Below are 57671 nucleotides of genomic sequence, written 5' to 3' on the forward strand. Positions count from 1 at the left end.
CTACCAACTGAGCTATAGCCCCATGTGTTCTTCCCGCTCGGCGGGCGAACAAGAAGAACTTTAGCCTGCGACCTGCCGGAAAGTGAAATCCGGGGTCGGGGCCCTGGAGGGCCGCTCAGTCGTCGTCGCCGAGCACCGGTTCCGGGAGCGTGCCGGCGTTGTGTTCCAGCAGGCGCCAGCCGCGGGCGCCCTCGCCGAGCACGGACCAGCAGCAGTTGGAGAGGCCGCCGAGACTCTCCCAGTGCGGGGACTCCAGACCGAGGAGCCGTCCGATGGTGGTGCGGATCGTGCCGCCGTGGCTGACCACCACGAGGGTGCCGTCCTCGGGCAGCTTCTCGGCGTGCCGCAGCACGACGGGTGCGGCCCGGTCGGCGACCTCGGTCTCCAGTTCGCCGCCGCCGCGGCGCACCGGCTCCCCGCGCTTCCACGCGGCGTACTCCTCGCCGTGGCGGGCGATGATCTCCTCGTGCGTCAGCCCCTGCCAGACGCCCGCGTACGTCTCCCGCAGGCCCTCGTCGTGGGTGACGTCGAGGTCGGTGAGGGCGGCCAGCTCGGCGGCCGTGTTCGCCGCCCGCTTCAGGTCGGAGGCGACGATCGCGTCGGGCTTGAGGGAGGCCAGCAGCCGGGCGGCCCGGCGGGCCTGGCCGATGCCGGTCTCGGTGAGCTCGACGTCCGTGGTGCCCTGGAAGCGGCGCTCCACGTTCCAGGCGGTCTGGCCGTGCCGCCACAGGATGACGCGGCGGCCCCGGCCCGCCTTGCGGCCGTCCGCGCCGGCGCTCACCGCACCTCCCCGAACTCGGAGGCGTCCTCCTCGGCCTGCAGCTTCGCGTGCTCGGCGGCCTTGCCGCGGGTCTGCTTGGCGTCGGCGGGAAGATCCAGCTCGGGGCAGTCCTTCCACAGCCGCTCCAGGGCGTAGAAGACGCGCTCCTCGCTGTGCTGGACGTGGACGACGATGTCGACGTAGTCGAGCAGGATCCAGCGGGCGTCGCGGTCGCCCTCGCGGCGCACCGGCTTGGCGCCGAGTTCCTTGCTGAGCCGCTCCTCGATCTCGTCGACGATCGACTTGACCTGACGGTCGTTGGGAGCGGAGGCCAGCAGGAAGGCGTCCGTGATCGACAGCACGTCGCTGACGTCGTAGGCGATGATGTCGTGCGCGAGCTTGTCGGCGGCCGCCTGTGCGGCGGCGGAGATGAGCTCGATGGAGCGGTCAGTGGCGGTCACTACGCGGCTTTCGGTCGGCGGTCAACAGACCTCAAGGGTCTCACGGACCGCGGACGGCACCCCACGTGAATAACGGATCACGCCCCGGACGTCGGCCCGGACACCGGCTCCGGCCTCCGGGGCGTGCTCTCCGTCACAGCCACTGCGCCTTACCGCCACCGCGCCCTCGTCATGAGGACGACGACGGCTTGTAGTCCTCTCCGAGTACGACCGAGACGTCCGCGTTCGCGGCGACCGTGCCCTTGGTCACGGTGCTGGTGGGCAGGCCCAGGGTCTTGGCGACCTCGGTGGCGTTCTCCTTGTCGGCCGCGTCGGAGTACGTGATCTTGGACTTGGCCGAGGCCGCGGACGCCGTGCCGGCCTCCAGGAAGGTGAAGCCGCCGTTGAGGAGGACGACGCGGGCCTTCTCGGTGTCGTCCTTGACCCCGGTGGCGTTCTGGACCGCGACCCGGACCGCCGAACCCTCGTCGGGGCTCTTCGCAGTGCCGCCCAGGACGTCCTTGACGACACTGGCGGAGGCCTGTGCGGTCAGCGTGCCGTCGTTCTGGACGGGCAGCAGGGCCGTCTTGTAGGCGCCGCTCTTGGCGAGGTCGGCGAGCTTGGCGAGGAAGGTGCCGAGGTCCTTGTCGGTGAGGGGCGGGTCGAGGATCTGGGCCAGGGTCTGCACGGTGGTGGTCGCCGCCGTCGGGTCCGAGGTCAGCTGGCGCAGCACGCCCTGCATGACCTGCCCGAACCGCTCCAGCTGGGAGTTCTGGGACTCGCCGGAGGCACGGTAGGTGGCGTAGGCGACGGCCATCTTGCCGCTGAGGGTCTGGTCCTTGCCCTTGTGGACGAGGGGCTCGGCGCCCTTCTTCGTCGCGGCCGGGTCGGGGACGTCGGCGTTGGTGTCGATGTCGATGTTGCCGACGAGGTCGACGAGGTTCTGCAGGTAGGGGGTGTCGAGGCGCCAGGTGCCCTCGATGTCGGTGCCGAGGACCGTGTTGAGCTGGTCGACGGTCCCGGAGGTGCCGTCGTCGTCGACCGACTTGGCCAGCGTCGTCGTGTTGCCGTCGTCGTCCGTGAGGGCGAGCGAGTTGGGCAGCAGCACGGTGGTGCCCTGCTTGAGGGTGGTGTTGTCGACGAGCAGCACCGAGGAGGTGCCGCCCTTCGCGGTGTTGTGCAGGTGGACCACGATCACGTCGCGGTTCTGGGCGCCCGCGGCCGTCGTGGTGCCGGACTTCGAGGCGGGCGAGGAGACTCCGGGGAGCTTCCCGGCGTACCAGAGATAGCCGACACCACCGGACACGACCAGGGCCAGGGCGACGACGAGGGCGACCATGCGGCCGCGGGCGCGGCGCTTGGCCTCCTCGCGGCGCTCGGTGCGGTTCTCGGTGAAGTTCAGCCAGTCGATGACGTCCTCGGAGTCGTCGGTCGGCTCCTCCACGAAGGCGAACTGCTCGGTGCGGTAGTCCCGTTCACCCGTCTCCGGGGTTTTCGGGGCTTTCGTGTCCTCGGCCGGGCCGCCCTGCTGCGGGATGTAGGCGGTCTGCTCGGCGACCCGGGGCTGCGGTCCGGCGGCCGCGGTCTGCCCGTAGGGGTCGTAGGCCGTCGTGGTCCCGGTGGCGTACGGGTCGTAGCCGGACTGGGGCGCCTGCCGGCTGTCGTAGGCCTGCTGGGTGCCGGTGTCGTAGGACTGCGGGGTCTGCGGTTGGGCGCCCGTGTCGTAGTCGGGCGTCTGCTGCTGGGTGCCCGTCGCGTACGGGTCGTAGGCGTAGCCCTGCTGTTGCTGCTGCCCGTACGGGTCGTACGGCTGCTGCTGCGGGGGCTGTTGGGTCTGCTGGGTCTGGATCTGGCGGTAGACAGGCTGGTTGTACTCGTCGTAGCCGACGAGCTCGTACTGGTCGCCGCCGTACCCGGCGTCGTATCGGTCGTTCACCGGTGCCCCTCTCGGCTCACTCGCCGCGGTACAGCTCGCGCTTGTCGATATAGCGCACGACTCCGTCGGGCACCAGGTACCAGACCGGATCACCCTTGGCGACTCTCGCACGGCAGTCCGTGGAGGAGATGGCCAGCGCGGGAACCTCGACCAGCGAGACACCGCCCTCCGGGAGGCCCGGGTCGGTCAGTGTGTGGCCGGGCCGGGTGACCCCGATGAAGTGCGCGAGGGAGAACAGCTCCTCCGCGTCCCGCCAGGTCAGGATCGCGCCGAGGGCGTCGGCCCCGGTGATGAAGAAGAGGTCCGCGTCGGGGTTGAGGGCGCGCAGGTCGCGGAGGGTGTCCGTGGTGTAGGTGGGGCCGCCGCGGTCGATGTCGATACGGCTCACCGAGAACTGGGGGTTCTCGGCGGTCGCGATGACCGTCATCAGGTAGCGGTCCTCGGCCAGGGCGACCTTGCGGTCGGTCTTCTGCCACGGCTGACCGGTCGGGACGAAGATCACCTCGTCCAGGTGGAACTGCGCGGCGACCTCACTGGCCGCCACGAGGTGTCCGTGGTGGATCGGGTCGAACGTTCCGCCCATGACGCCGAGACGGCGCTTGCCGGGGTTCGACGGGCCGTTGTTGCGCGGGCCGTTCACCATTCGGTTCTCCGTGCCGCGCGTCGTGTCGTTCGCCGGACCGGTAGGCATGTCCTGCTCTCCCATGCGTGCAGACCCTACCGGCCCGGTGTGAAGGCCCCGGGACCCGTCCGGTGGACAGAAGGGACAGACCCTAGCGGTCGCGGTTGAAGCGGGTGGTGATCCACAGCAGGAGCAGCAGGATGATGAAAGCGCTGCCACCGGTGACGATCGGCTGGAGGCTCTCGTGGTTGCCCCCGCCCTCACCCTCGGCGGCAAGAGTGACCAACTGGGCAGCAGTGCCGTGGAAGCTCATCTTCAGCAGAACCTATCCGGTGTGGGCGGGATAAAGATGTCGGCCCATGGTAAGCGGGCGCCCGGGCGGCGATCACGCCGACTCCGCCATTGGGAACCGGACATGGGCGCCGGCAGGGAACTCGTCGGGCGTCTCAGTCGTCCTTCTGTTTGTATCCGCGCAGCAGGAACCACGCGGTCAGGATGCAGCCGAGGAACATCACGACCAGTACGACCCTGAGCAGATCCCCCGATCCGTGCTGGGGGGCGGCGTTCGCGGCCTCTGCGAGCCAGGCGGCTGCGGAATGGGGCTCCATGCGTTGACTCCTTCGCTGTACTGCCCGTCCACGGTATCTCCGCCTAGGCTGGGCTCTGCTTCGGGGGCACTCAGCGCACACAGACGCACATGGGGGACCACATGTCCGAAGACGGCCACGAGCAGAACGCGCACGAGAACGTGCCGAGCAGGCAGCGCAGGCGCTTCCCGGGGATCTCCTCGCGCGCGTACGAGCACCCGGCGGACCGCTCCGCCCTGGTGGCGCTGCGCAAACTGACCGGGTTCGACACGGTGTTCAAGGCGCTCAGCGGGCTGCTGCCCGAGCGCAGTCTGCGCCTGCTGTTCCTGTCCGACTCGGTGCGGGTGTCGGACCAGCAGTTCTCACACCTCAACGACATGCTGCGGGACGCCTGTTACATCCTGGACCTGGAGAAGGTCCCGCCGATGTACGTCACCCAGGACCCGCAGCCCAACGCGATGTGCATCGGCCTGGACGAGCCGATCATCGTCGTCACCACCGGCCTGGTCGAGCTGCTCGACGAGGAGGAGATGCGGGCGGTCGTCGGCCACGAGGTGGGCCACGCGCTGTCCGGCCACTCCGTGTACCGCACGATCCTGCTGTTCCTGACCAGCCTGGCCCTGAAGGTCGCCTGGATCCCGCTGGGCAACCTCGCGATCCTGGCGATCGTGACGGCGCTGCGCGAGTGGTTCCGCAAGTCGGAGCTGTCCGCCGACCGCGCGGGCCTGCTGGTCGGCCAGGACCTGCGGGCCTCGATGCGCGGCCTGATGAAGATCGCGGGCGGCAACCACCTGCACGAGATGAACGTGGACGCGTTCCTCAAGCAGGCCGAGGAGTTCGAGTCGGGCGGCGACCTGCGCGACTCGGTCCTGAAGATCCTGAACGTGCTGCCCCGCTCCCACCCGTTCACCACGGTGCGGGCGGCCGAGCTGAAGAAGTGGTCCGAGTCCCGCGACTACCAGCGGATCATGGACGGGCACTACCCGCGGCGCAGCGAGGACAAGGACACCTCGGTCACGGACTCGTTCCGCGAGTCTGCGGCGAGCTATGCCAGCAACGTCAAGAGCTCCAAGGACCCGCTGATGAAGCTGGTCAGCGACATCGCCGGCGGCGCGGGCGACCTGGGCGGCCGGGTGCGGCGCGGCTTCGGCGGCTTCGCGAGCACGACCCCGCAGGACGGACCGCCCACCGAATCGGCCAACGGCACCGAGCAGCCGCCCACGGACACCCCGCCGCGCGACGAGGACTGACCGGGCGGACACACACCGCACCGACCTCATACCTGCGACGACCGGGCGCGGCGCCGGTTCACACCCGGGGTGACCAGGCGCGACCCCGGCTCGCACGCAGGGCGGCCTCGCACGGCCGTGGATGGAGGGTTCTCACACCTTCGGCTGTGCGCCGGCCGCCAGTGAGCCGCACAGGGCCGTGGCGCTGCCCGTGGCGAACGGGTCGGTGCCGGCCGGGCCGCCCGCCTTGGCGGTCTGGCCGGCGAGCAGGGGGCGCAGATAGGTGACGGAGTCCTCGGCGCAGGACAGCGGGCCTGCCTGGACGTAGGAGGTGACGATCTGGGCCTGATCCATGCGCAGGTCGTCGCGGTCGAAGCGGAACTGGAGCTCGCGGCGGACGGTGAACAGGGACGCCTGGGCCTTGTCGCCGGAGCCGGTCGGCCGGAGCGCGTAGACGAAGGTTCCGTCGGCGGTGACCTCAAGGGTGGACGAGTCGATCTCGGTGGCCTGGAGGGTGCCCTGGACGCGGATCTTGCGGTCGGCCAGCTCGGCGCGTGCCGGGTCGAAGCGAACCAGCCATCCGGTGGGCTCGTGCCGGCCGTCGGCGGCCGGGTGCTCGAAGCTCTGGTCGAACTGGTCGAGCTGGTCGGGGTCGACTAGGACACGCGCGGGGCGGATCTGTCCGCCGGTGAGCACGGCCGGGTAGAGCGAGGACTCCACGATGTAGTCCTTGGCTGTGCTCAGGGCGGCCACGACCTGGCTGTCCGAGAAGTGCGCGGTGCGCCGCGCGGCCGGCAGCGGTATGCCGTCGCCGCCCACGTCGAACTGCGCGGCGGGGCTGCGCGCGAAGAGGTACTCGGCGTCGGCCGCCCCCGGCACCTTGCCCTGCGGGGACAGCGGGATGACGGTCATCCGCAGCGGCTCGGCGGGCTGCTGGGCCGTGGGGGTCGTGTAGGGGTGCCGTACGCCCATGTAGATCGCGGTGCCGAACGCGATGGCGATCAGCATGACCAGGATCAGGGCCTGGCGGGAGAGACCGCGGCGCAGCGCCGGGCGGCGGCGGACGGCGGGGGCGTGGTCCGCCATGCGCTCCCGCGCGGAGAACTCCTGGAGACGGGCAGCACGGACGAACGACTCGTCGAACACGACGGATCGGTACTCGTCCTCACCACCCCCGGGAGCGCCCTCGGGCGTCCCCTCGGGTGGGTCTCCTGGACCGCCCATACTTTCAGAGTAGGTCTCCGGAGCCTCAGGTAAACGCCCTGGTACACGACAAGTTCTGACAGGTTCTCAACGAGCCGGTCACAGCGGCCACAAGTCGGTCAGGGCGTGCGCGGTACGGCCGACAGTGGTGGCTGGGAGTTGTCCGCGGAGACGGAGGGTGCCGCCGCCGTGCCCTGTTCCACGCCGGTGGAGGCCGGGGGCGGGACGCGGTCCCTGCTGCCCGAGGACGCGCCGCGGTAGACCGCGGAGAAGGCCAGGGCGACCATGCCGATGCCCATCACCAGGGCAAGCAGCCAGGCTACGGGGCGGTGCCAGCGGACCTGTTTGCCGTACGTTCCCGGGGCTCCGTAGCGGCCCTCGACGAGGTCGGTGTCGTCCAGGTCGTCGAGTTCCGGATCATGGCCGAAATCGCGTCCGTAGGTGTCCTCGAAGAGGTCGTCGTCGCCTCGTGGGCCTCTGCCGCGCTGGGCGCGGCGGGCTTCGGCCTCGGAGGCTTCGGCTCTCGCCTGCGCGGCGGCAAGGAGACGCTCGACGGCGGTTGGCTCGTGTACTACGGCCGCCCGTACGAAGGCCTCGTCGAAGACCACGGAGTCGAATTCTTCGTCCGACATTCCGCGGTCGTGGTCGTCGTCGGGCTCCCAGCCGTCAGGGAACGGCGTGCCCCCCACGTCCTCCGGCACCTCTCCAGAGTAGACCTGGGGGGTCAATTTGGGCAGGCGGTAGGGAAATTCATCCGCAGGGTGAGATACCTCTCCACCCACGAGGACCTATGCCCCCGACATATGCCAAACGCCTCCGGCTCAGCGGCGGATGTGCCCGTCGCCGGTGACGATGTACTTGGTGCTCGTCAGTTCCGGCAGGCCCATCGGGCCCCGTGCGTGCAGCTTCTGGGTGGAGATGCCGATCTCCGCACCGAAGCCGAACTGTCCGCCGTCCGTGAAGCGCGTGGAGGCGTTCACGGCGACGGTGGTGGAGTCGACCAGCTGGGTGAAGCGGCGGGCGGCCTGCTGGGAGGAGGTGACGATCGCCTCGGTGTGGCCGGAGCTCCACAGCCGGATGTGCTGGACGGCCTTGTCGAGCGAGTCGACGACGGCGGCGGCGATGTCGTAGGAGAGGTACTCGGTGTCCCAGTCCTCGGGGGTGGCCTCGACCACGGTGGCCGCGGACTCCTTGGCGTAGGCGAGCACACGCTCGTCGGCGTGCACGGTGACGCCGGCCTCGGCGAGGGCGTCCAGGGCGCGGGGCAGGAACTCGGGGGCGATGTCCTGGTGGACGAGGAGGGTCTCGGCGGCGTTGCAGACGCTGGGCCGCTGGGCCTTGGAGTTGATCAGGATGTCGATGGCCATGTCGAGGTCGGCGTGCGCGTCGACGTAGACGTGGCAGTTGCCGACGCCGGTCTCGATCACGGGGACGGTCGACTCGGTGACGACGGTCTGGATCAGGGAGGCGCCGCCGCGCGGGATGAGGACGTCGACGAGGCCCCGCGCGCGCATCAGCTCGCGGACGCTCTCGCGGTTCTCGCCGGGCACCAACTGCACGGCGTCGGCGGGCAGTCCGGCGCCGCCGACGGCGTCGCGGATGACGCGCACGAGGGCGGTGTTCGACTCGTAGGCGGAGGCGGAGCCGCGCAGCAGGACCGCGTTGCCGGACTTGAGGCAGAGGGCGGCGGCGTCGACCGTCACGTTCGGTCGGGCCTCGTAGATGATGCCGACGACGCCGAGGGGGACGCGGACCTGGCGCAGGTCGACGCCGTTCGGGAGGGTCGAGCCGCGGACGACCTCGCCGACCGGGTCGGGCAGCGCGACGACGTCCCGGACGTCGGAGGCGATGGCCCGGACGCGCTCGGGGGTGAGGGTCAGCCGGTCGATGACCGTCTCGCTGGTGCCGGCCGCGCGGGCCTTGGCGATGTCCTTGGCGTTGGCCTCGACGATTTCGCTCGTGCGGACTTCCAGCGCGTCCGCGATGGCGAGCAGCGCGTCGTCCTTCTCCGCCCGGGGCAGCGGCGCGAGGTCGGCGGCGGCGGACTTGGCGCGGTAGGCGGCCCGGGTGACCGGGGACATGGAGTCGTACGGCGAGAGCGTGGTCATGAGGGAAGGGTAGTGCGCCGGGCCGAGGCGTCCACCGGCTATCCCAAACCGCGAGACAGGCGCGGAAGGGCCCGAAGACGGCTCAAAACGGATCCCGGAGGGTCGGGGGTCCGAGGCCGGCGGGTCTCAGAACGGATGGACGCCGACGGGGGTCGCGGGCAGCGGGCCGTAACCCTCGGAAATGCGCTGGTGATAGGTCTCGCGGTCGATGACCTCCAGGCCGACGATCTCCCACGGCGGCAGCTTGGCGGTCTGGCGGTGCTCGCCCCACAGGCGCAGCGCGACGGCGGCGGCGTCGTGCAGGTCGCGGGCCTCCTCCCAGTAGCGGATCTCCGCGTGGTCGTTGGCGTAGCGGCTGGTCAGCAGAAAGGGGTGGTCGTGGGCGAGCTGTTCCAGACCGCGCCGCACCTCCTTCAGCGGGGCCTCGCCACCGGAGACGCTGAGGGTGACATGCCACAGCCGGGGAAGGTCCTTGGGTTCCTCGCCCTCGTACCGGGCGCCGGCCGCGACGCTGGTCAGCGTGCGCTCCTCGCCGGGCGCGCGGGAGGTGGCACCACCGCGGGACGCCGCCGCCCCAGGGCGCACTCGTCTCACGACGGCCTCCTTACGCAATGGTCGAGCTGCTGTGCTCGCGCGGATGGGTCCCTGAGCAAAGTTGAGCAGGCGCGGGGCGTCCGTGTGGCACTTTTGCGGAACGTCCACCGAGGGAGGCGGACGTTTCGGTTGTTTTACGGGTGGAGGATCACCAGGTCGTCCCTGTGTACGACTTCCCTCTCGTACGACGGTCCCAGCTCCCGCGCCAGTTCCCTGGTGGAGCGGCCGATCAGCTGGGGGATCTCCTTGGCGTCGAAGTTGACGAGGCCCCGTGCGACCGCGTGCCCGGCGCCGTCCCGGAGTTCGACGGGGTCACCCGCGCTGAACTCGCCCTCCACGGCGGCGATTCCGGCCGGCAGCAGCGACATCCGGCGCTGCACGACCGCGCGCACCGCGCCGTCGTCGAGCGTCAGCGAGCCCTGGGGCGTGGACGCGTGCTGCAGCCAGAGCAGCCGGTCCGCGGACCGTTTTCCGGTGGCGTGAAAGTACGTCCCGGTGTCACCCCCGCTCAGGGCGTCGGTCGCGTGGACCGCGCTCGTCAGCACGACGGGGATGCCCGCGGCGGCGGCGATACGGGCCGCCTCGACCTTGGTGACCATGCCGCCGGTGCCGACTCCGGCCTTGCCCGCGCTGCCGATCTCGACGTGGGCGAGGTCCTGCGGGCCGTGCACTTCCGCTATCCGCGAGGTGCCGGGCTTGCTGGGGTCGCCGTCGTAGACGCCGTCGATGTCGGAGAGCAGGACCAGCAGGTCGGCGTGGACGAGGTGGGCGACGAGGGCGGCGAGACGGTCGTTGTCGCCGAAGCGGATCTCGTCCGTGGCGACGGTGTCGTTCTCGTTGACGACCGGCAGGGCACCCATGGCGAGGAGCTTGTCGAGGGTGCGGGAGGCGTTGCGGTGGTGGGAGCGGCGGCTCATGTCGTCGGAGGTGAGCAGCACCTGTCCGACGCGGATGCCGTAGCGGGCGAAGGAGGCGGTGTAGCGGGCCACGAGGAGGCCCTGGCCGACGCTGGCGGCGGCCTGCTGGCGGGCCAGGTCCTTGGGGCGGCGGCGCAGTCCGAGCGGGGCGAGTCCTGCGGCGATGGCACCGGAGGAAACGAGGACGACCTCTCTCTCGCCTCCGCTGCGGCTCTTGGCGAGGACGTCGACGAGTGCGTCGACGCGGTCGGCGTCCAGGCCGCCGGCCGCGGTGGTCAGTGAGGAGGAACCCACCTTGACGACGATCCTGCGGGCCTCGGTCACGGCCTGCCTTGCGGCTGCCACGGGCGGAATCCCCTCAGGTAGTTCGGGTGACCCGCGGCAATTTACGCGAACCGGGTGGGGGTGTGCACGTTGGTCCAGGTCGCGGACAGAGGGGTTGAGTTCCGGGTGCGCGCCGGAGGGGCTGGTCGCGCCCACGCGGCGGAGCCGCAAATGGACACAGCCCCGCGCCCCCAAAAAACGCCGGGCTCGCCCTGTTCTTTCAGGGGCGCGGGGAACTGCGCGGCCCGCCCCCACCGGCCCGCAGCCGACGTACTTTCCGCACCACCCGGCGCAAGAACACACCCGCTCCCCCCTCCCGATATCCCTCCACCGCACGCGCCTCGCGAGGTTCCGCCAGGTACAGGGAGTCAGGCAGTCCCGCCTCACCCGACCGGAAGTGCGGATACGCCAGGTACACCCGACGCCCCCGCTTCTCCACCACCGCCTCAGGGCGCTTCTTCGACTTGAGGAACTGGACGACCTCCAGCAGGAGTTCGGGGCGTTCCTGCGCGACCAGATGCAGTCGCAGCCGTTCGTCGACCTTGAGGCGGACGGCGACCTCGTCCGTCCAGTGCGCGGCCATCAGCGGCTTGGCCAGCTCGAACTTGTGGCGCCGTACCTGCTCGCTGTCCCCCGCGTACTTGGGGCCGAACTGCGGCAACATGGTCACCAGGAACGGGCGGACCATCAACTTGTCCCGCTCCACCCCCGGCGGGACCATCTCCGCGATGAGGTTCATCAACGCGCGCGCGGAGTCGAAGCGCAGGGTGTAACTCCCGCTCTTCGTCACGTGTTTGCCGTCGTCGCGGCCCACCAGGTAGTAGCAGGTGTGGTCGGCGATCACGGAGACGCCGTCGGCCCGCAGATAGGCCTCCATCGTGAACAGCGCGTCCTCGCCGGTGAACAGCGACTCGTCGAACCGCATGCTGTGCCGTTCCAGGAGCGCCCGGCGGAACAGCTTCTGGGCACTGAGCGTGAACTTGATGTTGGAGTGGAAGACGTCGGTGCGCTCCAGCGTCTCTACCCACGCGGCCTTGGGCGGGACGCGGTTGATGCCCTCGACCTTGCCGAGCACCACGTCGGTGCCGTTGCGGTCGGCCATCGCGACCATGCGCTCCAGGGCCTCGGGGGCGAGCCGGTCGTCGGCGTCGAGGAAGAAGACGTAGCGCCCGGTCGCCTTGCCGAGGCCGACGTTGCGCGGGGAGCTGGGGCCGCCGGAGTTCTCCTGGCGGATCACCGTGACGTGGGTCGCGGCGCGGGCCGCGAACTCCTCCAGGTACTCCCCCGTGCCGTCCGTCGAGCCGTCGTCCACGGCGACGACCTCGATCCGGGCCGGGTCCAGGGTCTGTGCCTCGACCGAGCGCAGGCACTCGACGAGGTACGGCATCGCCTCGTACGCCCCGATGACCACGGTCACATCAGGCTGGGTCACGGTCACGCGCTCCCCTTCGTCCATGGAGTGTTTCCCCCGTATCGGCCGGATCGCCATCTACAAGACGGCCGACGCAGTGGATCGGTTGTCTTCCGTCAGCAGGGGATACGCAAAAGAGCCCGGTTTTCGAGGATCACTCCCCAAAAACCGGGCTCTTCTTGACCAATTTCTGACTCGCGCAGGTCAGCCGACCGTTGGGTCGGCCGACAGATGGGCCTCCGACGGACTCGCCGGGTCACCGGTGGCCGCCGACCGCTCCTGGCCGACGTTGCGGGCCTCGGACTTGAGCGCCAGGTCCCGTACCGCGGTGTTGAACTGCTCGATGGACGTGGGCTCGTCCGGGCCGAGCAGGTACTCCTTGAGTTCCTTGCGGTCCTCGGCCAGCGGGTCGGCGTCCGGGGCGCGGACCGCCGCCAGCAGCTCGCCCAGTTCGGTGGCCTTGTTGGAGAGGATCACGGCGGCGCGCACCGCCGTGTTCTGCCGCTTGAACTCCTCGACGCCGAGCTGCGCGGAGTCCGTGACCGCGTACGGCTTGCCGCTCGCGATGAAGTCGGAGACCACGCTGGAGATGTCGGAGACCATCGCGTCGGACACGTTGAAGCAGTCGTACAGGCGCGGTTCGGCGCCGGCGATGACCCGGTGCTCGAAGGTGCCGAAGGACTTCCAGTACGCGTTGTTCCACTCGGCGCGCAGCCGGGCGATCTCCTCGTACTTGGCCAGGTCGACGACGCCGTCGCGGGTGAGCTCGGCCTCGTCGCCCTTGTCGGCGGGGCCGCCGGACAGTTCGGTGATCCGGGCCTCGATGCGGGCCATGTCGGCCTTGGCCTTGGCCTGGGCAGCTGCGTCGGCCTGGAAGCGCGGGTCGGTCGCGCGCTGGGCGGCGGCCTTCTCCACCAGGGCGGTCACCTTGCGGTGCGCGGAGCCGGCCGCGGAGCTGACGGTGCCGGTGAAGGGGTGCGGCTTGTACAGGACCCGGACCGGAGGGTCGGCCTTGAGCAGCTTCTTCACGATGTTCTCGCCGGCCAGCAGCAGGGAGGTGTTGCCGGGGTCGTTGTCCCAGCCCTCCCAGGTCGGCGCGTACAGGACGGTGGGGATACGGCCCTCGGGGACGCCCTGCCAGCCCTGGATGGGGGCGAGCTGCGGGCGGCCGACCTCGACGATGTCGTCGTCGCGGACACCGACGTCGGCGATGGCGTAGCGGTCGCGGCCCGCGCGGCCGGCGGTCCACACCTCGTCGTAGACCTTGCTGAACGGGTTGACGCTGGCCAGCTTGTCGCTGTCGCCGTGGCCGATGAAGACGTGCTTCATGGTGGGGACGCGCAGCAGGTGGATGTTCTTGCCGACGTTGGCCGCGTAGAGCGCGACGCGCACGCTGGAGAGGTCCATGTTCATCAGGTGCACGCCGCCGGGGACGCAGATGACGGGGACCTTGGTGGGGGCGAGGTTCTGCAGTATGACGCGCTCGCGGAGCAGGACCAGGGGCCGGGACTCCAGCTGCTCCATGGTCTCCAGCCACATGTTGACCTGGTAGGCCGAGTCCTTGGAGCCGGAGAAGCAGAGCACGGTCTGCGGCTGGTACTCGTGCAGCCAGTCGTCGACGGCTTCGAGGATGACCTCGGCGGTCGGCGGGATCTTCGTACCCCGTATGTACGGGACGAGCGCGAGGACGTAGAGGGTGCCGAGGAACAGGGTGACGCCGATGCCGATGAAGGCGGCGACGGCCGAGTCCAGCTGGGCGGAGATCAGCAGGCCGACGACGGCGAACAGGTCGAGGTGGAGCATCTTCTCGGCGGAGCGTTCCAGCAGGCCGAACGGCGGGGCGTCCGGGATGTTGATGCGCGAGCCGAGGTCGACGTTGCGGGTGGCGACCGGCATCCGGCGGCGGTTGCGGATCAGCGTGACGACCGCGCCGTGCGGGGCCTGGAGGCCGTAGAACGCGATGAAGCAGGCGATGGCGCCGTAGAAGATCAGGTGGTCCGAGAGGTCCATGCGGGCCAGCAGCAGGATCAGCAGGAGCTGGCGGATCAGGAAGCGGATGGACAGGCCCGCCCTGACCTTGCTGAGGCGGTTGACCAGATAGCTGCCCTGGCGGTGCAGATAGTGGTCGGCGACGTACGTCACGACGGCCGCCGCGGCGAAGGCGGGGACGCTCGGGACGAGCGCGGCCAGCATGAGGGCGGGGAAGCCCAGCATCATGAGGACGGCCGCGGCGAGCTCGGCCGCGCTGCCCACACGGGCAACGCGGATGGCGGTGGAAATCACTGATAAACCTGCTCTTGGGGGTTTTGAGTAATTTACCGGGATCTCAGAGTCAGGCTTAATTAAACGCCGTCCTGGACGTCCAGCACCGAGGCGAGGGCGGCCTCGAAGCCGGAGGCCTTGGCCGCCCCGGCCGTCGGGTCCTGCTGGCGGACGTCGATGACGTGACCGGTCAGCTCGGAGAGCAGCACGTCGAGCGAGGTGCGGGCGACGGCCTCGGAGGAGAGCAGGGTGCCCGAGGGCTCCTGGCCGAAGGCCTTGGTGCGCATCGGGGTGGCGGTGCGCTCCGGGTTGATGCAGTTGACGCGGATGCCGTCGCCGGCCCATTCGTCGGACAGGGCCTGCGTGAGGTTGACCATCGCGGCCTTGGTCGAGGAGTACAGGCTGTACTCGGCGCGGCCCCGGGTGTAGCTGCTGGAGGTGTAGAGCAGCAGCTGGCCCTTGGTCTCGGCGAGGTACTTGTACGCGGAACGGGCGATCTGCACCGGCGCCAGGTAGTTGACCTTCAGCGCTTCCTCGATGGTCGCGTTGTCCGTCTCGGCCAGCTTGCCGATGCGCAGCACGCCCGCGGTGTTGATGACGTGGTCGATGCGCCCGGTCTCGGCGTAGGCCTTGGACAGCGCGTCGTCGACCTCCTCGGGGTTCTCGACGTGCGTGCCGGTGGTGGAGCGGCCCAGCGCGTAGACCTTGGCGCCGTAGCCCTCGGCGAGCTCGGCGATGTCCTTGCCGATGCCGTACGAGCCGCCGAAGACGACCAGGGTCTTGCCGGTGAGCAGCTCGCGGTAGGCGGCCTCGTCGACCTGCTCGGGGGCGGCCGTGGAGGCGAGCTGGAAGAGCTTGTCGGCGATGAAGACGTCGACGGGCTGGGTGACCTTCATGTTGTACTCGTCGCCCGCGACGACGTGGATCGGCACGTCCGGCAGGTACTTGAGTACGACGGAGCAGTCGTCGGTGGCCTGGAAGTTCGGGTCCCCGGCGGCGACCTCGTAGGCGCGGCGGATCGTGGACAGCTTGAACGCCTGGGGCGTCTGGCCGCGGCGCAGCCGGGAGCGGTCCGGGATCTCGGTGATGAACTCGCCGTCGTCGCCGTGCGTGCGGGTCACGATGATGGTGTCCGCGGAGGGGATGGCCACGTCGACGGCCTGGAAGCGCTCCAGGGCGATCACACAGTCGTCGATCACGCGCTGCGAAAGCAAGGGGCGCACGGCGTCGTGGAAGAGGACGTTGGCGTCCTCACCCTCGGCCAGGCCCTCGCCGAGGGCGGCGATGGCGCGCTCGGTGGTCTCGTTCCGCGTGGCGCCGCCCTCGATGATCCGGGTGACCTTCGTGAAACCGGCCTTGGCGACGATCTTCTCGACGTCGGGAACATAGCCCGGCGCCATCAGAACGATGATGTCGTCGATCGACTCGGCGTTCTCGAAGGTGGTCAGGGTGTGCTCGATGACTGCCTTGCCGGCGATCTTCAGCAGCTGCTTGGGGATCGAGAGACCCACGCGCTGGCCGGTACCGCCGGCCAGGATCACTGCGGTGGTGCGGGGCTTGGCTATGTGCGACACAGGCGACCTTGACCTACCTCGGGACAACGGGGGAACTGGCAAATGGTCCCACTCACGGTAACCGCAGTGCAAGGCGAGTGACCTCCACCGCATAGGCGAGCGACACCTGTCATTCATCTTGCACTGCTGGTGACCGCGCGACGACACCTCTCAGCGGCTCTCAGCGGCGCCGCAGCTTCTTCAGGCAACGGTGACCGAGAACTCGTACGAGTTCCTTCGACGACGTCTGGTGAACGGTCCGCGCCTTCGCCGGAGCGGTGTGCCGCACCGGCGCGGCGGCCACCGCCGCGAGCGCCCCGTAGAGCGCCTGCGCGGCCACCTCGGGCGCGATCCGCGGCGCCGCGGGCACCTGCTCCGAAGCCTTCGGTACGGCCGACAGGAGCGCGGTGTCGCCGACGATCCGTACGCCCGTGGCGGCGATGGTGCCGGCCATCTCGGCGCCGATCGCGCCCGCCGCCTCGACGGCCCACCGCGGTGTCGTGATCTTCACGTCCTGCGGGGTCGGGCTGCACGAATTCTTCATATGCATGACGGCGCCGTTGCGCACGAGCTTGGAATAGAGCTCGTCGGGGAGTCCATTGCCGCGGAATTCCACATTGAGTTTTCGCAGCATTTCGGTCTCGGCGAGGGTGAGAGAGCGGTTGGCAGCGTCCGGAACCGGCCGCAACAGATTCGCGGGCAGCCCGAGCAGCGCCTCGAAGGTGCGCAGCAGCCCGTCCCGGTCGCCGTCGTCGACCACGACGACCGTGACCCGCTCGGGGCCCACGGCCCGGGTCCAGCGCTCCACCAGCCGGTCGTGCCGGTGCCGGCGCCAGAAGCTGGGGTTGGGCTGCTCGTAGGGCGCCTTGCGGAGCATGTGCTCCAGCCAGTTGTCGTAGCCCATGCGCAGGCCGTTCTGCACGTACTGCTGCCACTGCGAGGGCATGATCCTCGCCAGCGGGCGCAGGGTGATCAGGATGTGCACGCGCTCGCCGCCGAGCTGCTCCACGATCCGGGCGATCGTCTCGTCGTCCTCGGCGTCGGCGAAGAACTCGCTGCTGATCACCGAGGTGCGCTCGCCGGTGGCGCGCACGGCGTCGAGGAGACGCGTCCAGTGCTTGTCGGTGGGCACGGTGTCGCCCATCATCGCGGGCCGGGCGCAGGCCGCGAGGGCCGCTTCCATCGGGTGCCTGCTGTGCGCGGGGAAGTCGACGCCGTGCTCGGGCATCGTGTCCTTCGCGGCGAACAGCGCGCCCTGGATGGCGGTGGTCCCGGTCTTGTGCGGGCCGATGTGCAGCAGCCGGGTCCCGGAGGGCAGCGCTTCCTTAATACAGTCCGTCTCCATGGTTAATGGAAGGTAAGAGTTGTTCCTGAGTTTGACCTGAGAGGAGCCTGGGACACAGATGAGTCCCAGGCTCCGGTCACACGGGGTTCACGAACCTCAGACCACCTGGACCCCGGGATCGCCCGCCTCGACGCGCAGCGAGGCATAGGTGCTCGGCGTGGCCGTCGGCTTCAGCACGGTGTCCACGACCCGCACCTTCGCGTCGATGCCGTCCCGCCGGATGTCGAACAGGTGGTAGCCGCGGTGGGCGTCGATCACCTTCCAGTGCGGGTTGTCCGCCATCAGCGGGTCCCACTGGGCGTGGAAGGCGGCCTGGTCCTGGTCGCCGTTGCTGGAGATGGACGTACCGACGAACTCGGCGCCGACGACCTCGGAGTCCGGGTCGGCGAAGTCCTCCTTCAGGTCACTGATCATCGTGAGGTGCCGGTCGCCGCTGAGCACCACGGGGTTGCGGACGCTCTTGAAGTCCTGCAGCAGGGAGTTGCGTTCGACCTGGTAGCCGTCCCAGGCGTCGTAGAACCACTGCTTGCCCGCGCCGAGCAGGATGTCCGTCTCGGCCATCATGATCTGCGAGGCGATCACGTTCCAGCGGGCGGGCGAGTGGCGCAGCCCCTTCAGCAGCCACGCCTTCTGCTCGGCGCCCATCATCGTCATCGCCGGGTCCTCGGCACCGGCCTGCGTGGTCGCCTGGTCGCTGCGGAACTGCCGGGTGTCCAGGACGTTGAGGCGCATCAGGCGGCCGAATTCGAGGCGCCGGTACATCTGGATGTGCGGCCCGTCGGGCACGGCGCTCGCGCGCACCGGCATGTGCTCGTAGTACGCCTGGAAGGCCGCCGTCAGCCGCGCCACGAACGCGTCGTGCGACTGCTTGTCGGGGTCCTGCGGGACCTCCCCCGCCCAGTCGTTGTCCACCTCGTGGTCGTCGAAGGTCACCACCCAGGGGGTGTTGGCGTGCATCGCCAGCAGGTCGGGGTCGCTGCGGTACTGCGCGTACCGGTTGCGGTACTGCACCAGGCTGTACGGCTCCCCGGTCCCCTCGTGCCGGCGCGGCCCCGCGTTCGAGGGCGCCGACTCGTAGATGTAGTCGCCGACGAAGAGCACGAAGTCGGGGTCCTGGGCCAGCATGTCGGCGTACGGCGTGAAGTAGCCGTTCTGCCAGTTCTGGCAGGAGGCGAGCGCGACCCGCAGCCGGCCGTGGGAGCTGTCCGGGTGCGGGGCGGTGCGGGTGCGGCCGGTGGCGGAGAGCTGGCCGCCGGTGCGGAAGCGGTACCAGTAGTCGCGGCCCGGGCGCAGTCCCCGTACATCCACGTGAACGCTGTGCCCGTACTCGGGCCGCGCGGGCGCGACTCCGCGGCGCACGCTCTTTCTGAAACGGGCGTCCTCCGCGATCTCCCACTCCACGGGGACCACTTGGTCGGGCATACCGCCGCCGTTCAGCGGGTCCGGGGCGAGGCGCGTCCACAGCACGATGCCGTCGGGCAGCGGGTCGCCGGAGGAGATGCCGAGGCTGAACACACCGTCGGGCAGCCGGGGTTCGGCCGCCCGGGCGGAGGTCGGCAGCCACAACTGGGCGGAGGCGGCGGCCCCGAGCACCGCCGCGCCGGCCGCGAGAAAACGTCGTCGATCGGGTGATACGGCTCCGGTCATCGTGAACTCCCTTGCGACGTTGGCCTCTTGGGTCACTTGGAAGCTCACAGTGCGCGGAGTCCCGCCTGTTGAACAGTAAGTATCGCGTCCATGACAAATAAGCACACAGCAAGAGACCCGTTGCTCCTAGAGCAACGGGTCTCAGCCAGGTTCGGTTACGCCGGGCAAACGATCTTCACCCCGAAGGGACGATCAGCGCGCCCGTCCACCTCAGAAGGGCTTGAACTCCTCGAACTCCTGCGCCGCCTCGTCCCGCTCGGCCTGCTTGTCGCGACGTCGCTGCGTCGCGGGCCGCGGCTCGTCGAGCCGGTGGTCCTCGCCACGCCGGCCCAGCATCTCGGCGCCGGCCATGACGGTCGGCTCCCAGTCGAAGACGACCGCGTTGTCCTCGGGGCCGATCGCGACGCCGTCACCGGAGCGGGCGCCCGCCTTCATCAACTCCGCCTCCACACCGAGGCGGTTGAGCCGGTCGGCGAGATAGCCGACGGCCTCGTCGTTGTTGAAGTCGGTCTGGCGCACCCAGCGTTCGGGCTTCTCGCCGCGCACGCGGAAGAGACCGTCCTCCTCCAGTACGACGGTGAAGCCGCTGTCGTCGACCGCCTTCGGGCGGATGACGATCCGGGTCGCCTCCTCCTTCGGCTTCGCGGCCCGCGACTCGGCGACGAACTCCGCGATGGCGAAGGACAGTTCACGCAGTCCCGTGTGGGCGACCGCCGACACCTCGAAGACGCGGTAGCCGCGCGCCTCCAAGTCGGGGCGCACCATCTCGGCGAGGTCCTTGCCGTCGGGCACGTCGATCTTGTTCAGGACGACCATGCGCGGCCGGTTGCCGAGGCCGCCGTACTGCTTCAGCTCCTCCTCGATCATGTCGAGGTCGGAGACCGGGTCGCGCTCGGACTCCAGCGTCGCGGTGTCCAGGACGTGCACGAGGACGCTGCACCGCTCGACGTGGCGCAGGAACTCCAGGCCGAGGCCCTTGCCCTGGCTGGCGCCGGGGATGAGTCCGGGGACGTCGGCGATCGTGTAGACCGTCTCGCCTGCCGTGACCACGCCGAGGTTCGGGACCAGGGTCGTGAAGGGGTAGTCGGCGATCTTCGGCTTGGCCGCGCTCAGCACCGAGATCAGCGAGGACTTGCCGGCGCTCGGGTAGCCCACGAGAGCGACGTCGGCGACCGTCTTCAGCTCCAGGACGATGTCCTGGAGGTCGCCGGGGACACCGAGCAGCGCGAAGCCGGGCGCCTTGCGGCGGGCGCTCGCGAGGGCCGCGTTGCCGAGGCCGCCGCGGCCGCCCTGCGCGGCGATGTACGAGGTGCCGTGGCCGACCAGGTCGGCGAGCACGTTGCCCGCGCCGTCCAGCACGACCGTGCCGTCCGGCACCGGCAGGACCAGGTCCGTGCCGTCCTTGCCGGAGCGGTTGCCGCCCTCGCCGGGCTTGCCGTTGGTGGCCTTGCGGTGCGGGGAGTGGTGGTAGTCCAGCAGCGTGGTCACGGACTGGTCGACGATGAGGATGACGTCACCGCCCCTCCCGCCGTTGCCGCCGTCCGGGCCGCCGAGCGGCTTGAACTTCTCACGGTGGACGGAGGCACAGCCGTGGCCTCCGTTACCCGCGGCGACATGCAGCTCGACGCGGTCCACGAAGGTGGTCATGGGATGTGCCTCCAGTTACCTACAGCAATGTCTCTTGGTTCAGCTATGTCTCTTGTTCAACACGCGAAAGGCGGACCCGCTTCCCACCAGGGAAGTGAGGTCCGCCTCGCGAAAGCTTCCGATCAGCTGCCTGAATCAGTTACCTGATGCTTCAGGCGACCGGAACGATGTTCACGACCTTGCGGCCACGGTGGGTACCGAACTCCACCGCACCGGCGTTCAGCGCGAACAGCGTGTCGTCGCCGCCACGGCCGACGCCCGAACCGGGGTGGAAGTGGGTGCCGCGCTGGCGGACCAGGATCTCACCCGCGTTGACGACCTGACCGCCGAAGCGCTTCACGCCGAGCCGCTGGGCATTGGAGTCGCGACCGTTCCGAGTGGACGATGCGCCCTTCTTGTGTGCCATCTCTCCTCAGTCCCTTACTTCGCAGCCGCGGGGATCTCAGTGACCTTGATCGCCGTGTACTGCTGGCGGTGGCCCTGACGACGGCGGTAACCGGTCTTGTTCTTGTAGCGAAGGATGTCGATCTTGACGCCCTTGTGGTGGTCCACGACCTCGGCCTGGACCTTGATGCCGGCCAGGACCCACGGGTCGCTGGTCACAGCGTCGCCGTCGACAACGAGCAGGGTCGAGAGCTCGACCGTGTCGCCAACCTTGGCAGTGGAAATCTTGTCAACCTCAACGATGTCGCCGACAGCAACCTTGTGCTGGCGACCACCGCTGCGCACGATGGCGTACACGCGGATCTCACTCTCTCGCTCGGGAACGGCACCCCCGCAGTCCAGCCGCCCTGCAGAGCAGACGGCCTCTCCCGGCGGAACACGCCCGGGAGGAAGAGGTTTACGGGGATGTGGCGTGTCACCAGTGGACACGCCGACAGTCAAGGTTACGGGGCCGCGGCCGAACGGGTCAAACCGGGCCCGTGGGGAGTGCGACCGGTCACACGGACCGGCCGCACCCGCCCTGGGTTCAGCCCTCGTCGGTGGAGGCGGTGACGGAGGACGGGCTCGTCTGCTCCGCCGCCGCGGTCTTCTTCGACGTGGTCTTGGCGGCCTTCTTGGCCGTCGTCTTCTTCGCGGCCGTCTTCTTTGCCGCGGTCTTGGTGGCCGCCGCCTTCTTGGCGACCGCCTTCTTCGCCGGGGCCTTCTTGGCGGCCTTGCGCGCGGCCGTCTTCTTGGCCGGAGCCTCGGCGTCGGCCTCGGCTTCTACGGCAGCCGGGGCTTCCGCCGTCACGGTCGACGGTACGACCACGACGGCCGCCTCCTCCGACGCGGTGGGCGCGGTCGCCTTGCGCACGGCACGACGCCTCGGGCGGGCCGGAGCCGCGCTCTCGGCGGGCGCCTCGGGCTGCTCGACCTGGGCGGCCGGCGCGGGCGTCTCGACGACGACCGGTGCGGGAGCCTCGGTGACCGTCACGACGGCGGCCTCCTCGGACCCGGCCGGTGAACCGGCGGGCGCGGTGGCCTTGCGGGTCGCACGACGGCGCGTACGCCCCTTGGGCGCGGCGTCGTCGGCAACCCCGGCGGCCTCGGCGGCAGGGGCTTCGGCAGCGACCGGAGCCTCGACCACCGGGTCCTCCACGGCGACGGGCTCGGCCTGCGCGACGGCGGCCGGCTCGGCCTCCTCGCGCACCTCACGCGCCTCGTGGACCTCACGCGGCTGCCGCGGCTCACGGGACTCGGCCCTCGGCGCACCGGCCGGAGCCGACGCCCGCCGGCTCGTCCGGCGCCGCGAACGCCCACCACGGGTGGCCGCGGCCTCCGCCTCGGCGGCGCTGCTGTACAGGTCCTCGTCGGGACGGAACTCCGTCTCGGCGAACGGCACCGGCATGGCGACCTCGGCCGCCACCTCCGCCTCGGTCTCGACCTCGTCGGCGTCGTGATCGTGCTCGTGCGTCTCGTGACCGTCGTGGGCGTCCTGCCCGTCGCCACCGCGCCCGCGCCGCTTGCGCTTGCCGCCGCCACCGACCGAGGTCGGCTGCTCCATGTGCACGATGACACCGCGGCCGTTGCAGTGGACGCAGGTCTCGGAGAAGGACTCAAGGAGGCCCTGTCCGACGCGCTTGCGGGTCATCTGCACGAGGCCCAGCGAGGTGACCTCGGCCACCTGGTGCTTCGTACGGTCGCGGCCCAGGCACTCAAGGAGCCGCCGCAGGACGAGGTCCCGGTTGGACTCCAGGACCATGTCGATGAAGTCGATGACGACGATGCCGCCCAGGTCGCGCAGCCGCAGCTGGCGCACGATCTCCTCGGCCGCCTCCAGGTTGTTCCTGGTGACGGTCTCTTCGAGGTTGCCGCCCTGACCCGTGAACTTGCCGGTGTTGACGTCGATCACGATCATCGCTTCGGTCTTGTCGATGACCAGCGAACCGCCGCTCGGCAGCCAGACCTTGCGGTCCAGCGCCTTCATCAGCTGCTCGTCGATGCGGTACGTCGCGAAGACGTCGACCTCGGACGTCCACTTGGACAGCCGGTCGGCGAGGTCGGGGGCGACGTGCGAGACATAGCCGTGGATGGTGTCCCACGCCTCGTCACCGCTGACGATGACCTTGGTGAAGTCCTCGTTGAAGATGTCGCGCACGACGCGGACGGTCATGTCCGGCTCGCCGTACAGCAGCGTCGGGGCGTTCGAACCGCCGCCGCTCTTCGACTTCTTCTGGATGTCCTCCCACTGCCCCTGGAGCCGCTCGACGTCACGGCGCAGCTCGTCCTCGCTCGCGCCCTCGGCGGCGGTGCGCACGATGACGCCCGCGTCCTCGGGGACGATCTTCTTGAGGATGGTCTTCAGCCGGGCCCGCTCGGTGTCGGGCAGCTTGCGGCTGATGCCGGTCATCGAGCCCTCGGGGACGTACACGAGGTAGCGCCCGGGGAGGGAGACCTGGCTGGTCAGACGGGCGCCCTTGTGCCCGATCGGGTCCTTGGTGACCTGCACGAGGACCGACTGGCCCGACTTCAGGGCGGACTCGATGCGGCGCGGACCGTTGGCCATGCCGAGCGCCTCGAAGTTGACCTCACCGGCGTACAGGACGGCGTTGCGCCCCTTGCCGATGTCGATGAACGCGGCCTCCATGGAGGGCAGCACGTTCTGGACCTTGCCCAGGTAGACGTTGCCGACGTACGAGGTCGACTGCTCCTTGTTGACGTAGTGCTCGACGAGCACGCCGTCCTCCAGGACGCCGATCTGCGTGCGCTCACCGGTCTGCCGGACGACCATCACGCGCTCGACGGCCTCGCGGCGGGCCAGGAACTCGGCCTCGGTGATGATCGGGACGCGCCGGCGCCCCTGCTCGCGGCCCTCGCGGCGGCGCTGCTTCTTGGCTTCGAGACGCGTGGAGCCCTTGATGGACTGCACCTCGTCGCTGGGGTGGTCGTCCTTCTTGGCGCGCGGCTCGCGGACCTTGACGACGGTGCGCTCGGGGTCGTCCGACGAGGAGACCGACTCGGTCTCGCCGCCCGAGTCACCGGCGCGACGACGACGGCGGCGCCGGCGACGGCTGCTGCTCGATCCGGAGCCGCCCTGGTCCTCGTCCGCCTCCTCGGCGTCCTCCTCGACCTGCTCGGCGGTGTCCTCGGCGTCTTCGGCGGCCTGCTCGGCGGCGTACTCCTCGCCGTCCTCGGCCTCGTCCTCACCGGTGGCGGACTCGCCACGGCGACGGCGACGACCGCCACGGCGACGGCGGCGGCGCGAACCGGTCTCCTCGGTCTCGTCGGTCTCGTCGCCGTCGGCGGAGTCCTCGGTGGCCTCGTCGGCCTCCTCCGGCTCCTCCTCGACAACGGCGGCCTCGACGGGGGCCGGAGCCACGGGCTCGGCCTCGAAGGCGGCACCCCGGCGACGGCGCCGACGACGCCCGCCGGTCTCTTCCTCGACGACTTCCACGGCCACGGGCTCGGCGACGACGACCTCTTCCTCGTCGTCCTCCACCTCCTCGGCGGCAGCGGCGGCGGCCCGCTCCGGCGTCTGGAACATCGGCTCGGTGAAGACGGGCGCCCGGAACACGGCCACGGCGGGCCGCGCGGGCCGGCGCGGCCCCTCGTCGTCTTCGGCGGTCTTGCCGTTCTTGGGAGCGGGCGCGGAGAACCCGCCGGCCGCGGTCCGCGCGACCCGGCGCCGACGACGCGGCCCGGAGTCCTCGGCGGGAGCGTCGGCGGCGGTGTTGGTCTCCGCGGCGTCCGCGGTGGTCTCGTCGTTCACAGGGGCCTCCTCGCCCACGGGCGTCCCGGCAGGCGCGGACACACGGCGCGTGGCGCGACGACGGCTCCTGCGCGGCGCTGCATCCTCGTCGGACGCAGCGGGCGCGGCACCTTCGGTCACTTCGGTTGCGGCGGCGGCAGCAGGCGCTGCGCTCGCTTCGGTCTCTTGGGCGGCTTCAGCCACTTCGGTGTTCTCGACGGCCCCGGCCGCCTGCGGCGCACCGGCGGGCGCGGAGGCGCGCCGGGTCGCACGACGGCGCGTACGCCCGGCGGGCGCGGCCTCTTCCACCGGAGCTTCAACGGCTACGGCTTCCTCAGCTACGGCTTCCTCGACGACGGCCGACGCGGCAGGCTCCTCCGCCTGCTCCAGCACGGCCTCGGGGGCAGCGGCCTCGGGCGCGGTCACCTTGCGCGTTGCCCGGCGGCGGGTGCGGCGCGGAGCCGCGTCCTCGCCGGACACGACGGGCGCGGCCTCTTCCGCCACGGTCTCCTCAACGGCGGCAGGCGCGGCAACGGCCGGCACCACGATCTCCGCCGCCTCGGGCACCGCGCTCGCCTCGGGCGCTCCGGCGGGCGCGGACACCCTCCGGGTCGCACGACGGCGCGTACGCCCGGCGGGCGCGGCCTCTTCCACGGCTTCCACGACGACGGGCGCCTCGGGGGTCACCTCGGTGACCTCGACGACGCTCTCGTCGGTTTCGTTCTTCTCGTCGCTCACCTCGGCCGGTATGGCCGGAGCGCTGTTCTCGACCGCGCCCTCGGGGGCGGTCGGCGGTCCCGCCGGGCGAGACGCGGCGCGGCGCCTGCGGCGCGGCGGCAGCGTGTCGCTGGGGGTGTTCGGTTCGGAACCCTCAAGGGGCTCGGTCGGTTCGAGCATGCGGGCGTTTCTCCCGTCAGGCTCCCGGGCGCCGCGCCTGGTCCGGCTTGGATGCCGGTGACGTCCGCGGCTCGCGCGTTGCGCGGTGCCGCCGTCCGGGGCGCGGGCGCCGCACGGGAGCTCTCTGTGTCCTGTCTCGCCGGTTCCGTACGCCCAGTTGCGGACGGCCTGGCGAAAGTCTTGTGGTCGGTGCGCTGCCCGACCCAGGTGGCTCCCGAGTCCGAGGGCGGCGCTACGACGTCCGTCCCTACGCGGAACCTTCCCTACGCCGGCGCCTTCGCGGCGGCAGCTTCGGCGACCGTGGGATTCCCGGTCACTGCTGCCTCGCGGTCGGGCGCGAGCGGGTCGGTCACCGTGCCGGTCTCTTCATCGAACAGCCCCTGCGCCAGCCTGGTCACCGCTACGGCGACCGGCGGCGCCAGGTCGGCCACGGCGCGAAGACCGGACAGGACGTCGTCGGGTCGAACGGCAGGCGTCACGTGCCGAACAACCAGCCGCAGTATCGCACAGGCCTGGTCGGTAGGCCTATCAGCCTGTGGACCGTTCGTCTCGGATACGGCTTCAAGGCTCGCTACGGCCGAACGGGCGTCGAAGGTGCGCAAGCCGTTCTTGGCCATGCGCTGGACCTCGACGCTCTCGGCCGCGTTGAACGCCGCCACCGCGCGCTCGGCGTCCTCGGGAGCCACCCCGTCGAGCCGCAGCTCCCACACGGAAGCCGTGAGCCGGTCGGCGAGCCCGGAGGTCCGGGCCTCGACCGCGTCGACGATGTCGAGCCCGACAGGCATCGACTCGTCGAGCAGCTCGCGCAGCTTGTCGGGGTCGCGCTCTGCGGTGAGCGCGATCTCCAGGTATTCCGCCTCACTGCCCGTGCCGGTGGGTGCGGCATTGGCGTACGACACCTTCGGATGCGGCGTGAACCCCGCCGAGTACGCCATCGGCACCTCGGCGCGGCGCAGCGCACGCTCGAAGGCGCGCTGAAAGTCACGGTGGCTGGTGAACCGGAGGCGGCCGCGCTTGGTGTAGCGCAGTCGGATGCGCTGCACCGCGGGTGCGGGCGGCGGGCCTTCGGGCTGTCGCTTGCCCAGTGTCCTAGTCCTTCGTGAGAACGGTCGTACTTCTACCAAGAGTACGTGTCTCGTCGCCCATCGGTTCCCGTCGCTCCACCGGCTGGGGCTGCCGGGGCTCGCCGAAGACCACCCGCCGGAAGTCGGCGCGCGCCTGCCGGGCGGACTCGCGTGCGGCGGTCAGCGCCTGCCGGGTGACCCGGCCCACGGCGCGCGAGGCCTCGGCGGCGGGCCGCAGCACCAGGTCCCGTACGACGTGTCCGACCGGGGTGAGGACGGTCCGGTACACCCAGCTCACCGGCGCCACGAAGATCCACCGGAAGAGGGTCGCGAGCGCCCGTCCCACGGCGAGCGAGATGTGCCCGGCGATCCGCCAGGCGTGCCCGAGGGCGTCCCAGACCTCCCGTCCCACGACGGCGAGGATCCGCCCGACCGGTGCCAGCACCCAGCGCCAGAGCGCGATCGCGGGCAGTACGAGCAGGATCCGGGCCGTCCAGTACAGGACGACACCGACACCGGTACCGACGGCGTTCGCCAGCCACAGCAGCCCCCGCCCGCACCAGGCGATCGCCCGCCCGACCGGGGCGAGCACCCAGGCGTACAGCCACCCGGCCGGCACGACGAGCAGATACCGCCCGAGCCAAGCGACGGCTGCGGTCACCCCTTCGACGACCCACACGCACGCGTGCCCGACGGGAGTGAGCACGCGCGCGTACACCCACGCCAGCCCGCTCCCGATCCCGCGCGCCGTCCAGGCGAGGGCGTGCCCGAGCGGGGTCAGCACATGCCGGTACAGCCAGACCAGCGGCACCAGGACAAGCCAATTCACGAGCCGGCCGACCGCCTTGGCGCCGGGTACGACGACACACCGCCACAGCACCACCAACGGCCACACGAACAGCGCCCGCCCCACCGGCCGCAGCACGGTCCGCCACAGGAACCGCCCGCCGACCACCAGCGTGTCCCACACCACCCGCACCGGCACGACCAGCACGAGCACGACGATCCGCACCGGAACCCGGATCGCGACGGCGAGACATCCCTCGGGCGACTGCGGCGCGGGCCGCGCGGAGGGTTTCTCGAACTTCACAGGGGCGTCCATATCAGTCAGGACGCCTCAACTCCCCGTACGGATGCGGTACGGCACCCTCCTCATGGGTCACGGGTACGAGTCCGCGCGGGAGACATGGGTGTGCAGCAGCCGGGGCGAGGAGGCGAAGCCGCGGCGGGCGTACGCGGGGATCGCCCGGGGCGAGGAGTGGACGGTGACGCGTTCGAGGCCGAGGTCCCGGGCGCGGCTCAACACCGCTTCCACGAGCCGGCCGCCGACCCCGCTGTCCCGCTCGCCGGGGACCACGTACACGCACTGCAGATCACCGGAGGCCCGGTGCAGGGCACGCGGACTCGGCACCCGCTGGACGACTGCCAGCCAGGCCATCCCGATGACCGAACCGTCCCGCACGACGACCATGCAGCGATGCGAACCGGCGTGCTCCGCCGCCCAGTCGACGAAGTACCGGACGAACTCCCCGCGGAGGGTGACGGGTTGGTCGCCGCCCTCCAGAAGCCACTGCCACCGCAGCTCTGCGACGGCCTCCAGCTCGGCGGGTTCGGCGGGGCGGATCATGAAGTCGTCCACCCGTGCATTGTGCGGGAGTTCAGCGGTCGTCGGCAGGGGGCGTCAGCAGCGCGTCGACGATCTCCCGCAGGGGCGCGGCCAGTTGACCGGCGGTCGCGTCACGCAGGGGCCGCAGGCCTACGGCGGACCGTACGACGGCGACGCCGACGCCGAGCGCGACCAGGAGCTGCGCCCGCAGCAGCCGTTCGTCGTCGTCCTCCCCCGCCGGTCCCCCGCCGGACGCTTCGAGGATCTGCCGCCCGAACTCGTCGAGGGCCTTGCGGCGCAGCGCGTCCACGCGCTCGTCGCCGGAGCCGCGCAGCAGCATCAGCACGGGGTGTTCGCCGAACTCCGGCCAGGCACCGGCGGAGAGTTGGTGACTGAGCGCCTCGGCGAGGTCTGCCCGGTCCTGCGGGAAGTGATCGCCGCGGCCCAGGAAGCGGGGAGTCGAGGCCAGCGCCGCCTTGAAGAGCCCTTCCTTCGAGTCGAAGTACCGCTTGATGAGCGCCAGGTTGACCCCGACGTCGGCGGCCACGTCCCGCAGGGTCGTGCGGTCGTACCCGAGCCGGGTGAACCGGCTGCTCGCGGCCTCCAGGAGCGCCTGCCGGGTCGCCGCCGCGTCCCGCCGCCGGGGTCCGTCGGCCTCACTCGTCTCCACCGGCAGCCTCCTCGGGCAGGTCAAGTAATCACTCGTTGACATGACTACAGGGCATGGTTACGTTAAGCAAGTAATCACGTGATGACTTAGCCCGCCCCGCTCACGTGTGCCCCCCTCACGCCCTGCCCTCCCATGCGCACTTCTCGTCTGCCCCTCCCGTCCGAAAGGACAACGGTGTCCAAGCAAGCCCTTCTCGTCATGGACGTCCAGCGCGTCATCGTCGACCGCTACCCCGACCCGGCCTATCTGCCGCGCCTGCGCAAGGCGATCGACGCGGCCCGCGCGGACGGCGTCCCCGTCATCTACGTGACCGTCGGCTTCCGCCCCGGTGCCCCGGAGGTCAGCGCGCGCAACAAGATGTTCGGCAGGCTCGCGGGCGTCCAGGTACCGGCCGCCGCCGCCCGGGCCAACGAGATCCACCCGGACGTGGCCCCCGAACCCGGCGACATCCTCGTCACCAAGCGCCGCGTCAGCGCGTTCGCCGGCAGCGACCTCGACATGGTGCTGCGGGCAGGCGACATCGACCACCTGGCCCTGACCGGCATCGCCACCAGCGGCGTCGTCCTGTCGACGCTCCGCCAGGCGTCCGATCTCGACTTCACGCTCACGGTCCTGTCCGACGGCTGCCTCGACAACGACCCCGAGGTGCACCGGGTCCTCACGGAGAAGGTGTTCCCGATACAGGCGGACGTCACGACGGTGGCCGAGTGGGTCGCCGTGCACTGAACTCCCTATATTGATCCCGTACTTAATGCCGGTGCCCCATGCGCCGGAGTCGACGTCGGTGCGATCCGGGGGGATTGAGCGCTCGTGCGACCAGCCAGAACACTTGGGGCGGCAGTGGCCGCCACCCTCTGCGCCCTGGCCGTACTGCTTCTCGGCGGCTGCGGGACGCAGGTGGCAGGTGACGCGAACGGAGCGACACCGACTGCGTCGATCTCCTGGACCACGATGCAGCCCTCCGCGGTCACCGCGGCCCAACTCGCGTCGGATCAGCGCACGTTGACCCTGACCACACGGGTGCCCGACGGCAAGCACCCGTGCGTACGGGCGCTCAGGGCCGCACTCACCGCCTCCGAGCGGAACATCCTGTGGGTCCAGATCACCTACTCCTCCCCGTCGGGGACCGGCGCTCCGGCTGCACCGGGGAACGTACGGCCTCGACGCGACTCGTGCTGCCCAAGCCCCTGGGCAACCAGCAACTGGTCGTGGACCAGGACACCCAATTCACCACCGACGGCGCCAAGTTGCCCGCACTTCGCCTGTGCGGCGAACTCGGCTGTCACCCGCCGGCCACCGGCTGCACCGTCCGCTCCTACGAGCAGGCGATGATCTCGGCCGACGCCCCCGAGCACAGCTACCGCGAGGCGGAACACTGCGACGGCAAGTGGCTGGTCATCGACTTCTCCTGGCGTACGGGCCCGGTCTGCGGAGACACGACCGCGACCCCGTCCGGCTGCACGTCCCGCCTGGGCGACCGCGTCTTCTTCCGCGCCGAGCCCGCGGGCTGGAAGACGATCACGGCGAGCTCGACCGGAGGCTGCGAGGCGGTACGACGCGTGGAGCCCAAGTTCCCCACGGCACTGTGCGCGACCCTGGCCCCGCTCTCCGCCTCCCTGCACCCGAGCTACCCGCCGCAGTCACCTTCCGCGACCGCGACCGCCCCGTAATCTTGGTCAACACATGCCAGGAACGGGGGAGTTCACACGATGGCGAAACCGGTACGCGCCGCACTGGGCGACGGCGTCTGGCTCAACTGCCAGGTCTGCCAAGGGGACCTGTTCCGCGAGCGGGGCGTTCTGCTCAACAGCACCGGCATGGAGTTCATGAAGCTGGGCTGGGCCGACGAGAACGCCACCGGCCTGATCTGCTGGCGGTGCGGGTACGTGCACCTGTTCGTGAACAGGGATATCAAGCTCTACCGGGCGGACAAGCAGAAGTAGCGGGCGCCTATTTCTTCCTCCCCCTGGCCGCCTTGCCCGCCCGGGAGACCTTCGGTCTGCGCACGGGTACCGCAGCGAGGTGCGGGGCGGAGAACTCCCGGTTGGCCAGGGTCTGTTGGCGGACGGCGGCGGGCAGGTCCGGCAGGGACAGGAGTCGGTCGCACGCCTCGACGGAGGCCGCGAACTCGCCCACCCAGTAGGCGGCGATCGAGAACTCGAAGAGGAGCCCCCACCGGTACACCCAGGGTCTGGTGAAGAGCAGGTCGTCGGGTTCCGGTCTGCCGACCGCGTCGGCGAGCAGGGCGTACGCGGTGCGGTAGCGGCCGGCGAGGCGCAGACGGGATGCCAACTCGTAGCAGGCTTCCAGCCGTTGAGGGCGTCCGTCCCACGCCCGGGAGAACGCGTCCATCGCGCCCGGCCAGTCGTCGGTCCGCTCCGCGCGCAGGACTCCGGCCTCCAGAAGCGAGCAGTAGACCTCCTCGCCCCAGCCGCCCATCCCGGCCCGACGCTCGTAGAGGGCGATCGCCTCCTCCGCGTGCCCGAGGTCGCGCTCGGTGTTGGCCAGGTAGAAGACGGTGCGCGGGTTGTCGGGGTCGCGGTCCAGTTCGCGCCGGAGCAGACGCGCGTCCCGCTCGAACTTGTCGCCGCGGCAACCGCCGTCGGCCTGGTCCTCGATGACGAGGGCGCCCAGGTTCTCCTGGGTGTCGGGCTCGTCGGTGCACGGGTACTCGTGGGTGACGCCCTCGTAGCGCCACAGCCAGTCGCCCCGCATCAGATGCTTGAACCGGTGCTGGGTGCCGGGACCGTCGTAGCGCAGCATGTACGAGCCCGCCGTCAGCCGCGGCAGCGGGGCGGCCTGACGCAGGACGTGGTCGGCGTCGAGCGTGAGCAGGTAGTCGGCCCTGCCGTGGGCCAGCTGGATGTTCCGGGTGCGGTTGTGCCCGAAGTCGACCCAGGGCTCCTCGTGGAGTTCGCCCGGAACACCGTCCAGCACCTTGCGGATCAGGTCCTGCGTGCCGTCCGTGGAGCCCGTGTCCGAGATCACCCAGTAGTCGATCAGAGGGCGGACGGCCTCCAGACAGCGCTCGATCACGAGCGACTCGTTCTTGACGATCATGCACAGGCACAGAGTCTGCTGCTTCACGGCCTCACCCGTCCCGGACGCCGGCGTCCCGTCGGAAACACGCGCGCCACAGTGCCACGCACCCGCTCCCCGCCCGTCCATCCACGCGGAGGACCGCACCCAAGAGCCCCCGAACAGCGGCGGCTTGGACCGGACGGGTGATCACAGGTAAGAAATGCCTCATCAGAACGCACCGATTAGTCCGATACGACGATAAATGGGCGCGTTCCCGACCACTACGACGGTCACCCCGGTCCACTCACGTCAAGCTCGCACTCGCACTCGGATTCGGGACATCGCCCGAACCGGTCGACAAGGGAGCACGAAGATGAGGATGAGTCCTGAGTTCCGCACAGCACCACTGGGACCGCTGGCCCGGGACCGGTTCAAGAAGGCGGGCATGGTCGCCTCGCTGTCGCTGGTCCTGGCGGCCGGCGTGGTCGATCCGGCCGCCGCGGCCGCTCGCGGCATGACCGACCAGACGAGCGCGGCCGCCGGTAACGGCGGCGATCACTGCAAACCGAACCACCACCACAAGTCCCGCGCGACCGAGGCCGGCGGCAAGGACCACTGCAAGGGACCGACCGGACCCACCGGCCCGAAGGGCACCACCGGAGCCACCGGCCCGACCGGACCCACCGGACCCACGGGACCGACGGGTGCCACGGGAGCGACCGGAACAGGCACGCCCGGCACACCCGGTGCCACCGGCCCCACAGGCCCCACAGGCCCCTCCGGGGGCACTCCCGGTGCGACCGGAGCCACCGGAGCCACTGGCGCGCAGGGCCCTACTGGGCCGACCGGGGCCACCGGACCCTGCTCCGACATCGACGCCCAGCAGGACTCGAACAACTTCGAGCTGCGAGCCGCGCTGACCGGCGGCAAAACCTACGCGGGCATCCACGACCTCCGGGGCACCACCCCCCGCAACTTCCTCTGGACCGACCTCAGCACCCACGCCAACTACCCGGCGGGCGGCACGGCCGGCCTCCCCTGCGGAGTCGCCATCAACGGGCACAGCGCCAACACGGGGGCGCCCATCAAGATCGACGTCATGACGACCACGGGCCAGGTCTGGGAGACCACCTGCGTCGAGGTCAACAGCACCAACCCCGCCACGCTGAACTGCAACACCGGAACCACCCCCAACCCCTGGACGAAGGTGACACTGCAGCCGTCGCCCGGGGCCACCAACGGCGGGGTGTGACACCCCCGCACCCCACGAGAACAACACGCGAACAGGGATGCCCGGAGGTCAGCCGACAGACCTCCGGGCACCCCCGTGACCAGACCTCAGCCCCCCGCTCCTCCCCCACCGCCACCTCATAGGCCCGCAGGGTGTCCACAAAAAGCCGCCGCTCCGCCGGCGTCAGCGGCCCCAGCACCCGGCGCCAGGCCGCCGCGCCCGGTGCGAGCCACGCGGCGATCGCCTCGTGCCGTTCGACCGCGATGGCGACGATCCGGCGCCGCCGATCGGACGCGTCCTCGCGCCGGTCCAGGATGCCCTTCCCACTCAGGTCGCCGACCATCAGGCTGACCGTGGTGGGCGCCACCCCCAGTCGCGCGGCCAGTTCGTTGACGGTCATGGGCCCGTCGAACAACAGGCAGGACAGCAGGGAGAGATGGCGGGGAGCCAACGACTGCGCCTGCAACCCCTCGGGCAGCGGAACGCGCTTCACCCGGCTCGCCATCCGCGGCATGAGCAACAACAGTTCGCGCACCACGGCGTCGACGGCGTCCACGTCACCCACCCCGGCCTCGTGTCGCTCGGATCCGGCCATCACGCACCTCTCGGCATTTACCTTTGACGGCAAAGATGTTTTGCCGTCAAAGACATCAGCCGCCGATCCGCCCTCCATCCAGGCCCGGACCCGAACGGAGATTCCACCAGCCCCACTTCACCGTGCACATCAGCGAGGCCGTGCTCGACGGACAGGCCGAGGAGGGGTTGATCCGGGGGCTCACGGACGCGGTCGGCTCCGTCTAGGGCGAGCGGTTCGCGCACCTGGTCGCCGTAGACCTCATCGGTATCCCCCGAGGCCGGCGCGGTCTCGGCGGAAAGCCGACCGACCGGGCCGCCCCGAACATCACCCTGAGCCTGCGCGAGGCCGCCTATCGGCACCCCGACGTCCCGGACGCGCCGGCGCGGCTCGTCACCGCGATCACCGAAGCGGTCGTCGGCGTACTCGGCGAACAGGTCCGCGAGCAGGTGACGGTCGGCCTCTCAGCCACCCCCGAAGGACGTTCGGGAGTCGGCGGACGGGTCGCCTGACCCCGCCCGCACGACCCCGTCGGTCACCAGCACATCGCGGACGTCAGTGCGCCTACCCGCCTCCCGACCCCGCTGGCTGCTTCACCGTCGACGGCAGCAGCTTCTTCCCCGCGGGACTGAACCGGACGGACTTACCCATCCGCGAACACAAACCGACGGAGCCATACTCACCGCGCATGTGCGGTGGATACGGACCGAACGGCCCCGAAACTGCCGCAGTCGGCCCACCGCACAGGCCGACCGTCACCTCCTGCGGCCCCCGGGATCGGCGCACGCTGGCAGCATGACCGGCAATCAGATACCCCCAGGCAACGGGTCATGGCACCCGAAAGGCTTCATGATCCTCACTCCGTCGCACATCGAAGTCACGGTCGGAGAAGAGTTCACTTCGTCCGCGACCGTGTGGCCCGCCGGGCCGCAGCACATCGTGAGCGCCTCCGCACCCACCGGATCGGACCTTCAGGTCGAGGTGAAAGGCCACAAGGTGACGGTCACCGGGCGGCTTGGGCGCGCGGGCGAGCAACACGCCGTCCAGGTGACCGTGCGGACCGGGCCGGACCTCGCCCGCGACACCCTGACCATCGAGGGCGCCGACGCTCACCGTCCGGCGGCGGGGTCCGCCCCCTCCGCTACTTGTTGACCACGCTCAGCGGCAGCAGCTTCTTCCCCGTCGGCCCGATCTGGATCGACGTGTCCATCTGCGGACACACCCCGCAGTCGAAGCACGGCGTCCACCGGCAGTCCTCGACCTCTGTCTCGTCGAGGGCGTCCTGCCAGTCCTCCCAGAGCCAGTCCTTGTCGAGGCCCGAGTCCAGGTGGTCCCAGGGGAGGACCTCCTCGTAGGTCTTCTCGCGGGTGGTGTACCAGTCGACGTCGACACCGAACGCGGGCAGCGTCTTCTCCGCGCAGCGCATCCAGCGCTCGTAGGAGAAGTGCTCGCGCCAGCCGTCGAAGCGGCCGCCGTCCTCGTAGACCGCGCGGATCACCGCACCCACTCGCCGGTCGCCCCTCGACAGCAGGCCCTCGACGATGCCGGGCTTGCCGTCGTGGTAGCGGAAGCCGATCGAGCGGCCGTACTTCTTGTCGCCGCGGATCTTGTCCCGGAGCTTCGCGAGGCGGGCGTCCGTCTCCTCCGCCGAGAGCTGCGGGGCCCACTGGAAGGGGGTGTGGGGCTTGGGGACGAAGCCGCCGATCGAGACCGTGCAGCGGATGTCGTTCTGGCCGGAGACCTTGCGGCCCTCGGCGATCACCTTCATCGCCATGTCCGCGATCTGGAGGACGTCCTCGTCGGTCTCGGTCGGCAGGCCGCACATGAAGTACAGCTTCACCTGACGCCAGCCGTTGCCGTACGCCGTCGAGACCGTGCGGATGAGGTCCTCCTCGGACACCATCTTGTTGATGACCTTGCGCAGGCGCTCCGAGCCGCCCTCAGGGGCGAAGGTCAGACCCGAGCGACGGCCGTTGCGCGTCAGCTCGTTCGCCAGGTCGACGTTGAAGGCGTCCACGCGGGTCGACGGGAGGGACAGGCCGATCTTGTCCTCCGTGTACCGGTCCGCCAGGCCCTTCGCGATGTCGCCGATCTCCGAGTGGTCGGCCGAGGAGAGGGAGAGGAGGCCCACTTCCTCGAAGCCGGTCGCCTTCAGGCCCTTCTCGACCATCTCGCCGATGCCCGTGATCGACCGCTCCCGCACCGGGCGGGTGATCATGCCCGCCTGGCAGAAGCGGCAGCCGCGCGTGCAGCCGCGGAAGATCTCGACCGACATGCGCTCATGGACCGTCTCGGCGAGCGGGACCAGCGGTTGCTTGGGGTACGGCCATTCGTCGAGGTCCATGACCGTGTGTTTCGACACACGCCACGGCACGCCCGACTTGTTGGGGACGACGCGCGCGATACGGGCGTCCGGCAGGTACTCGACGTCGTAGAACGCCGGGATGTAGACCGAACCCGTCTTCGCCAGCCGGAAGAGGACCTCCTCGCGCCCGCCGGGGCGGCCCTCCGCCTTCCAGGTGCGGATGATCTTCGTCATGTCGAGGACGGCCTGCTCGCCGTCGCCGATGATCACCGCGTCGATGAAGTCGGCGATCGGCTCGGGGTTGAAGGCCGCGTGGCCGCCCGCCAGCACGATCGGGTCGTCGAGCGTGCGGTCCTTCGACTCCAGCGGGATGCCCGCCAGGTCCAGGGCCGTCAGCATGTTCGTGTAGCCGAGTTCGGTGGAGAAGGAGAGCCCGAACACGTCGAAGGCGCCGACCGGGCGGTGGCTGTCGACCGTGAACTGCGGGACGCGGTGCTCCCGCATCAGCGCCTCAAGGTCGGGCCACACGCTGTAGGTGCGCTCGGCGAGGACGCCCTCCTGCTCGTTCAGGACCTCGTAGAGGATCATGACGCCCTGGTTGGGCAGGCCGACCTCGTACGCGTCCGGGTACATCAGCGCCCAGCGGACGTCGCACGACTCCCACGGCTTGACCGTGGAGTTGAGCTCGCCTCCGACGTACTGGATCGGCTTCTGCACCTGCGGGAGCAGGGCTTCGAGCTGCGGAAACACGGACTCTGCGGCCGCAGCGACTTCGGCAGGCATCTCGCGAACCTTCGTGAGCGGTACTGAACGGACGGGTGACCATCCAGACTAACGCGATCCCGGAGGTCCCCCGTACGGCTCAGAGGGGCGCCCCGGTCCCGATCTCCTCCCACACCCCCGGCAGCGCCGCTTCCACGGCCGCCGCCCGCTGTTCCTCGCGCCCGTACAGCACCCCGTACGTGAACGAGCTCTCCCCCGCCGCGTGCGCGACCGCGGACAGCTCCCGCAGGGTCAGCCGGACCATGACACTGTCCTGGTGCTCGCCGAGCAGGCTGGTCAGCGATTTCATGGACTTGGCCAGTCCACGGGCCGGAGCGCCGAGCGCGGGGCTCGCCGCCTCCGCCGCGTACCGGGTGCGCTTGGCCTTCTTGCGGGCCTCGTGCAGCGCGAGGTCGCGGTCGGCGCCGGGCGGTGCCCCGATCGCCTCCTCGACGAGCGCCGAGACCTTCCCGAAGTCCTTGCGTACGGCCTTGCCGATCACCTTCTCCGGCTTGCCGGCCGCGTCCGGCAGCAGCGGCGGCTCGGCCACCAGAGCGTCCAGGGTGTCGAGCAGCGCGAGATACCGCTTGGAGTCCAGGACGCCGATCAGCCGTCGGCGCGAGCCGCCCCGACGGGCGTTGGCCCAGGTGCGCATGCGGGTGCGGATCGGACCGGAGACGAGCGTGCGGGGCAGTTCGGCGAGGACGGTCGTCAGGCGTTCGGTCATCACCTCGCGGTCCCGGTCCACGCCCAACTCGCCCGCCAGCCACTTCAGTTCCTCGCCGACCGGGTCGGTGACCGTGCGGTCGAGGACCTTGCCGTACGAGCGGAGGGCGCTGCGCAGCCGGCGGGTGGCGACCCGCATGCGGTGCACGGAGTCGTAGGCGTCCTGCCGTACGGCGGGGTCGAGTTCGAGGATCGCGTCGCGCTGGTCGCGGACGTAGGCGAGGATGTGGTCGCCGGCGGTCCGGGGTTCCTCGGGGGCTGGTGGCGCCTTGCGCTTCCCGGACTTCTTCGGGGCGGTCTCCGCCAGCGCCCGGGCCAGCTTCGACGCGGACGAGGACGGTCGTACGCCCGCTTTGCGCAACCGTTTCTCCACCTTGTCGAGGAAGACGGGGTCGCCGTCGTCGGCGAGTTCGACCTCGATCTCGGTCCACTGCGCGGTGCCGCCGCCGTCGGTGAGGCGTTCGGCGTGTACGGCGTCCACGCTGACCTCGGCGAGCAGCGCGCCGTCCGCGTCCACGAGGTGGCGTACGTCCCGGTCGGAGCGGAGCCGGACCAGGGGCAGCAGTTCGGCCTCGCGGACCCGGGAGCGGACCAGGCCGGCGAGGGTGCGCGGCACGGTGTCGGAGAGCGGCTCGCGGATCTCGTCGCGGACTCCGGGCGCGACCGGCACCTTCAGGTGCCAGCCCGCGTCCGAGCCGCCGGTGCGGCGGCGCAGGGTCATCGAGGCCTTGGCCAGACGCTCGTCGGCCGTGTCGTAGTAGACGGCGTCCAGGTTCGCGACGCCCTTGTCGATGACGGCCCGGACACCGGCGACGCCGGTCAGGTCGGGCAGACCACTGTCGTCGGACTCGTACTTACGCTCGATCTCGCGCTTTGTGTCCGCCATGAACTGAATCTAGTTGCTGACGGGCCGGGATGGCAGGGGGCGTCCCAAATGAACCCCGGGGAAACCTGAGCGAACCCGCAGGTAACGCCCACGCGAAGGCGGAGGGCTATGCGGACATGGGGCGCTGGACCCGGATCGACTGGAGCAGGCCCACCGCGATCCACACCGCGAACATCGACGTTCCGCCGTACGACACGAAGGGCAGTGGCAGGCCGGTGACGGGCATGATGCCGAGGGTCATGCCGACGTTCTCGAAGGACTGGAAGGCGAACCAGGCGACGACTCCGGCGGCGACGATCGTGCCGTAGAGCTCGGTGGAGTCGCGGGCGATGCGGCAGGCGCGCCACAGCACCACGCCCAGGAGGAGGAGGATCAGGCCCGCGCCGACGAAGCCCAGTTCCTCGCCCGCGACCGTGAAGACGAAGTCCGTCTGCTGTTCGGGGACGAACTGGCCCGTGGTCTGGGAGCCGTGGAACAGGCCCGCGCCGGTGAGGCCGCCGGAGCCGATCGCGATGCGGGCCTGGTTGGTGTTGTAGCCGACGCCGGCCGGGTCGAGGCTCGGGTTGGCGAAGGCGGCGAAGCGGGCGATCTGGTACTCGTCCAGGATGTGCAGCTGCCAGACGGCCACCGCGCCGATCGCGCCCGCGCCGAGCAGGCCGAAGATCCAGCGGTTGGAGGCGCCGGAGGCCAGCAGCACGCCGAGCACGATGATGACCATGACCATGACCGACCCGAGGTCGGGCATCAGCATGACGATCATCATCGGGACGGAGGCCAGGCCCAGGGCCTGGAGGACCGTGCGGTGGTCGGGGTAGGGCTTGTCGCCCGCGTCGACCCTGGCGGCCAGCACCATCGCCATGCCGAGGATGATCGTGATCTTCACGAACTCGGAGGGCTGGAGCGAGAAGCCGCCGCCGAGGACGATCCAGGAGTGCGCGCCGTTGACCGTGGAGCCGAGCGGGGTGAGCACCAGCAGGATGCCGAACACCGAGGCGCCGTAGAGGAACGGGACGACGACGCGCAGGGTGCGGTGGCCGACCCAGATCACGCCGATCATCAGGGCGATGCCGATGCCGGTGTTCATCAGGTGCCGGATCAGGAAGTAGTACTCGTCGCCCTGGTTGATCTCGGTGCGGTTGCGGGTCGCCGAGAAGACCAGCACCGAGCCGATCAGGGACAGGCCGATCGCCGAGAGCAGTATCGGCCAGTCCAGGCGGCGGGCCAGCGAGTCGCGGGCGAAGACCCGCGTCCAGCCGGCCCGCTCGGGGCCGTATCCGGAGACGGAGAAGCTGTTGCCGGTCATGTGAGCATCCTCCGGCTTCCCCTTCTGCGCGGGCGCCTGCGGGTGTTGCTGTTGGTGGTCGGTGAGGGCGAGGTGGCGGGCGGCTGGGTGTCGTCCGCGGCCGTGACCCCTCCCTGGGTCGCCTGCTCCTGCTGCTTCTCCAGCTCCTTGGCCGGGTCGGCGGTGATCTTCGGGGAGGCGATCGTGCCGTCGGCGCGGACCTTCGGGAGGCTGGTCTGCGGGCTGGGCAGCAGCCCCTTCTTCTTGTCGATGGAGCCGTCGGCCTGGACGCCGTACATCGCGTTGTAGATGTTGCGCACGGCCTCACCGGAGGCGCCCGAACCGGTACCGGCCTGGGCGATCGTCATGACCACCGTGTAGTCCTTGGTGTAGGTCGCGAACCACGAGGTGGTCTGCTTGCCGTAGACCTCGGCCGTACCCGTCTTGGCGTGCAGCTCGATCTTGTCCTGCGGCCAGCCCTGGAACTTCCAGGCGGCGGTACCGCTGGTGACCACGCCCGCGAGGGCCTTGTCGATGCCCTTGTGCGTGGCCGCGCTGATCGGCAGCTTGGCCTTTACCTTGGGCTTGATCTCCGTGACCGTCTTGCCGTCGGCGCTGACGATCGCCTTGCCGATGGTCGGGACGTACTCGGTGCCGCCGTTGGCGAGGGCGCCGTAGATCATGGCCTCCTGGATCGGGGTGACGAGGGTGTCGCCCTGGCCGATGGAGTAGTTGATCGAGTCGCCCTCACGCATCTTGTTGCCTTCGAGGCAGTTCTCGTAGGCGATCTTCTGGACGTAGGTGCCGTCCTTCTTGCCGGTCTTGCACCAGTAGGCCTTGTTGGCCTCGTAGGTCTCCTGCTTCCACTTGCGGTCCGGGACGCGGCCGGTGACCTCGTTCGGGAGGTCGACGCCGGTCGTCTTGCCGAGGCCGAACTGGTGGGCCGCCTTGTAGAAGTAGTCCTTGGGCTGGCCCTTCTTCGGGTTGATGCCGCCGTCCTTCTTCCACTGGGCGTCGGCGAGACCGTAGAAGACGGTGTCGCAGGAGACCTCAAGGGCGCGGCCCAGGGAGATGGGGCCGAAGTTCTCGCCCTCGAAGTTCTTGAAGACCTGGCCGCCCACCGAGTACGAGCTCGTGCAGGGGTAGCCGCCGTCCCAGGTGTAGCCGGCCTCGACCGCGGCGGCCGTGGAGACCACCTTGAACGTCGAACCGGGCGCCGACTGACCCTGTATGGCCCTGTTGAGCAGCGGGTAGTCGGAGTTCTTGCCGGTGAGCTGCTTGTAGTCCTTGGCGGAGATGCCGCCGACCCAGACGTTCGGGTCGTACGTCGGCGCTGACGCCATGGCGACGATCCGGCCGGTCTTGGCCTCCATCACGACGACGGCCCCGGAGTCGGCCTTGTAGTTCTCGCCGGTGATCTTGTCGAACTGCTGGCGGGCACCCTTCATCGCCTTGTCCAGCTGGTACTCGGCGACCCGCTGCACGCGGGCGTCGATGCTGGTGACGAGGTTCGAACCGGGCTGCGGGGCATCGGACTTGGCCTTGCCGATCACGCGGCCGAGGTTGTCGACCTCGTAGCGGGTGACGCCGGCCTTGCCGCGCAACTCCTTGTCGTACTGGCGCTCCAGGCCCGAGCGGCCGACCTGGTCGGAGCGCAGATACGGCGAGTCGGTGTCCTTGGCCTGGGTGATCTCGTCGTCGGTGACCGGCGAGAGGTAGCCGAGGACCTGGGCCGCGTTGGCGTCACCGGGGGCCGCGTAGCGCCGTACGGCCTCGGGCTCGGCGGTGATGCCGGGGAAGTCCTCGGAGCGCTCCCGGATCTGCAGGGCCTGCTTGGCGGTGGCCTCGTCGGTGATCGGGATCGGCTGGTACGGCGAGCCGTTCCAGCACGGCTGCGGGGTCTTGGCGTCGCACAGCCGGACCTTCTGGATGACGTCCTCGGGCTTCAGACCCAGCACGCCGGCCAGTTTGGTGAGGACGGCCTTGCCGTCGTCGGCCTGCTTCAGCAGGTCGGTGCGGGAGGCGGAGACCACGAGCCGGGTCTCGTTGTCCGCGAGGGGCACACCGCGCGCGTCCAGTATCGAGCCGCGCACCGCGGGATCGACGACCTGCTGCACATGGTTGCCGGACGCTTCCTTCTGGTATGCGGAGCCCTCCCGGATCTGCAAATACCAGAGGCGCCCGCCGAGGGTGCCGAGGAGGGAGAGGACGAGGATCTGGATGACGACGAGCCTGATCTGGACCCGTGGAGTCCGTCCGGTCTCCGGGATGTTGGTCATTGGTGCTGCCTCCCCCTCTCGATGTGTGTACGAGTCATATACGACCTACCTGTGTGGCCGTACGCCGACTCCCGTGCCGCCAACTCCCGCGCCCTCAAAGCCGCTTGACCCCCTTGATGCGCCCGGCCCGGGCCACCCGCGCGCGAGCCGTCTTCAGCTTCAGGCCGCCGCGCTGGCCGCCGATCTTGAGACCGGTGCCGGAGGCGAGCCAACCCGAGGAGATGTCGGCCGACTTGGCGGCGTTGGTCTCGGCGAGGGGGTCGTTGTCGGCGCGGCGGGCCAGTGCCATGACGCCGGGGACGACGAACGGGGCGAGCAGCAGGTCGTACAGGGCGGCCGTGAACAGCAGGCTGGGCAGGCCGACATGGCGGGCGGCGGTGTCGCCGACGAGGGCGCCGACTCCGGCGTAGAGGAGGGTGGAGCCGATCGCGGCGGCGACCACGACGGCCATCGGGCCGGTCGCCGACTTGAGGCGGCCGTTCTCCGGTTTCGCCAGGCCCGCGAGGTAGCCGATGACGCAGAGCACGAGGGCGTAGCGGCCGGCCGCGTGGTCGGCGGGCGGGGCGAGGTCGGCGAGGAGGCCGGCACCGAAGCCGATGAGGGCGCCGGTGACATGGCCGTAGACCATGGCGAGGCCCAAAACCGTGAGGAGGAGCAGGTCGGGGACCGCGCCCGGGAGGTGGAGGCGGGCGAGGACGCTCACCTGGATCACCATGGCGACGACGACCAGCGGCACGGAGAGCAGGATCCGGTTGACACGCATGGGGATTCGCTCCTACTACTGGCCGGCGGCCGGCGCGCTTGCGGACGGGGTGACCGTGACGGTCACCGTCGGGATCGGGGTCGGCTTGGGCTTCGCCGGCAGGACCGTGTCGCGCGGGTCCTTCTTCGGGGCCTCCACGACCACGCCGACGATGTCGAGCTTGGTGAAGTTGACGTACGGCGTGACGTAGAGCGTGCGGGTCAGGCCGCCGCCGGAGGGGTCGACGCGGGAGACGACACCGACCGGGACACCGGGCACGAACGGCTTGTCGGACTGCGAGCCGAAGGTGACCAGCCGGTCGCCCTTCTGCACCTCCGCCTTGCCGTTGAGCAGTTCGACGCGCAGCGGGCCGTCGCCCTCGCCGGAGGCGAAGCCGAGTTCGTCGCTGCCCTCCATGCGGGTGCCGACGGTGAAGTCTGGGTCGTTGGCGAGGAGGACGGTGGAGGCGTCCGGGCCGACGGTCGTCACCCGGCCCACGAGCCCGTCGCCGTTGAGGACGGTCATGTCGCGCTTGATGCCGTCGTTGGCGCCGACGTCGATGGTGATCGTCCAGGAGAAGCTCTGCGCGGCTCCTATGGCGATGACCTGGGCGCCCTTGATGCCGTACTGGCCCTCGCCGGCCACCTTCATCATCTTGTCCAGCTGGTTGAGGCGGCTGCGGTTGCGGTCGTCGCTGCCGAGCTTCGCCTTGAGGGCCGCGTTCTCCTTCTCCAGGAGCGCGAGCCGGTCGTGCCGCTCACCGGAGTCGCGGACCGCTGAGATCGCGTCGCCGACCGGGTTCACGGCGGACGACACGCCGTTCTCGATCGGGCCGAACACGGTGGCCGCGGCCCGGCGGGCACCCTCGACCGGCGAGTCCTGCCCTCCCCGGATGTCCACCGTGATCAACGCGAACGCGACGGCGATCAGCAGCACCAGGAGCAGCCGGCTCTCTCGTGTGTCCCTCACGTGCGGCGGCCGTGCCTTCCTCATAGAAATGTGCAGAGGTTCGGGTATGCAGGTGTGTACGAGGGCCCGTCGGATGTGAACGAAGGCCTATGACGGAGCCTATGCCTCCGTATCAACGATCCGCCGCACGAGAAGGGATCATCCCGTACGGCGGAATCGAAGTGTTACGTCATCTGCGCGGCTGGGCGTCCAGAACCTGCTGGAGCGCCTCGAACTCCTCGACGCACTTGCCGGAGCCGAGCGCCACGCTGTCCAGCGGGTCCTCCGCGATGTGGATCGGCATACCGGTCTCCCGGCGCAGCCGCTCGTCGAGACCCTTCAGCAGGGCTCCACCGCCGGTCAGAACGATTCCGCGGTCCATGATGTCCCCGGACAGCTCCGGCGGGCACTTGTCGAGGGTCGTCTTCACCGCGTCGACGATCGCGTTGACGGGTTCTTCGATCGCCTTGCGGACTTCGCCGGCGGAGATGACGACGGTCTTGGGCAGGCCGGAGACCAGGTCCCGGCCGCGGATTTCGGTGTGCTGGTCGTCGTCGAGGTCGTACGCGGAACCGATCGTGATCTTGATCTGCTCAGCCGTCCGCTCACCGAGGAGGAGCGAGTACTCCTTCTTAATGTGCTGGATGATCGCGTTGTCCAACTCGTCGCCCGCGACGCGGATGGACTGGGCGGTGACGATGCCGCCGAGCGAGATGACCGCGACCTCCGTGGTGCCGCCGCCGATGTCCACCACCATGTTGCCCGTGGCCTCGTGGACCGGCAGGCCGGAACCGATGGCCGCGGCCATGGGCTCCTCGATGATGTGCACCTGGCGGGCGCCGGCCTGGGACGACGCCTCGATGACGGCACGGCGCTCGACGCCCGTGATGCCCGAGGGCACACAGACGACGACACGGGGGCGGGCCAGATAGCGCCGCTTGTGGATCTTCAGGATGAAGTAGCGGAGCATGCGCTCGGTGATCTCGAAGTCGGCGATGACACCGTCCTTCAGCGGACGTACGGCAACGATGTTGCCGGGCGTGCGCCCGATCATCTTCTTGGCTTCGGAGCCGACCGCGAGAATGCCACCGGTGTTGGTGTTGATCGCGACGACGGACGGCTCGTTGAGTACGATCCCGCGACCCCTGACGTACACCAGCGTGTTGGCGGTCCCGAGGTCGACAGCCATGTCACGGCCGATGAACGACATTGAGTTCCCCATCAGGATTCGTCTGGCCTTCCTGGGAGCTTTTGAGGGCTTTTCAGGTCGGCGAAGTGGGTGCTGTGACGTGAAGGCTTCCATCGTAGACGCGCCATCACGAACACTGCGCGAGGGTCTTCGCCATTGTCAGCATGTGAGGCGCTGCCTCGCTTGTGGAGACGGCCCAACGGGGGCACTCGTTCCCCCGATCGGCACGCATATGCCAAGAGACGGCCGGAAAAACGCGGCCGCCCCTGGTCAGGCATGTGGGTTACTGATGGAGATTCAGGAACGCCCGGGGAAGAAGATCTTCACCTCGCGCTCGGCGGACTCCGCCGAGTCCGAGGCGTGGATCAGGTTCTCCCGCACGATCACACCGAAGTCCCCGCGGATCGAGCCCGGCGCGGCGGCGATCGGGTCGGTCGGACCGGCCAGCGCGCGCACCCCCTCGACGACCCGCTCGCCCTCGACGATCAGCGCGACGACCGGGCCGGAGGCCATGAACTCCACCAGCGGCTCGTAGAAGGGCTTGCCCTTGTGCTCGCCGTAGTGCTGCTCCAGGGTGTCCTGGTCCAGGGTGCGCAGCTCCAGCGCGGTGATCTGCCAGCCGGCCTTGCGCTCGATACGGCTGATGATCTCGCCGGTCAGGCCACGACGAACGGCGTCGGGCTTGAGCAGGACGAGGGTGCGCTGGGTCACGACGGGGCTCCTTCTGATCATGATGGTGCGGGTCGGCTCATGGCCGTGTCACGGTCGTCTCACGACAGGGCCGAGGCTACAGGGCGTGTCCATGCGGCCATTACGCAGCGTCAGGTGTAGTGGAGTCACGCCGGGCCGGGGGTGGCGGAGTCGGCCTGCGCGGCCTGTGCCGCTTGTGCCGCGAACCGCGCCTTCGCCTCGTCGATCTTCCGGCCGTAGTGCACCGACGCCCACCACAGGGCCGCGAAGATCGCCCCCAGGAAGAACATCGACGGCACCACGAGGCCCGCCGCGATCAGCGCGATCTGCAGCGCCCAGCCGAGCGCGATGCCGGCCGGCCGGGTCACCACACCGCACAGCGCGACCGACAGGAACATCGCGATCCCGCACACCGTCCACACCGTGGACGTGGTCAGATCCGGATCCTTCATGGCGACCAGACCGGCGAAACCGATCACGAAGAACTCGCCGAGCAGCGTCGAAGAACAGAGCGTACGCACGGAAACTCAGCCCCTCCCGAGGAGCAGTCGGGCCTCACCGACGGTGATGACCGAACCGGTGACCAGCACACCGCCGCCCGCGAACTCGCCGTCCTCCTCGGCCAGCGTGATCGCCGCCTCCAGCGCGTCCGGCAACCGCGGCTCGACCTGCACGCGCTCGTCGCCGAACACCTCGACGGCGATCGCGGCCAGCTCGTCCGCGTCCATCGCGCGATGGCTGGAGTTCTGGGTGACGACGACCTCGGCGAACATCGGCTCGAAGGCTTCGAGGAGCCCGCGCACGTTCTTGTCGCCGCTGGCCCCGACCACTCCGATCAGCCGACTGAAGTCGAACGCCTCGGCGACGGCCTCGGCGGTCGCACGGGCGCCCGCGGGGTTGTGCGCTGCGTCGAGCACAACGGTCGGCGACCGTCGCACCACCTCCAGCCGCCCCGGCGAGGTCACGGACGCGAAGGCCTTGCGGACCGTGTCGATCGCGAGCGGATCGGGCCGCTGGGCCCCGACACCGAAGAACGCCTCCACGGCGGCCAGGGCGACGGCCGCGTTGTGCGCCTGGTACGGCCCGTGCAGGGGGAGGTAGATCTCCTCGTACTCGCCGCCGAGGCCGCGCAGGTTGATGAGCTGTCCGCCGACGGCGACGTTGCGGGACACGACCCCGAATTCGAGACCCTCCCGGGCCACGGTCGCGTCCACCTCGACGGCCTTCTTCAGCAGTACCTGCGCCGCGTCCACCGGCTGCTGCGCCAGGATCACGGTCGCGTCCTGCTTGACGATGCCGGCCTTCTCGGTAGCGATCTCACCGGTCGTCCCGCCGAGGCGGTCGGTGTGGTCGAGATCGATCGGGGTGACCACGGCCACGTCCGCGTCGATGACGTTGGTGGCGTCCCAGGTGCCGCCCATCCCGACCTCCACGACGGCCACATCGACGGGGGCGTCCGCGAACGCGGCGTACGCCATCCCCGTCAGCACCTCGAAGAACGACAGCCGGAACTCCTGCTGGGCGTCGACCATCTCGATGTACGGCTTGATGTCGTGGTACGTCTCGATGAACCGCTCGGCGGAGATCGGGGCGCCGTCGAGGCTGATGCGCTCGGTGATCGACTGGACGTGCGGGGAGGTGTAGCGGCCGGTGCGGAGTTCGAAGGCGCCGAGGAGGGCCTCGATCATGCGGGCCGTGGACGTCTTGCCGTTCGTCCCCGTGATGTGGATCGAGGGGTACGAGCGCTGCGGGTCCCCCAGGACGTCCATCAGCGCGGCGATACGGCTGACCGACGGCTCCAGCTTCGTCTCGCCCCAGCGGGTGGCCAGCTCCGCCTCGACCTCGCGCAGAGCCTTGTCCACCTCGGGGTCCTCGGGGCGACCGGGTACGTCGGCCTGCGGCCCGCCGGTGCCCTGGGTGCGGAGGGTTCGGCTGCCGGCCTCGATGACCGCGAGGTCGGGGTCGCGGTCTGTCTCGGCCTCGATGATCTCGTCGAACGGGTCGCTGTCAGTCACAGGGCCAGTTTAGGGGTGCGCCCAAGGATGGGGGTGGCTGGTCCCGTTTGGCGGGCGCGGGGAACGTTGTGGCTGGTCGCGCCCACGCGGCGGAGCCGCATATCGACACGGCCCCGCGCCCCTTCAGGGCGCTTACGCCTGAGGCAGGCTCTCCAGCTGGGCCTTGATGCGCTCGATGTCCTCGTCGGCCTTCGTGAGGCGGCCGCGGATCTTGTCGACCACGTTGTCCGGGGCCTTGGCCAGGAACGCCTCGTTGCCGAGCTTGGCCGTCGCCTGGGCCTTCTCCTTCTCGGCGGCGGCGAGGTCCTTCGCGAGGCGCTTGCGCTCCGCCGCGACGTCGATCGTGCCGGAGAGGTCGAGGGCGACCGTGGCGCCGCCGACCGGGAGGGTGGCCGTCGCCGCGAAGGCGTCGCCCTCCGGCTGGAGACGGAGGAGCTGGCGGATGGCGGCCTCGTGCGGGGCGAGGGCCGTGCCGGTCAGGGTGAGGCGGGCCGGGACGCGCTGGCCGGGCTGGAGGCCCTGGTCGGCGCGGAAGCGGCGGACCTCGGTGATGACCTGCTGGAGGGTCTCGATCTCGCGCTCGGCGGCCTCGTCGCGGAAGCCACTGTCCTTCGGCCAGTCGGCGATGACCACCGACTCGCCGCCCGTGAGGGTCGTCCAGAGCGTCTCCGTGACGAACGGGACGATCGGGTGCAGCAACTTCAGGGTGACGTCGAGGACTTCACCGAGAACGCGGCCGGAGACCTTCGCGGGCTCGCCGCCCGCCATGAACGTGGTCTTCGACAACTCGACGTACCAGTCGAAGACTTCGTCCCACGCGAAGTGGTAGAGCGCGTCGGAGAGCTTGGCGAACTGGAAGTCGTCGTAGAGCGCGTCGACCTGGGAGACCGTCTTGTTGAGACGGGAGAGGATCCAGCGGTCCGTCGCCGACAGCCGCTCGGCGGGCGGGAGTTCGCCCTCGATCGTCGCGCCGTTCATCAGCGCGAAGCGCGTCGCGTTCCAGATCTTGTTGGCGAAGTTCCGGGACGCCTGGACCCAGTCCTCGCCGATCGGCACGTCCGTACCGGGGTTGGCGCCACGGGCCAGGGTGAAGCGGACGGCGTCGGAGCCGTAGGCGTTCATCCAGTCCAGCGGATCGACCGCCGTGCCGGAGGACTTGGACATCTTCTTGCCGAACTGGTCGCGGACCAGACCCGTCAACGCGATGGTCTTGAACGGGACTTCGCCGTCCATCGCGTACAGGCCGAACATCATCATCCGGGCGACCCAGAAGAAGATGATGTCGTGGCCGGTGAGCAGGACGTCGGTCGGATAGAACTTCTTGAGATCCGGGGTCTGTTCGGGCCAGCCGAGGGTCGAGAAGGGCCACAGGCCGGAGGAGAACCAGGTGTCCAGGACGTCGGAGTCCTGGGTCCAGCCCTCACCGGTGGGCGGCTCGTCGTCGGGTCCGACGCAGACGACCTCGCCGTCCGGGCCGTACCAGACGGGAATGCGGTGGCCCCACCACAACTGCCGTGAGATGCACCAGTCGTGGAGGTTGTCGACCCAGTCGAAGTACCGCTTCTCCATCTCCTGGGGGTGGATCTTGACGCGGCCGTCACGGACCGCGTCGCCGGCCGCCTTCGCGAGCGGGGCGACCTTGACCCACCACTGCATGGACAGCCGCGGCTCGATGGTCGTCTTGCAGCGCGAGCAGTGCCCGACGGAGTGGACGTAGGGCCGCTTCTCGGCGACGATCCGGCCGTCGGCGCGCAGTGCGGCGACGATCGCGGAACGGGCCTCGAAACGGTCCAGGCCCTCGAAGGGACCGTGGACGGTGATGACACCGCGCTCGTCCATGACGGTCAGCGACTCCAGGTCGTGGCGCTGGCCGATGGCGAAGTCGTTCGGGTCATGGGCGGGCGTGACCTTGACGGCACCGGTGCCGAACTCCGGGTCGACGTGCGTGTCCGCGACGACCGGGATCGTGCGGTCGGTGAGCGGCAGCTTGATGTGCCGGCCGACGAGGTGCTTGTAGCGCTCGTCGTCGGGGTGGACGGCGACGGCGGTGTCGCCGAGCATCGTCTCGGCACGGGTCGTGGCGACGACGATGGTGTCGTCCCCCTCGCCGTACTTCATGGAGACGAGCTCGCCGTCGTCGTCCTGGTACTCGACCTCGATGTCCGAGATCGCGGTGAGACAGCGCGGGCACCAGTTGATGATGCGCTCGGCGCGGTAGATCAGCTCGTCGTCGTAGAGCCGCTTGAAGATGGTCTGGACGGCCTGGGAGAGGCCCTCGTCCATGGTGAAGCGCTCGCGGGTCCAGTCGACGCCGTCGCCGAGGCGGCGCATCTGGCCGAGGATCTTGCCGCCGTACTCGTCCTTCCACTGCCAGACGCGCTCGACGAACGCCTCACGGCCGAGGTCGTGCCGGGACTTGCCCTCCTTGCCGAGCTCGCGCTCGACGACGTTCTGGGTGGCGATCCCCGCGTGGTCCATGCCCGGCAGCCACAGCGACTCGAAGCCCTGCATGCGCTTACGACGGGTCAGCGCGTCCATCAGCGTGTGCTGGAAGGCATGCCCGAGGTGCAGCGAGCCGGTGACGTTCGGCGGCGGGATGACGATCGTGTACGGCGGCTTCTCGCTCTTCGCGTCCGCCTCGAAGTAACCCCGCTCCACCCAGCGCTCGTACAGCGGCCCCTCTACATCGGCCGGCGCGTACTGGGTCGGCAGTTCGGAGTCGGGCGCTGATGGCTGCTGCTGAGCGTTCTCGGTCACGGGGCCAGTTTAGGGGTGTCGCGGGGGTGTCCCGAAACGCGTTTGTTCTGTAACGGTGCGGCCCCCGATGCCATGTGGTTCCTGTGACTGAGCCAGGATGTCGGGAACGCATAAGCATCTGGAGGGGAACCCAGAATGAGCTACAACCAGCCGGGCCCGTACGACGGGCAGCCGCAGCAGCCCGGACCGTACGGTCAGCCGGGTCCCTACGGCCCGCCTCCGCAGCAGGCGCCGCAGGGCGCCCCTCAGCCCGGCTACGGCTACCCCCAGCAACCGCCCGCCCAGCCCGGTTACGGCTATCCGCAGCAGCCCCCGCAGGGCGTTCCGCCGCAGCCGAACCCCTACGGGCAGCAGCAGTACGGTCAGCAACCGCCTTACGGGCAGCCGCCGTACGGCGTTCCGCAGCCCCCGGCGCCCGGTGGCGGGAAGAAGAAGACGGGGCTGGTCATCGGCGCGGTGGCGGTCGTGGCCGCCGTCGCGGTCGGCGCGTACTTCGTGATCGGCGGCGGGAGCGGCGGCAGCGGCGGTGTGGCCGACGACGGCGCGCACAAGCTGACCGCGCCGGCGACGGTCATCAACGGGACGTACAAGAAGTCGGACAGCGACGCCGGCTCCGCGAACTCGATGACCGACGACGACAAGGCCGACTTCCAGAAGTGGGGCGTGAAGAACCCCGTGGAGGTCAGCGCCGGTTACGAGAACGGCTCGGGTCTGGCGCAGAAGACCCTGTCCTTCGACGGCGTGTACGGCACGATCGCCGACCCGGAGGCCGTCGTGGACGCGATGTTCGCGAAGGTCAAGACGGAGTCGGAGAAGGACCAGAGCAGCGACAAGACCAGCGGCAAGCTGGTCGGCAGCCCGGAGAAGGTCACTCCGGCGGGCTTCTCCAACGGCATCATGAAGTGCCAGGTCGCCGAGATCGCCAACAACGACACGTCGAGCACCGCCGCCGGTGCCGCGAAGACCATCAAGCTGCCGATGTGCATCTGGGGCGACCACAGCACGGTCGCCGTCGTCAGCGCGTTCGGGATCGCCGAACTCGCCGCAGGGAACGGCGGAACCGTCGAGAGCACGGCGGCCCTGGCCGCGAAGCTCCGCAACGACGTCCGGGTCAAGGCCTGATGGCGTAGACCCGGCTCAAGAGGCTCCAACTACGAGGGGCCCCGGTCAGTTGGACTGACCGGGGCCCCCTCGGCAATGAAAGGACTTGTCGCTACGCCGTCTTCTGCTCGCCCGGGCCCCGGCCGCGCGCGTCGCGCGGGATCAGCGTCGGGTTGACGTTCGAGAGGACGACGTCCGCCGTGATGACGACGCGGGCCACGTCCTTGCGGGACGGGACCTCGTACATGACGCCCTGGAGGACTTCCTCCATGATGGCGCGCAGGCCGCGCGCGCCGGTCTGGCGGAGGATGGCCTGGTCGGCGATGGCTTCGAGGGCCTCGCGCTCGAAGTCCAGCTCCACACCGTCGAGTTCGAAGAGGCGCTGGTACTGCTTCACCAGCGCGTTGCGCGGCTCGATGAGGATCTGGAGCAGGGCCTCGCGGTCCAGGTTGTGGACCGAGGTGATGACGGGCAGACGCCCGATGAACTCGGGGATCATGCCGAACTTGACCAGGTCCTCGGGCATGACGTCCTCGAACTGGTCCTTGGACTGCAGCTCCCGCTTGGAGCGGATCGTCGCCCCGAAGCCGATGCCCTTGGCGCCCGCCCTGGACTCGATGAGCTTCTCCAGGCCCGCGAAGGCGCCGCCCACGATGAACAGGACGTTCGTCGTGTCGATCTGGATGAACTCCTGGTGCGGGTGTTTACGGCCACCCTGCGGCGGGACCGAGGCCGTCGTCCCCTCCAGGATCTTCAACAGGGCCTGCTGGACGCCCTCGCCGGACACGTCACGGGTGATCGACGGGTTCTCGCTCTTGCGGGCCACCTTGTCGATCTCGTCGATGTAGATGATCCCGGTCTCGGCCTTCTTGACGTCGTAGTCCGCCGCCTGGATCAGCTTCAGCAGGATGTTCTCGACGTCCTCGCCGACGTAGCCCGCCTCCGTGAGCGCGGTCGCGTCGGCGATCGCGAACGGCACGTTCAGCATGCGGGCCAGGGTCTGTGCGAGGAGGGTCTTGCCCGAGCCCGTGGGGCCGAGCAGCAGGATGTTGGACTTCGCCAACTCGATGGCGTCCTCGCGGCTCTGGCCGCCGCCGTTCTCACCGGCCTGGACGCGCTTGTAGTGGTTGTACACCGCGACCGAGAGTGCCTTCTTCGCCGACTCCTGGCCGACGACGTACCCCTCAAGGAACTCGTAGATCTCGCGGGGCTTGGGGAGTTCCTCCCAGCGCACCTCGCTCGTCTCCGCGAGTTCTTCCTCGATGATCTCGTTGCAGAGGTCGATGCACTCGTCGCAGATGTACACACCGGGCCCTGCGATGAGCTTCTTGACCTGCTTCTGGCTCTTGCCGCAGAACGAGCACTTGAGCAGATCGCCGCCGTCACCGATGCGTGCCACGGTGTGCTTCCCCTTCGCCTGGGAGTCGCCTGGGTACAGCGGCTCCTGGTGCTGCCTTATGTCCGACGGTACCTTGCCGGGCCCCCCGTTCGGGCCCCCCTTGGCACGGTTCACTTCCACGTGGACCGTGCCGAGGGGTGGTGGACGATACAGGGTCCGCGTCAGCGGACGTCGGCGTTGTTCATCTTCCGGGTGGAGATGATCTGGTCGATCAGGCCGTACGCCAGGGCGTCCTCGGCCGTGAGGATCTTGTCGCGCTCGATGTCCTCGCGGATCTTCTCCAGCGGGGTGGTCGAGTGCTTGGCCAGCATGTCCTCCAGCTGGGCACGCATGCGGAGGATCTCGTTGGCCGCGATCTCCAGGTCGGAGACCTGGCCCCGGCCCGTCTCGCTGTAGGGCTGGTGGATCAGCACGCGCGCGTTCGGCAGCGCCATGCGCTTGCCCGGCGTACCGGCGGCCAGCAGGACGGCGGCGGCGGACGCGGCCTGGCCCATGCAGACCGTCTGGACGTCGGGCTTCACGAACTGCATCGTGTCGTAGATCGCAGTCAGCGCCGTGAAGGAGCCGCCCGGGCTGTTGATGTAGATCGAGATGTCACGGTCGGGGTCCATCGACTCCAGGCACAGCAGCTGCGCCATCACGTCGTTGGCGGACGCGTCGTCGATCTGGACACCGAGGAAGATCACGCGCTCCTCGAAGAGCTTCGCGTACGGGTCGTACTCACGGACGCCCTGCGAGGTGCGCTCCACGAAGCGCGGGATCACGTAACGGGACTCGGCGGCGGGAGCCGTGTATTCGGCGCGTGCGAGGTCGTTCAGGCCGTTGCCGGGGAAGTTGTTCACTGTCTCTCTCCTGGGGGCTGTGGCGGTCGGCTGGTGGCTGTCCTGGGGCCTCAGGCCCCGGTGCCGCCGCCGCCCGGCATACCGGCGGCCGTGGGGATCACGTCGTCGATGAGGCCGTACTCCTTGGCCTCCAGCGCGTCGAACCAGCGGTCTCGGTCCGAGTCGCGGGTGATCTGCTCGATGGTCTGGCCCGTGTGCTGGGACGTGAGCTCGGCCATGCGCTTCTTGGTGTGCAGCAGCCGCTCCGCGTGGATCTTGATGTCGGAGGCCGAACCGGCCAGGCCGGCGGAGGGCTGGTGGATCAGGATCTCGGCGTTCGGGAGGGCGAAGCGCTTGCCCGGAGTGCCCGCGCTGAGGAGGAACTGGCCCATGGAGGCGGCGAGGCCCATGGCGATGGTCACCACGTCGTTCTTGATGAACTGCATGGTGTCGTAGATCGCCATGCCGGCCGTGATCGAGCCGCCGGGGCTGTTGATGTAGAGGTAGATGTCCTTGTCGGGGTCCGCGGCAAGGAGGAGGAGCTGTGCGGTGATCTTGTTCGCGATGTCGTCGTCGACCGCCTGGCCGAGGAAGATGATCCGCTCACCGAGCAGTCGGTTGTAGACCTGGTCGCCGAGGCCACCGAAAGAGGGCTCGCCGGCGGCTGTAGGCATCAGATTCGTCACGTATCCACCTGCTCGTCTTTACGACGGCGCCGGGCCGTCTCACGTGTACTGCCGGGGGCAACGGGGACTCCCCTGCCCTCGTATTCATGGACCCTAACGCGCGGGTCCCTCCGGGGAATCCCGCAAAGGGAACTGTTCGCTGTCAGCACACAGCGCTGCGCTGGCCTGAGCGGATGTCCCCTGCGGTGGGGTGGGGTCGGTTTGCGACGGGGCTGCGGGTCGGCGCGGGCCGGCCGCGCGGTTCCCCGCGCCCCTTCGGGGCGCGCCGGTGGACGGTACGACAAAGGGCCCCGGGGGTGATGTGTCCCCAGGGCCCCCTGTACCGGTGCTTACGCCTCGGCGGGCTCCTCGGTGGCGGCCTCGACGGTCTCGACCGTCTCCGTGGCCGTCTCGACCTCGTCCTCGTCGTCCAGGTCGACGATCTCGCCGTTGGTGTCCTTCACGGTGGCGGCCTCGACCACGACGGCCAGGGCCTTGCCGCGGGCCACCTCGCCGACCAGGAGCGGAACCTGGCCGCCCTCGACGACGGCCTGGGCGAACTGGTCGGGGGACATGCCGGAGGATGCGGCGCGACGCATGAGGTGCTCGGTGAGCTCCTCCTGGTTGACGTTCAGCTTCTCCTTGTTGACGAGCTCGTCGAGGACGAACTGCGTCTTGATGCCCTTGACCGCGGCTTCCTTGGTCTCGGCGTCGAACTCCTCGGCCGTCTTGCCCTGGATCTCCAGGTACTTCTCCAGGTCGAGGCCCATCTGGCCGAGCTGGTGGTGCTCCAGGTTGTGCTTGCGGGTGTTGATCTCGTCCTCGAGGAGCTTCTCGGGGACGGGCACCTCGACGAGCTCGAGCAGCTTGTCCAGGACGCGCTCCTGGGCCTGCGTGGCCTGGTCGTACTGCTTCATGTTCTCGAGGCGCTTGCGGCTGTCGGCGCGCAGCTCCTCCAGGGTGTCGAACTCGGAGGCGAGCTGAGCGAACTCGTCGTCCAGCGCGGGGAGTTCGCGAGCGGCGACCTGGCTCACCTTGACGGTGACCTGGGCCTCCTGGCCGGCCGCGGAGCCGCCCTTGAGCTCGGAGGCGAAGGTGGCCTCGCCACCGGCCTCCAGGCCCGTGACGGCCTCGTCGATGCCGTCGAGGAGCTCGCCGGAGCCGATGGTGTAGGAGACGCCCTCGGCGACCCCGTCCTCCAGGACCTCGCCGTCGACCTTGGCCTCCAGGTCGAGGGTGACGACGTCGCCCTCGGCGGCGGCGCGCTCGACCGGGGAGGTCGAGGCGAAGCGCTCGCGGAGCTGCTCGACGGACTTGTCGATGTCCTCTTCGCTGACCTCCACGGCGTCGACCTCGACCTCGATGCCCGAGTAGTCCGGGATCTCGATGGTCGGGCGGATGTCGACCTCGGCGGTGAAGTTCAGCGTCTCGCCGTCCTTCAGCTCCGTGATGTCGACCTCGGGCTGGCCGAGCGGGTTGAGCTCCGCCTCGTTGACCGCCTCGGTGTAGAACTTCGGGAGCGCGTCGTTGACCGCCTCCTCCAGAACCGCACCGCGGCCGAACCGCTGGTCGATGACGCGCGCCGGGATCTTGCCCTTCCGGAAGCCCTTCACCGTGACCTGCTGGTTGATCTTCTTGTACGCCGCGTCGAGGCTGTCCTTGAGCTCCTCGAAGGGCACCTCGATGCTGAGCCGAACCCGGGTCGGGTTCAGGGTCTCCACGGCGCTCTTCACGGTTCGGTCTCCTTGGGGGCTGACTTCTTGGTTTGCGGACCCAGACAGGTCCGGCGGTTTCTGGTCGCCCGGAGGACTTCAGAGTGTGAGAGACACACGGGCGCGCAGCTTGCATAGTAGCCGCAGCGGCTGGACGCCCCAAAAGGCGATCGCGCGAGGTACTGGTGTGGTACCGGTCCCGGAGGTCCGGCAGGTGGTCGGGGTGGCGGGATTTGAACCCACGGCCTTCCGCTCCCAAAGCGGACGCGCTACCAAGCTGCGCCACACCCCGTCTGGTGCGACACGTAGGGTACATGGCCGCAGGCAGTGGAGCCGCCGCATTTCACGCGCGCCGGGGTGCCGGAGAGGGCATGAGGAATGCGGTGTGCGCGGAGGGCACCCGACCCGCTACGATGCCTTCTGTGCCGCGGTCGTCTGACCTGCGGCGCATCGTATGCGGGCGTAGCTCAATGGTAGAGCACTAGTCTTCCAAACTAGCTACGCGGGTTCGATTCCCGTCGCCCGCTCTGAAACACCGAAGGCCCAGGCCAGGCAGTAAATCTCCTGCTCCTGGGCCTTCGATCGTCTACCGAGCAGTTCAGCTCTACGCGTCGCGTCCCCTGTGCACACCTTGGGCTTCACTGGCCTACAGCGGCACGGGGGCGGGGGCTCCAGGGAAAGTGGTGGGTGATGTCAGGTCAGGGGGCGCGCCTCACCCCTTGATCGTCGAGCGGCCGCCTGTTTTGCTTCGCGCATGATGTCGGGCGTCATTACAGGGATCTCGGTCTTCGTCGGCGCGACGATCGGGAACATCGTCGCGGCACGGCGAGTGCGGCGGACGGCTGCTCGGGCTGACGCAGGAGAAACAGTCATCTTCCAGGTCGGGGCCAACCTGCCCGACGAGGGACGCCGCCGATACAGCCTTGGCCAGGTACCGGCCGGACGTGAGTTCCGGTGGAAACCTCGCCGGCGGTGGACGCGACTGCGCGAACTCCCGGCCGATCTGCACTACGTCTGCGCACGCGACGCGACCTTCCGCGAAAAGCTGTGGCTCCCGAGCGACGGGCGGGTGATCGAATGTGAATCGTCCGCGGGGTCCGTACGGCTATGGGTTCACGCGGAACACGAGGTGCACGTGGCAAAGATGATCCGGCGTACGGATACCCCAGACTCGTCGAGGCCTTGGCCGGGTACGGCCGCGGATTGCCCGCGGAGGACGGGAGGAGCCGCGCCTTGAGGGAATGCTTGAGGGAATGAGGGGGAACTTCCCCATCCGTCTCTCCAGGTGGGGCCTTCAGCACGCTCGGATCGCCACTCACTTACGCATACCGTCGTCGCCGCCGAATTAGGCCAAATCGCGCCCTACTGAGATCTGGTCAGATTCGCTCACACTCGAACACATGGGGGCGATTCGGGATCGTGACCTGTCGGCATGCCATCGCTGCGGGGAGACCGGCCCCAGCGTGCGTGAGCGCGGACGGTTCGGTCTCATGGCGAGCTACCGCGAGAGGTAGTGGACTCCAGGTGGCGCTTGACGAAGGTTCCGGACCGATCCCCCGTCCTCACGGACATC

General features: G+C 69.6%; 47 protein-coding genes, 3 tRNA genes and 1 pseudogene (1 of these 51 running past the window's edge). 8 read left to right on the plus strand and 43 right to left on the minus strand.

Annotated features, from left to right (window positions below):
• The 7 genes from ACWDEW_RS06065 to ACWDEW_RS06095 form a co-directional block, all read right to left on the minus strand.
• Positions 1-22, minus strand: a tRNA-Ala gene (locus ACWDEW_RS06065); it reaches 151 nt to the left of the window's first position.
• A 93-nt stretch (positions 23-115) separates the two neighbouring features.
• Positions 116-781: a histidine phosphatase family protein gene (locus tag ACWDEW_RS06070; protein WP_200713110.1), complete on the minus strand. Its 666-nt coding sequence runs from the start codon at positions 779-781 to the stop codon at positions 116-118.
• On the minus strand, positions 778-1221 hold the full coding sequence (gene rsfS, locus ACWDEW_RS06075) for a ribosome silencing factor (protein WP_093626661.1): 444 nt from the start codon (positions 1219-1221) through the stop codon (positions 778-780). Before rsfS ends, ACWDEW_RS06070 begins: the two co-directional genes overlap by 4 nt.
• Positions 1222-1390: 169 nt before the next feature.
• Positions 1391-3136, minus strand: coding sequence for an LCP family protein (locus ACWDEW_RS06080; protein ID WP_450510045.1), 1746 nt, complete (start codon positions 3134-3136; stop codon positions 1391-1393).
• 16 nt (positions 3137-3152) lie between these two features.
• The gene (gene nadD / locus ACWDEW_RS06085) at positions 3153-3842 is read right to left on the minus strand and encodes a nicotinate-nucleotide adenylyltransferase (RefSeq protein WP_363097266.1); all 690 of its coding nucleotides are present in this window, start codon (positions 3840-3842) and stop codon (positions 3153-3155) included.
• A 67-nt stretch (positions 3843-3909) separates the two neighbouring features.
• Positions 3910-4071 (minus strand): hypothetical protein, encoded by a 162-nt coding sequence (locus ACWDEW_RS06090; protein WP_019065530.1) that lies wholly within the window; start codon positions 4069-4071, stop codon positions 3910-3912.
• 133 nt (positions 4072-4204) lie between these two features.
• Entirely contained in the window at positions 4205-4366 is a 162-nt protein-coding gene (locus tag ACWDEW_RS06095) for a hypothetical protein (RefSeq protein WP_019065531.1), read from the minus strand.
• 101 nt (positions 4367-4467) lie between these two features.
• Between ACWDEW_RS06095 and ACWDEW_RS06100 the strand changes: the two genes are divergently transcribed.
• Positions 4468-5595 carry a M48 family metallopeptidase gene (locus tag ACWDEW_RS06100; protein WP_450510048.1) on the plus strand — a complete coding sequence of 376 codons (1128 nt, stop codon included), beginning with the start codon at positions 4468-4470 and terminating at the stop codon, positions 5593-5595.
• Between the two features lie 132 nt (positions 5596-5727).
• On the opposite strand, the gene ACWDEW_RS06105 is transcribed toward ACWDEW_RS06100, so the two are convergent.
• From ACWDEW_RS06105 to ACWDEW_RS06190, 18 genes are all read right to left on the minus strand, one after another.
• Positions 5728-6798 (minus strand): SCO2583 family membrane protein, encoded by a 1071-nt coding sequence (locus ACWDEW_RS06105; protein ID WP_450510050.1) that lies wholly within the window; start codon positions 6796-6798, stop codon positions 5728-5730.
• A 98-nt stretch (positions 6799-6896) separates the two neighbouring features.
• Positions 6897-7478 carry an SCO2584 family spore wall biosynthesis protein gene (locus ACWDEW_RS06110; RefSeq protein WP_450510052.1) on the minus strand — a complete coding sequence of 194 codons (582 nt, stop codon included), beginning with the start codon at positions 7476-7478 and terminating at the stop codon, positions 6897-6899.
• Between the two features lie 120 nt (positions 7479-7598).
• Positions 7599-8885: a glutamate-5-semialdehyde dehydrogenase gene (locus tag ACWDEW_RS06115; protein ID WP_450510054.1), complete on the minus strand. Its 1287-nt coding sequence runs from the start codon at positions 8883-8885 to the stop codon at positions 7599-7601.
• A gap of 126 nt (positions 8886-9011) precedes the next feature.
• Complete coding sequence (locus ACWDEW_RS06120; RefSeq protein WP_019063252.1) at positions 9012-9470, minus strand: hypothetical protein; 459 nt, start codon at positions 9468-9470, stop codon at positions 9012-9014.
• Positions 9471-9613: 143 nt separating this feature from the next.
• Positions 9614-10720 carry a glutamate 5-kinase gene (proB, locus tag ACWDEW_RS06125; RefSeq protein WP_450510173.1) on the minus strand — a complete coding sequence of 369 codons (1107 nt, stop codon included), beginning with the start codon at positions 10718-10720 and terminating at the stop codon, positions 9614-9616.
• 220 nt (positions 10721-10940) lie between these two features.
• Complete coding sequence (locus ACWDEW_RS06130; protein WP_450510175.1) at positions 10941-12158, minus strand: glycosyltransferase family 2 protein; 1218 nt, start codon at positions 12156-12158, stop codon at positions 10941-10943.
• A 177-nt stretch (positions 12159-12335) separates the two neighbouring features.
• A complete protein-coding gene (locus tag ACWDEW_RS06135; protein WP_450510056.1) occupies positions 12336-14414 on the minus strand; it encodes a hypothetical protein in 2079 nt (692 codons plus the stop codon).
• Between the two features lie 59 nt (positions 14415-14473).
• Positions 14474-15967: an SDR family NAD(P)-dependent oxidoreductase gene (locus tag ACWDEW_RS06140; protein WP_450510058.1), complete on the minus strand. Its 1494-nt coding sequence runs from the start codon at positions 15965-15967 to the stop codon at positions 14474-14476.
• Positions 15968-16127: 160 nt separating this feature from the next.
• The gene (locus ACWDEW_RS06145; protein WP_450510059.1) at positions 16128-17291 is read right to left on the minus strand and encodes a hypothetical protein; all 1164 of its coding nucleotides are present in this window, start codon (positions 17289-17291) and stop codon (positions 16128-16130) included.
• 96 nt (positions 17292-17387) lie between these two features.
• Positions 17388-18938, minus strand: a complete 1551-nt coding sequence (locus tag ACWDEW_RS06150; protein ID WP_450510061.1) for an alkaline phosphatase D family protein — start codon at positions 18936-18938, stop codon at positions 17388-17390.
• A 210-nt stretch (positions 18939-19148) separates the two neighbouring features.
• Positions 19149-20585 carry a GTPase ObgE gene (gene obgE / locus ACWDEW_RS06155; RefSeq protein WP_450510063.1) on the minus strand — a complete coding sequence of 479 codons (1437 nt, stop codon included), beginning with the start codon at positions 20583-20585 and terminating at the stop codon, positions 19149-19151.
• A gap of 151 nt (positions 20586-20736) precedes the next feature.
• Complete coding sequence (gene rpmA, locus ACWDEW_RS06160) at positions 20737-20991, minus strand: 50S ribosomal protein L27 (RefSeq protein WP_019063244.1); 255 nt, start codon at positions 20989-20991, stop codon at positions 20737-20739.
• Positions 20992-21005: 14 nt separating this feature from the next.
• A complete protein-coding gene (gene rplU / locus ACWDEW_RS06165; protein WP_007381993.1) occupies positions 21006-21326 on the minus strand; it encodes a 50S ribosomal protein L21 in 321 nt (106 codons plus the stop codon).
• 229 nt (positions 21327-21555) lie between these two features.
• Positions 21556-25653: an Rne/Rng family ribonuclease gene (locus ACWDEW_RS06170; protein ID WP_450510065.1), complete on the minus strand. Its 4098-nt coding sequence runs from the start codon at positions 25651-25653 to the stop codon at positions 21556-21558.
• A 263-nt stretch (positions 25654-25916) separates the two neighbouring features.
• Positions 25917-26696 (minus strand): TIGR03936 family radical SAM-associated protein, encoded by a 780-nt coding sequence (locus tag ACWDEW_RS06175; protein WP_450510067.1) that lies wholly within the window; start codon positions 26694-26696, stop codon positions 25917-25919.
• Between the two features lie 46 nt (positions 26697-26742).
• Positions 26743-27819: a hypothetical protein gene (locus ACWDEW_RS06180; protein ID WP_450510069.1), complete on the minus strand. Its 1077-nt coding sequence runs from the start codon at positions 27817-27819 to the stop codon at positions 26743-26745.
• 57 nt (positions 27820-27876) lie between these two features.
• Positions 27877-28356: a GNAT family N-acetyltransferase gene (locus tag ACWDEW_RS06185; RefSeq protein WP_450510071.1), complete on the minus strand. Its 480-nt coding sequence runs from the start codon at positions 28354-28356 to the stop codon at positions 27877-27879.
• A 19-nt stretch (positions 28357-28375) separates the two neighbouring features.
• Complete coding sequence (locus ACWDEW_RS06190) at positions 28376-28993, minus strand: TetR/AcrR family transcriptional regulator (RefSeq protein ID WP_450510072.1); 618 nt, start codon at positions 28991-28993, stop codon at positions 28376-28378.
• A gap of 174 nt (positions 28994-29167) precedes the next feature.
• Here ACWDEW_RS06190 and ACWDEW_RS06195 point away from each other — a divergent pair, with 174 nt between their 5' ends.
• The 3 genes from ACWDEW_RS06195 (at position 29168) to ACWDEW_RS06205 (ending at position 30936) form a co-directional block, all read left to right on the plus strand.
• On the plus strand, positions 29168-29719 hold the full coding sequence (locus tag ACWDEW_RS06195; protein WP_450510074.1) for a cysteine hydrolase family protein: 552 nt from the start codon (positions 29168-29170) through the stop codon (positions 29717-29719).
• 446 nt (positions 29720-30165) lie between these two features.
• Positions 30166-30663 (plus strand): hypothetical protein, encoded by a 498-nt coding sequence (locus tag ACWDEW_RS06200; RefSeq protein ID WP_450510076.1) that lies wholly within the window; start codon positions 30166-30168, stop codon positions 30661-30663.
• A gap of 39 nt (positions 30664-30702) precedes the next feature.
• Complete coding sequence (locus ACWDEW_RS06205) at positions 30703-30936, plus strand: hypothetical protein (RefSeq protein ID WP_450510077.1); 234 nt, start codon at positions 30703-30705, stop codon at positions 30934-30936.
• 7 nt (positions 30937-30943) lie between these two features.
• Here ACWDEW_RS06205 and ACWDEW_RS06210 read toward each other — a convergent pair whose 3' ends face one another.
• Positions 30944-32080, minus strand: coding sequence for a glycosyltransferase (locus ACWDEW_RS06210; RefSeq protein WP_450510079.1), 1137 nt, complete (start codon positions 32078-32080; stop codon positions 30944-30946).
• Positions 32081-32393: 313 nt separating this feature from the next.
• Here ACWDEW_RS06210 and ACWDEW_RS06215 point away from each other — a divergent pair, with 313 nt between their 5' ends.
• Entirely contained in the window at positions 32394-33266 is an 873-nt protein-coding gene (locus ACWDEW_RS06215; protein WP_450510081.1) for a hypothetical protein, read from the plus strand.
• Between the two features lie 97 nt (positions 33267-33363).
• Here ACWDEW_RS06215 and ACWDEW_RS06220 read toward each other — a convergent pair.
• A pseudogene (locus tag ACWDEW_RS06220) lies at positions 33364-33840 on the minus strand (MarR family winged helix-turn-helix transcriptional regulator); the annotation flags it as partial.
• 828 nt (positions 33841-34668) lie between these two features.
• On the opposite strand from ACWDEW_RS06220, the gene ACWDEW_RS06225 reads away from it, so the two are divergent.
• Positions 34669-34971 carry a hypothetical protein gene (locus ACWDEW_RS06225; protein WP_450510083.1) on the plus strand — a complete coding sequence of 101 codons (303 nt, stop codon included), beginning with the start codon at positions 34669-34671 and terminating at the stop codon, positions 34969-34971.
• Here the strand turns inward: ACWDEW_RS06225 and ACWDEW_RS06230 are convergent.
• The 11 genes from ACWDEW_RS06230 to ACWDEW_RS06280 all read right to left on the minus strand — a co-directional run bounded on the left by ACWDEW_RS06230 (position 34961) and on the right by ACWDEW_RS06280 (position 50400).
• Positions 34961-36907, minus strand: a complete 1947-nt coding sequence (locus tag ACWDEW_RS06230; protein WP_450510085.1) for a TIGR03960 family B12-binding radical SAM protein — start codon at positions 36905-36907, stop codon at positions 34961-34963. The genes ACWDEW_RS06225 and ACWDEW_RS06230 overlap by 11 nt on opposite strands.
• 79 nt (positions 36908-36986) lie before the next feature.
• Positions 36987-38498, minus strand: a complete 1512-nt coding sequence (locus tag ACWDEW_RS06235) for a CYTH and CHAD domain-containing protein (RefSeq protein ID WP_450510087.1) — start codon at positions 38496-38498, stop codon at positions 36987-36989.
• Between the two features lie 106 nt (positions 38499-38604).
• Entirely contained in the window at positions 38605-39801 is a 1197-nt protein-coding gene (rodA, locus tag ACWDEW_RS06240) for a rod shape-determining protein RodA (RefSeq protein ID WP_450510089.1), read from the minus strand.
• Complete coding sequence (mrdA, locus tag ACWDEW_RS06245; RefSeq protein ID WP_450510091.1) at positions 39798-42059, minus strand: penicillin-binding protein 2; 2262 nt, start codon at positions 42057-42059, stop codon at positions 39798-39800. The genes rodA and mrdA overlap by 4 nt, the downstream gene beginning before the upstream one ends.
• 94 nt (positions 42060-42153) lie before the next feature.
• Positions 42154-42822, minus strand: coding sequence for a rod shape-determining protein MreD (gene mreD, locus ACWDEW_RS06250; protein ID WP_450510093.1), 669 nt, complete (start codon positions 42820-42822; stop codon positions 42154-42156).
• A 15-nt stretch (positions 42823-42837) separates the two neighbouring features.
• A complete protein-coding gene (mreC, locus tag ACWDEW_RS06255; protein WP_450510095.1) occupies positions 42838-43770 on the minus strand; it encodes a rod shape-determining protein MreC in 933 nt (310 codons plus the stop codon).
• A gap of 169 nt (positions 43771-43939) precedes the next feature.
• Positions 43940-44959 (minus strand): rod shape-determining protein, encoded by a 1020-nt coding sequence (locus ACWDEW_RS06260; RefSeq protein ID WP_019065566.1) that lies wholly within the window; start codon positions 44957-44959, stop codon positions 43940-43942.
• A 276-nt stretch (positions 44960-45235) separates the two neighbouring features.
• Entirely contained in the window at positions 45236-45649 is a 414-nt protein-coding gene (gene ndk / locus ACWDEW_RS06265) for a nucleoside-diphosphate kinase (RefSeq protein WP_450510097.1), read from the minus strand.
• A gap of 125 nt (positions 45650-45774) precedes the next feature.
• A complete protein-coding gene (locus tag ACWDEW_RS06270; protein ID WP_450510099.1) occupies positions 45775-46149 on the minus strand; it encodes a DUF4233 domain-containing protein in 375 nt (124 codons plus the stop codon).
• A gap of 6 nt (positions 46150-46155) precedes the next feature.
• Positions 46156-47643: a bifunctional tetrahydrofolate synthase/dihydrofolate synthase gene (folC, locus tag ACWDEW_RS06275; protein WP_450510101.1), complete on the minus strand. Its 1488-nt coding sequence runs from the start codon at positions 47641-47643 to the stop codon at positions 46156-46158.
• A 132-nt stretch (positions 47644-47775) separates the two neighbouring features.
• Entirely contained in the window at positions 47776-50400 is a 2625-nt protein-coding gene (locus ACWDEW_RS06280; protein ID WP_450510103.1) for a valine--tRNA ligase, read from the minus strand.
• A gap of 135 nt (positions 50401-50535) precedes the next feature.
• Between ACWDEW_RS06280 and ACWDEW_RS06285 the strand changes: the two genes are divergently transcribed.
• Positions 50536-51522, plus strand: coding sequence for a hypothetical protein (locus tag ACWDEW_RS06285; RefSeq protein ID WP_450510105.1), 987 nt, complete (start codon positions 50536-50538; stop codon positions 51520-51522).
• A 91-nt stretch (positions 51523-51613) separates the two neighbouring features.
• Here ACWDEW_RS06285 and clpX read toward each other — a convergent pair whose 3' ends face one another.
• The 5 genes from clpX to ACWDEW_RS06310 form a co-directional block, all read right to left on the minus strand.
• Positions 51614-52900 (minus strand): ATP-dependent Clp protease ATP-binding subunit ClpX, encoded by a 1287-nt coding sequence (clpX, locus tag ACWDEW_RS06290; RefSeq protein ID WP_019065572.1) that lies wholly within the window; start codon positions 52898-52900, stop codon positions 51614-51616.
• 161 nt (positions 52901-53061) lie between these two features.
• A complete protein-coding gene (locus tag ACWDEW_RS06295; RefSeq protein ID WP_450510107.1) occupies positions 53062-53742 on the minus strand; it encodes an ATP-dependent Clp protease proteolytic subunit in 681 nt (226 codons plus the stop codon).
• 50 nt (positions 53743-53792) lie between these two features.
• Entirely contained in the window at positions 53793-54395 is a 603-nt protein-coding gene (locus ACWDEW_RS06300) for an ATP-dependent Clp protease proteolytic subunit (RefSeq protein WP_093631861.1), read from the minus strand.
• A 341-nt stretch (positions 54396-54736) separates the two neighbouring features.
• On the minus strand, positions 54737-56119 hold the full coding sequence (tig, locus tag ACWDEW_RS06305; protein ID WP_450510109.1) for a trigger factor: 1383 nt from the start codon (positions 56117-56119) through the stop codon (positions 54737-54739).
• A 194-nt stretch (positions 56120-56313) separates the two neighbouring features.
• Positions 56314-56390: transfer RNA gene (locus ACWDEW_RS06310), tRNA-Pro, on the minus strand.
• A 164-nt stretch (positions 56391-56554) separates the two neighbouring features.
• Between ACWDEW_RS06310 and ACWDEW_RS06315 the strand changes: the two genes are divergently transcribed.
• Positions 56555-56625, plus strand: a tRNA-Gly gene (locus ACWDEW_RS06315).
• Positions 56626-57671: the final 1046 nt, after the last annotated feature.

The organism is Streptomyces sp. NPDC001100 (assembly GCF_053598575.1).

Coding starts and splice junctions, on each gene's coding strand:
- rpmA (WP_019063244.1), bottom strand. CDS start 20,991: ATGGCACACAAGAAGGGCGCATCGTCCACTCGGAACGGTCGCGACTCC.
- ACWDEW_RS06105 (WP_450510050.1), bottom strand. CDS start 6,798: ATGGGCGGTCCAGGAGACCCACCCGAGGGGACGCCCGAGGGCGCTCCC.
- mrdA (WP_450510091.1), bottom strand. CDS start 42,059: ATGACCAACATCCCGGAGACCGGACGGACTCCACGGGTCCAGATCAGG.
- ACWDEW_RS06205 (WP_450510077.1), top strand. CDS start 30,703: ATGGCGAAACCGGTACGCGCCGCACTGGGCGACGGCGTCTGGCTCAAC.
- ACWDEW_RS06150 (WP_450510061.1), bottom strand. CDS start 18,938: ATGACCGGAGCCGTATCACCCGATCGACGACGTTTTCTCGCGGCCGGC.
- ACWDEW_RS06285 (WP_450510105.1), top strand. CDS start 50,536: ATGAGCTACAACCAGCCGGGCCCGTACGACGGGCAGCCGCAGCAGCCC.
- ACWDEW_RS06225 (WP_450510083.1), top strand. CDS start 34,669: ATGATCCTCACTCCGTCGCACATCGAAGTCACGGTCGGAGAAGAGTTC.
- obgE (WP_450510063.1), bottom strand. CDS start 20,585: ATGACCACCTTCGTGGACCGCGTCGAGCTGCATGTCGCCGCGGGTAAC.
- ACWDEW_RS06115 (WP_450510054.1), bottom strand. CDS start 8,885: ATGACCACGCTCTCGCCGTACGACTCCATGTCCCCGGTCACCCGGGCC.
- ACWDEW_RS06180 (WP_450510069.1), bottom strand. CDS start 27,819: ATGGACGCCCCTGTGAAGTTCGAGAAACCCTCCGCGCGGCCCGCGCCG.
- rodA (WP_450510089.1), bottom strand. CDS start 39,801: ATGACCGGCAACAGCTTCTCCGTCTCCGGATACGGCCCCGAGCGGGCC.
- ACWDEW_RS06090 (WP_019065530.1), bottom strand. CDS start 4,071: ATGAGCTTCCACGGCACTGCTGCCCAGTTGGTCACTCTTGCCGCCGAG.
- ACWDEW_RS06215 (WP_450510081.1), top strand. CDS start 32,394: ATGAGTCCTGAGTTCCGCACAGCACCACTGGGACCGCTGGCCCGGGAC.
- ACWDEW_RS06300 (WP_093631861.1), bottom strand. CDS start 54,395: ATGCCTACAGCCGCCGGCGAGCCCTCTTTCGGTGGCCTCGGCGACCAG.
- mreD (WP_450510093.1), bottom strand. CDS start 42,822: ATGCGTGTCAACCGGATCCTGCTCTCCGTGCCGCTGGTCGTCGTCGCC.
- ACWDEW_RS06230 (WP_450510085.1), bottom strand. CDS start 36,907: ATGCCTGCCGAAGTCGCTGCGGCCGCAGAGTCCGTGTTTCCGCAGCTC.
- ACWDEW_RS06095 (WP_019065531.1), bottom strand. CDS start 4,366: ATGGAGCCCCATTCCGCAGCCGCCTGGCTCGCAGAGGCCGCGAACGCC.
- ACWDEW_RS06145 (WP_450510059.1), bottom strand. CDS start 17,291: ATGGAGACGGACTGTATTAAGGAAGCGCTGCCCTCCGGGACCCGGCTG.
- ACWDEW_RS06100 (WP_450510048.1), top strand. CDS start 4,468: ATGTCCGAAGACGGCCACGAGCAGAACGCGCACGAGAACGTGCCGAGC.
- ACWDEW_RS06170 (WP_450510065.1), bottom strand. CDS start 25,653: ATGCTCGAACCGACCGAGCCCCTTGAGGGTTCCGAACCGAACACCCCC.
- ACWDEW_RS06235 (WP_450510087.1), bottom strand. CDS start 38,498: ATGGCGGACACAAAGCGCGAGATCGAGCGTAAGTACGAGTCCGACGAC.
- ACWDEW_RS06260 (WP_019065566.1), bottom strand. CDS start 44,959: ATGTCGTTCATCGGCCGTGACATGGCTGTCGACCTCGGGACCGCCAAC.
- nadD (WP_363097266.1), bottom strand. CDS start 3,842: ATGGGAGAGCAGGACATGCCTACCGGTCCGGCGAACGACACGACGCGC.